Origin of the sequence: Sivoneniella epilithica UHCC 1019 (assembly GCF_040830845.1) — a bacterium.
Lineage (GTDB): Bacteria > Cyanobacteriota > Cyanobacteriia > Leptolyngbyales > Leptolyngbyaceae > ULC077BIN1.
In genome coordinates this window covers 1-57,107 of record NZ_JBFPDP010000023.1, presented here as the reverse complement: position 1 = coordinate 57,107, position 57,107 = coordinate 1, and the positions used below count along the sequence as shown (strand labels likewise).

The following is a 57,107-nucleotide window of genomic DNA, read 5'->3' as shown; positions in this document are numbered from 1 at the left end:
AACATTCCTGAGATTCACCAATTGGGTTTGACCCTCAACAGCGTGGCGAATCACCTGCAAGGCTTGGAAGAACGGCGGCAACAGCTTGTTGGCGATCTGGCACACGAATTGGGCACCCCGCTAACAATCATCCAAGCCTATGTTGAGATGCTTGAGTCCGGTGTTATTCCAATTTCTTCAGACATCTGGAAAGAGTTGCTTGAGGAAACTGCGAGGATGAGTCGGCTACTGGAAGACCTTGTAACCTTGTCCAAGATAGAATCGGGAGGAATGCCTTTGCGATTGCAGGCGGTTTCACCCTACCCGCTGATCAGACGAGTGGTTCGCATCTTTAAGGCAAGAAAGTGGCAGAACAACTGCACCTTAGAGTTAGACTGTCCCGCCGAACTGCCTCAAGTTTTTGCTGACCCCGATCGCTTCAGGCGAATTTTGAATAACTTGATCAGTAACGCTTTGACCTACACACCAGAAGGAACAGTGACTGTTCAGGTACAGGTAATTGACGATGACCTATGGATTGCAGTCAAGGACACAGGAATCGGTATCTCTAAAGCAGATCTTCCTCATGTATTTGAACGATTTTGGCGCTCCAAAGACTCGCGCCATCTTCGTCACGACGGTAGTGGCATTGGGCTTGCGATCACAAAGCGTCTGGTGGAGGTAATGGGAGGCATGATTGAGGTGTCAAGTGAATTAGGCGAGGGCAGTACCTTCCGGTTCTCGTTACCGTTAGCCGGATCAAAGAGCGAACGAGCAAAAGGAGTAGGATAGTAGTCTTAGCAAGGGAGAGCGATCGCTCTCCCCTTGCTGAAACCATTTAATTGAATTACAACTTTATTTTATGACAACCCGTCTTAAGCCCTCAATGCTACTTCTCAAAGGAATTCGGGTACAGCAGGTTGATTACCTCAGGCTGTTCAAGTTCACCGAAGAACTGGGTGAACACTTGCAAATCCTCCTTGACAATGAAAGGCTGATGTCCTGACTTCAGAGGAAGCCATTGAGTTAGAGGCGATTGAAGAACTTGATGACATCTTTAGCTACATCAATGCTGCGATCGCTGCTCAAGCGACTGGTCATTCCTAAAGCTCTCTATGAAACCGTTCGGCAACGCGCCCAATCTTGGTGCGAATATTGCCACTATCCTGAATTGCTGAGTTCTGCGCTTCTTTCCATTGACTACATTCAACTCCAATCCCTCAGTAAATCTTGCCTTGGCTTGTCGTCGCTGCAATGAAAGGTGCTATAACTTCACGCTTGGAATTGACCCGGAAAGCAATTTGGAAGTGCCTCGATTTAATCCACGCCAGCAGAAATGGTCAGATCGTTTTATGTGGTCAGCAGATGGTTTACGAATAATTGGTAAAGCTTCTACAGGAAGGGCAACCTGTAGCCATTTGAACTTGAACGATGAGCGCCGTCAGGACAGTTTTATTCAGAATGCTCGACAACAGTGGATAGTGGACTGCACCCGCCTAATGACGACCCGCACCAGCAGAACTTAGAAGAATTGTGAGTGATTAAGCGGAAAAAACCGAAATATTGCCTGTCCAATGATGTCCTTGCGAGGGAGAAAACCCCATATGTGCGAATCGTAGCTGTGATTGCGGTTATCGCCTAAAACGAAATAGGAGTCTGCTGGAACTTTAACAGGTCCGTAGCTGTAATCGGCGGAATTTTGCACGTATGGCTGAGTGATTTCCTGTCCATTGATGAAACCCGTTCCTCTGCTGATTGCAACGACATCACCGGGAATTCCAATTACTCGTTTGATCATGTCATCATTAAGGTTTCTTGCCTTCAATTCCGGTGGAGCCTTGAACACCACGATGTCTCCCCGTTTCGGTGGATGCAGTCGGTAGATCAGCTTCTCCACGATTAAGCGATCGCCTACCTGCAAAGTCGGAATCATCGACTCAGAGGGAATGTAACGGACTTCAGCAACAAAAGTGTGAACTCCAGCAGCAAGCAACAATCCACAAACAGCAGTTTTGGTCGCTTCCCACCATTCATTACGATTAGAACGACGGTTAATAGGAGCAGGTTGAAGGATAGTCATGGTTGAATGACGAAACGAGTATGGTTTTCTCCCCAAGCGTTTTTGCGTTGGGCTTTGGCTTTGGCTTGCGCTTGTTGTAGCCCTTGGGTAGTTTGTTGAGACAGGTGTGGGAGTTGAGCGGGATCTAGCTTTGCTAGCCCATCCGCCAGTAGAATCTCTTGCAGCAAAGTGCCGTTTGGTAACGCGACGATCGCTGCGATCTCTCCCGGTTTGATCGGCTGAACGTTGAGCAAAAAGACTTGTGCGTTTGATGCTTTCAGCAGCAGTGCGATCGCTCCTGCTGCCTGACTCTGCCATTGCTCATTTGCTACCTGAAGCCCGATCAGACGGACTTTGATGGCAGACTTTTCTGGACTGCGAACTGTAAGCGTGAGAGTGGGCTTGAGGGAGATCGATTCCACTATATAGGTCGAAGGATTCTGGGGTTTGGTGAACACCTGCAATAGTCCCATTTGCTCTCCTTTCATCAGCAAAGCAGGAACTCCCAACTTGATTCCTAACGGCAATAGCAACATGGTTCCAAATAAAACCGCATAGTGTAACTTCATACCCATCGAACCAGTCTGTTGATAAAGTTGAAATCTTTGAGTAACACCGCTTTGATACGCTGACGCAAGGAATGCTGAGTGGGCTGACTTTGCCTGCATCCTTCCAGAATTTGCTGCAAATCTGCAACTCCGATTTCTGCCGCAGTCAGATGTAACTCCACCCGTCGCAGTTCATCTAGCGATTGCCGTGTGCTTGGACGGCTAGACAACACTTCAATCAGGCTATAGGCAGAATCTACATGATCACTGAGAGCTTCAATGAGTGTGGAATCACTCTGCTGGTCAAACAAGTCATCCAAAGTTACATCTGAAGAAAGTATTTTAGGATCAACACCCAACTCACTGAGCATCGCGTCCAGTTGGGCAATAGCATCCTGGTTCGCAGAAGACTCAGAATTACTCGCATCAGTCTGTTGGATCAATTCGTCATTCATCTCGCCAGTTAGGGCTTGCACCATCTCTTTAACCGTCGCTTTATCGTTGTCGCTTAGGTCTTTGCCAAAAACGGTTTCACTCAGCAAGGTGTTGAGTAAGTTATCAATTGGAAGTTGTTGGGTCATAGTGGTAACAAATGCCAATGGTGATTAACAAACTCACCTTATGCAATCAATCTGACTCTCGTATGGCAGCGATCTCACGGTGATCTGACTACCGCTCAAAATCGTGATCTAACCGATTTTTCTCTGGTAGGTCAAACTCTTTTATGCTCTGCTGTTGCAGCAACTCTTCCTGTTTAAGCCGCAACCAAGTTGCCCATTCCTGAAAATGATAAACGTCTGTTGAGGTGATGCTTCCGACATGTTGTGAACCAGTCAACGTCTGCGGTGAATCTCCATTGAAGTGCTGGCGACTGGTAGACGCTAAACGCTCCATGCCTCGCTGCACCCAAAGCGTATCTTCTATTGGGTTGTAGCTAATGCTGTAGTCATCCAAACCGATGATGTAGCTTTGCTGTGCCTGGTCGTACTCGATCGCTTCAAAGTCGTGCCGAAACGCCAAAATGAACTCTGCATTGGAGAGGAGATGGTCTACCAATTGCTTTTGCGTTTCCTGGTCTGCTGCTTCTGAGGAATCAGAAATGGGCGATCGCTTGTCAAGTTTGTCAAGCCACAGATAGACCGATGCCCAAGCATTCAGATCAGCCGTAGTTAGTGCAATCCCGTCCTCACGTTTCAGGTCATAGTCTCCGGTCGCAGCATCTTGGCTGATTAGGTAAACAATGTTGTCTACCTGTACCCGGTAACAATCCTTGGTGCTCTCGACGGCAAGTTTAAAAGTGGCTGCACCTTGACTGGCATACCACTGAAACAGTCGAGCGGTGCTACCAGGAACTTCAACCTCAGAAGCGGCAGGCTGAGGAACTTCCTGAGTATCGAGCCATTGCCCCAATTCGTGAAATTCCTCAAACTGTTGGTCTGTGATCTCCTGGCTACTTTTAGCGAGAAATAATTGCTCATGCCAAGATAGCTGCCAGGAGCCATCCTGATTGACCATCAAAAATTGATCGGATTGTGGGTTGTAAATCAGCGTGTGTTCTTTACCCTGGTAGTACCAGTCATCGCCTAATTGCTCTACCATGCCCCAAGATTGTGCCAGGGCAAAAGTCCGCTCTAAAATCGGGCGAATTTGAGCGGCTCTTTCCCCTTGTTCTTGCAAGTCGGACATTATTTACCTCCTTTCTGTTGCTCAACTGGAAACTGTTGAGGACTGGATACTCTGAACCAAAGCGGCATAATCTGTAAAAGCAGTACCGTGACTCCAACGGTTAGAAAGATTTCCAGTGCCTTAATGCCGAGAGCGTTCCAGTTCCCAATCGTCATCGGCTGCGATTGCACCTGATTCTGTTGTAAAGGTTTCAATCTGTTCTGTTGCATAATTTCCGTGGATGCTTCTATCTCCTGCAACAAGGTCATCAAGTGAACGTCCATCGCTTCCAGTCTTCGGCTCTGGTCTTCTAGTTTCCGCCGTAGCAAAAACATCGCTCTGGGTATCGGTTTGACCCAGCGATTCAATTCCTCGATCTGGGATGCTGTCGCCAAGTTGGGTTGCTCCGATTTCCAGTCCTGCCAGATGTCCTCCAGCGGTTCGGTGCTGGTAGCTGGAGGCAGTTGCTCGGAGTTTATCGCGGAAACGAATAAGGGCGTTGGGGTTGTAGGTTGAGTCGGTGGACTGGCTGGATTGGTTACTGCTGTGGCTGAGGGCTGTTTCAGCAAGGTTGGGGGTTGGTACTTGGCTCTCTCTCGCATTTCTGGAAAGTACATCGTGAACTCCTTTGGTATATTGACGTTGTCCCTGAGTGTTGGAGCAAAGAATTAGGCTGGGGTGATAGTCGATCGCAGCATCGATCTCGGTGATGCTGGCTTGTCCGGGCGGCAGCAGGGCGAGGTGTTCAATCTCCTCTCGTCGGAAGACAGGTTTGAGCATTTGGTCGATCGCGGCTTGTACCGCAGTTTGAGCCATGAGACTCGTTGGTTGGACTGCCTCTCCTGTTTGAATTGGTTGAATCTCTGATCGCAACGCTTCCTGCCGCCATCGTTCTACCAGTACTGACCAGGGAACAGATTGCTTCTCCTGCCTACCCGATGTGAAGGTAATCCAGGCTTTTTTACGGCTACTGGCATTTTCTCCAGCGATCGCCTCAATTTGCTGGGCACGTTTGCTGAACTGACCCATCTGACTGGAAGAAAACCCATCTAACTCCCACAGCCCGTGTCGAGAATGTATTACTTGAATGCCATACCCTAATGCTTGAATCCGGAGCGCCAATTCGTTGCGGTAAATTTTCCCCAACAGCATTTTTGCTCGATAGATTGCCTCGTTATCAAGGCTCTGCCACCTGCCATCAGGTCGTTGCTGGAGGTTGAGGATCAGGTTGTGGGTGTGGAGTTGGGGGTCAAGCGCCCTGCTGCTTTCGTGATGGAACTGAGCGATCGCCAATTGTCCGGTGAGAATTTTCTGTCGCTGCTTGTCTTTGGTTAATCGGGTGAGTGCATAGCGATCCTCCAAAAACGACAGCATCTGTCCCGTTGCCTGTCGATGAGCTTCCTCTAATCGACTATCACCGAAAACCAGAGCTTGAATGCTGATTGATTTAGGCGCACTCGTTGTCAGATCAATTCCAGCCCGTTCTAAAGGAACTTCCTTCCCTTGAGATCGAGCGTTTTGCTGCCAGCCGTGCAGCCGAGATTTATTCAACAGTGGTTCATCCGTTGGAGTACACCCGTGTAGCAAGTGAGCCAAGGCATCGGAAGTCACCTCCCCTTTTATTCCCAATACTTCTGTCAACTTGCCACACCAATTGGAGGCTTGCTGTTGCTCTTTGTCGGTGCGGTTTCCTTCCTGGGTGTAGTAGCGACTCCCATGATTTGGGGTGACATTAACGATTGAGACGACCATCACCTTCCAGATATTGTTTTAGTTGAATATGAATTTCATCCAAAAAGTTTTGCTCCTGCGATCGCCCCTCTTCAAAAGTTACAGCAATAAGCTGGCGCTCATTTAGGAGATGCAAAACCTCCAAAAATGCTTCAACCCGTTGAAAGAGAATGGGAATTTGAGTGCGATCGCTGCCCATTACCTGGCTAATCTCTGCCAATCGTTCTACAACTTGAACGAGTAGCTTGCCCAACTCAGACATCTGTGTTTCTGTTTGCTGGAGTCGAGCATAGAGCGGTTGCAGGGCTGCGCGGAGTTGAGGCTCGATCGTGGGTTGGACGGGAATGCCATCCTCAACCAGTTGACGCACCTCCTGTTTTAGTGCATCCAGTTGGGCTTCCACCTGCGCCATCTGGTTACAAAATTGCTCCATTGTTGGATCAGTCGTTACTTCAGGCATTGTGGGTAGCTTTTGAGAGTTGGCTGGTGGTTGAGTAGATCGGTTAGGGTCACTCTGGTGGGATGGGTGATCTGTCATAGCACTGGACTGCTTCTGGGATTGCACCTGTTGCCGATAGCGATTCCTGACAACATGAGCAACTGGGATTTGTTGTTGCTCTGCTTGCCCCTCCACTTCAGCAACTTCCTCCTTGGAAAGGGTGATGTAATATCTTTTGGAATCTTGGTTGGACATAGGGTTTGAGAACTGAGCATCTAAAAATCGCTGAGAGCATTTGAGGAAAGTAGCTACGGGCATCCATGAGCAACTGAGAGATGCTACGAGTTACTCAGAGATGCAGCACCTGGGAGCATCCGCATCTCAAAATTGAGGGCGTTAGGTGTGAAGGGCAAAGGACGAGCAACTGCATCTAGGTGCAACTGTTATCTTGTAGCCCCACACGATATACACCTGATCTGACTCGCATCTGACGATGATCTGACTGAAGACTCACAATTTGCTCTTGTTGGTAGTCAGGTGAGGGTGCGATCTCAGTCATATCCTGGTCAGATCAACTTTTTAAAGTAGGCAGTGTTGGTTGGGCAAAGGGATATAGATAGGTGTTTTTGGTGTTTCGTTCTCCCGTTGGGTTCTATCCAAGTTCCAATTGAGTTCCACCAATTACCTCTATCTAACCTTTGCCCATAACCGAGTTCTATCCGAGTTCCATTCGGGTTCCATCAATCGCAGGATTCAGCAATGGTCAGCTTTTCAACCGTTTCTTCGGCTTCGTCTCTGGAGCATCGCAAACCAACTCTGTATTTAGCAGGTGACCTTGGCAAGTCTGCCTGCAAGTTCCTGTATTGGTGGCAGGATCGAGAGTTCCAACCGCTTTGGCTCGGCTCTGATGTGGTGGAAGGAGTCAGTGATACGACTTTGCGTAAATTTGATGCGGCAGGCGACCTAGCAGAAGCCGCTTGGCTCAAGGTTGGAGATAGCACTGTGTTGGTGGGCAACTCTGCGATCGGGTATGGCTCCAGCTTTGCAGCGGACAAAGTGCGGATCGCGGCGTATCAAGTTGCGGCGGCTTTAGGTTTGGCAGCAGTTCAAGCGGGAGTCAAGAACTACAATGCAGTCGTCTCCCTGGCATTGCCACTGAACGAATTTCGGTATCGCAACGATGTCGCTGCAAAACTGCAAGAGATTGGTCAAGAATTTATCTTTTGTGGACGGCAGCAGCAGTGTGCGATCGCTCCTTCGTTCTATCCGGAGGGAACGGGACTTTATCTGCTGCATCGGAAGGAAAGGGAAGGGATAACCGCAACTCCCTACACCCGGCGAGTAGTCATCCTGATGATGGGACACCGCAACCTGTCGGTGTTGGTCTACGAAGGAGGTAAGCTCAACGCCAATCTGTCGCAAACCAGCGATACTCTTGGCTTCTGGAATTGCTTTAAGGCAGATGCATCGGCAACGGGGATTCGAGAAACCGATTACAACTCCCTGCTGGCAGCACTGACGACTGATAATGCTCAACAGCTTTCAAAAGTTGAAGGCGGATTGAAGGATTTTGGCATAGCAGTTGCAGCAATCAGGCAGGGCGAGATGAAGCGCCTAGAGGCATTTTGCCGGGATAATCTGATCGATCTGCTGGTTGGCACGAACCAAACCGATATTGTGATCGGAGGGGGTGTCGCTCATGTGCTTCGATCGGAACTGCGCGACTACTTCACCAGTTTGGGACTGGCGGAGAACCTGTACTTTGCGGATGCGAATGGCGGACGATTATTGACGTTAGCGGAAGAAACCCGCAATGCTCACGGCGATCTGGCGCGTCCAATACGGTTTGCTGATGCCTATGGTTTAGCTCAAGCACTTGCAGGTAAAGTGCGTCGTGGTTAAGGAGGAGCAAAAATTATGCCTGCAACAAGCAAAACTGGACGATTACGCTCCAAGTTCATCTGCCAGGTTGAGTCTGGAACGATTCTAGCGACCGTCTTTGCCTACCTGAATGGAAATTTGGCTAAAACTTTCTCACAACGGGAAGGAAAACAACGAGCAACCGACGCACTGCTGGCATTCTGGAAACCCTATGCGTTGAGAGCGCAAAAGGCAGAGTCACAAGTAGTCCAGGAAGCGGCTCGAACATCCATTGGAGCATTGGAGCGTCAGATCCAATTGATTCGTGATGATTTTGGCATTCAGTCCCCTGTTACTCAGCCGGCGATCGATGTGGAAACGTTGATGACTATACTTATCAGTCGAATTCAACAATTCACTGGTCTGGGTCGGATGATTGGAGCCACAGCATCTGCCCCCACTTCTACATCTTCTACGTCATTTGAGTCTGTTCCTTCAGCAGAAGCAAGCGATGAGGTAATTTTTGCAGACGATGAAGATTTGCTCGGCGATTTGGCGTAGAAAACCTTAGTAGCGATCGCTACTCAAAAACTGAGCAATCAGATCCTCTTGATGTTACTTTAGAGCATCTGGGAATAGCAGCATCAGGGGCAGATCGCATGAATCACGATGAACTTTTCAAACAACTTTTATCGACATTTTTCATTGAGTTCTTGGAACTGTTTCTGCCTCAAGTTGCGAATTCAATTGACCGAAATTCCGTGACGTTCTTGCCCCAAGAATATTTTGCTGACTTGACCATTGGCGAAAAGCAGGTGATTGACCTACTGGCAGAAGTGCGGCTGGCAGGCGAAGATGCTGGTTTCTTAATCCATGTGGAAAACCAAGCATCCACCGAAGCTAATTTCACCCGCCGCATCTTTTTCTACTTCGCCCGACTTCACCAGAAATACCTCCAGCGCATCTATCCGATTGTCGTCTTTTCCTTCGATGAACCTTATCGGGAGGAGTCTCATCGCTACACTGTAGGGTTTGATGACTTAAAAGTATTAGAGTTCAACTTCTTCCCCATCCAATTGAATCGGCTCAACTGGCGAGACTATTTGACTCAGCCAAATCCGGTCGCTGCGGCACTCATGGCGAAAATGCGAATTGCTCCAGGAGACCGCCCCAAAGTCAAAGCAGAATGCCTGCGGTTATTAGCAACTTTGCGGCTAGACCCGGCTCGAACTGAATTGATTTCCGGCTTTGTAGACAGTTATCTGAGACTAAATGCTCAAGAAGAGCAGGTATTTCAAGCAGAAATTGGTAGATTAGAAGGACGAGAACAGGAGGTCGTTATGCAGATTGTCACCAGTTGGATGGAGCAGGGCATTGAGCAGGGCATTGAGCAGGGATTGCAGCGCGAAAAATCTCTCATTCTTCGCCAACTCACACGGCGCGTAGGAGAATTGCCCGACGTAGCAAGGTTGCAGATTGACAAGCTATCCATCACCCAACTAGAAGACTTGGGCGAAGCCTTGCTAGATTTTTCAACTTTCGCTGATTTAGAAAGCTGGTTGCAGAATCTTGGTACAGTCCAATAGTCCAATAGTCCAAGAAAGAACAACCCGCTTTCCACCGTCACTCCCCATCCTTCCGATCCTCGATCGCCTCTTGAACCTCCTTCGATACATCCGAGAGAAAGTCATAGCCCGTCAGCTTCTCCAATTCATCCACCGTCGTCAGATGCTCTTTGTAGCTATTGGTTTTAATGCCCAGAGTATTGGGGATATTCACCGCAATCACGCGAGTCTCAGCCGTGACTCCTTTTAGCCTAATACCCGGTTTATCCAAAACCACCACAATCTTCCATACACTCGCAGGCACCGTCACCTGATTCTTACCAATTTGATTCTTCTCGCCCTTCAGTCCCGTTCCACCCACTCCTAACGGACCTGCAATGATGTACAACTCCTTGCCCGACAGCGCTAAATCCTTGGACAGGTTCTCTAACTCCAGCCACGGACCTTCATTGTTTTCCTGGGTCTGCGGCACAATATTAGTCATCAAGAATGTGGCACAGTTATCTGTTGCAGTCACCGTGCGATCGCCCGAACGAGTCATGTGTCCCCGGCTAAACCCACTGCCTGTATAGTCGGTCGGCGTAACCACCTTGAACCCACGGGGCAGTGTTGGATCTGGGCGAAAGCTTTTGCAGCGATCGACCTCTCCAATCCAGGAGGCATTCAGTTGCCAACTGACCCAGTTTGCCGTGCCCTTGCTGCTGTTATAGGACAACGCATACTGGCGTTTGAGCAACAAAAAATCATCGCGGTTTGTTGAAGCAGGCGTACTGCTGGGAGTGCCCATCAACAGGTGAATGCTGCCATAGTTTCGTGCTTGGGTGGTGGCGGCGATCTCAAGCACACATACGCAGGATAGAAAGCTTGCCCATTTCCATCGATTCAGATATTTTGTGGGCTTTGTGGATATGTCTGCGATCGCCATTGTGTCTCCTGCGGCTAATTTGTTGCCACTCGCATTTTATGCGTATCAATGGCAGATAATCAGGTTGTCTACCATACAGCCTGCTTTTGATTGTCTGGTTCACCCAATGCTGATGAATGATAAAACCTCAAACCTGATCGCTGCACTGCAAGCGCTAACCCAGGATTTATTGTGGATGAGCGAAACGGATGCTCCGTTTGAAATTATTCAGTGGCAAAATCAGTCCGTCCAACTCACGAACGAACAGCTTTTGAAGTTGACAGGGCATTCACTTAAAACACCGATTGAAATCTTGGATTTAGATAATTTCTTTTCAGCCGCAACAATAGAACAAGACTGGTTTGGAGATGAGGAAAAGGCAACAGCAAAACGCTACCAAGAACTTGCTTCGGTACTCAAGCAGCACTTAAATCAGTTGAAAGTGTATCGAGTTGGAGCCATCAATATCGACATCTACATTGTGGGAGAAACTGAATCAGGAGAAATCATCGGACTGGCGACGGAAGCAGTGGAGACTTAGAGTTGAACCCATCTAAATATCTCTATATTTCCTTTAGTTGCTGTGTTTCAACAAACATTGCAGAGCGGCATACTGTCCCAGAATGTCTGCCATGATGCCCAAATGCTTATCGTCAAAACCAACTGTGCGGGGATTCGTGGATAGGTCAGTGAGATGTTCGATGATGAACTCCATCAGTAATCGTGCTTCAGGATGGAGACCTGTTGTAGAAAAGGTATGATCTCCCAACGTTAGTTTATTCATTGCCATGACGCTAAAAAAATCTTTTAAGGTCTAGAGATTAGAGTCTTTCATCGACCCTACTGTGATTGAAACTCAAGTCATAGCCAGCATATTGCTGGTTTTGGAAGGTCACGATAATCCAGGTGGCAGGGTCCCACTCACAGGGATAAGCTGCCTTTGTCAAGGTGGTGTCGTTGAAAAGAAAGCAGTAGGGTATGTTCAAGCGTTTCATAACGGCTTGCCCATCAGAGCCGATTGGAACATCAATTAACCATGTCAAGGTTGAGCGCGAAATCTTGGCGGTAGAGTTCTCAACTTGAACGCAGGGGGTTGACTTCCTGGAAACAGAAGTAGGAGCAGGCACAAAGTCACCGCGCCAAGAACGCCAGCCTGCAAATCCAATCGTGCCTAGAAGGAGGGCTGACAACATTAAAACTGACAGCCGATCAAGGATTTCAACCATAAGGGTTCGACTCTAAAAATTGCACTGTTTCAAAGCCAGCAATGCTTCAAAACAGCGCTGGGTAAGGATGAGAAATTTAAACTGTTGTGCCTTGTAGAGCTTTATAGAGTTCCAACCGTTGCAACCATCTGGCTTCATCTGCGGCTAGTTGCTCAGGTGTCAATTCAAAGATTTGAGCCGGACGATCTGGCAGAATCACTGGAATCACGGCTTTAGAAATGGGGAGGTCAAACATGGCAGTGAACGCCAATCGGTAAGCCGCAATCTGCAATCGTGCCCGACTCATCCACTGCAAACGTTTTGGTCGATTACTGGTCTTGAAATCTGCCAACCACCAATCCCCAACTTCCCATTCCCCCACCCAATCGAGCGTTCCCCCATAACCGAGTTGGGGATGGTAAATCGGTAACTCGATCGCCTTTCTTGCATTTCCATAAACTTCATGACTGACGATCGCGCTTTCACCCACATTCCTCAGCCAACAACGAATCGACTTCCAGTAGGGCAGTAGCTCTAGTGGTAATTCATCCGGCTCAGTCCCATTCGTCAGAAAGTCAGCAATGAAGGCGTGAATCGCTGTTCCTCGTTCTCGGCTAGCGATCGCGCTTTGTTCCGCCTCAATTTCACCCAGTTGCTTCACTTGGCGCTGGTGCCACTGCCTGAGCTTTTCTCGGTCTGTTTCTGATTCAGTCGCATCCAAAATTGTGTTGACTCCTGGCAAGTTGCCAATGGGAGTTTCGTAAATTCTGCCGTTATCCGTATCGAGCGCACGGATAGCAGATAGTAAAGATAAAGTCATGAATTAATCCTTTAGTTCAATCAATTCCCAATCCCGACACTCATTGATTCCGCCTACCTTTTGGGCAGCAAGGTCGGGATGTAGGGCACAGGGTAAGTAGTCGTTGTCGTCGAAAAAGGTACAGTTCTTACAGGCGTGTTTCGTGCGTTCCCGGCGTATCCAAACCTCCAGTCGCAACTCCTGGTCAACCCGTTGCAACACCTGATAGGTGTGAGCAACGCGACTGCACACCTGGGTCAAATTGGTTTTTAACATGGCGATCGCTCCAGGTAGGAAATAGGAAAGGGGTGATAAAGGCGACCCTCACCCCCGCTTTCAAGGTCAAACTCAGCGTCTCCGGCTTCTGGCGAGTGTTTTCGGCTGCGGGTCTTCTGCTTCCAACTCCTCCGCCTTCACCGTCCGCATTAGCAGTTCAATTTCCTCCGTACTCATGCCATCAATGCAGAGTAAGCCAGTCGTCATGTCCACCAAAGGTGGATGATTCGCCATGAACTCGACAATCTGGGCAAGCTGCCCTAATTCTTCCGGTGTTTCTCGCTTCCGCCAATCCCACTTGAGCGAGTAGTACACGCCCATATCGCCGGAATGCTTTTCAAACGTGCCGACAAAGATCCCTTCAGCCGGTTCACCATGCGCCATCAACTCCGTTACCTTGCTGCTGAACTGGCTAATGGAACGAGTTTTGATGTGAGTGCAGCAGACCGTATTGGCTGGAAGAATATCGGCACTGGCAGGCGCGGGGACAAACCAGAGTTGCATCCACAGAGCATTTTTGGTCTTGCCAAGAGTGCCGAACAGTTGGGAGACTTTGATGATGGACAGTTCGAGACTGTTGCCCCGGTAATCGTCGTCGCCAATTTTCCATTCGCCTTTTTGACAGTCGTTGCGAATCGCGTAGGGAATTTGCGGCAGAAAAATGCCTTCTTTGGGACGAGTGCCAAATACTTGCAGTGCCATATCTGTTGTGTCCTTTTTAAGTTTTTAAGTTTGTGGTGTGAGAAAGCAGGGCGATTTGGACGGGCGACCGCCCTTGTAAATGAGAGTGATGCCGTTTAGGGACTTGCTCAAGTCACGTTAGAACTTGTAGGCAGCATCCCAGTAAGCGCAGTGGTAGTAGTCTCTTCGGGCTTCTGCTTCTTTTGACCGCTCCTCTAGCCAATGGGAGCAACTGGTTAAGTCAAGTGTCGTTGCGGTGGCTGTATCAACAGTCAGCAGTCAAGTCTTTTGAAGTTATTGATGTCGGCACCACCTTTGGCTGTAGTGCTAACTAGGAGCTTTTATGTGACTCCATTTCCTACCACTCTTCTATAATATACGGGGTGTATTAGAAATGCAACCCTATCTAGGAAGTCTTAGAAAATTTAATCAGTAAAAATCCTAGAGGATTGAATCACCTGGGGTTAGAGCGCAATGAAGAGATTATGTCTCTTCAGTTGATATTTCGATGCTCAAATCTTTGCTAACTGCCAATCGCCTTCTACCGATTTGCTCCACTAGTTCAGAAGCAGATAAGCCCAACTCGCGGGCAATTTGCTTGAACCCTTCCCAGCCAGTCTCGGTTGCCAACACTTCCCGGCGTTTTTTATTTTCCTCATACAAACTAGGTCTACCCTCGTGGATCAGATTCTCCTGAGAACGGGGATGTTCACCTGGTTTGTAAGAGCTTTTCTTTGGCACGTTGGTTAGCAACATATCTTTGTTCCTTATCACTTTAATCTCGAAGCTTGAAAAGATTTTTCATTTCTAGGCGAAAGTTCAAAATTGCCATATGGATTCTCGTAAATAACCGGGATGTTATTGACTATCAAATATATACGGGATATTATAGAGAAGAGGGTGAAGGAGAGAAGCAACACATCACTACAAAGTGTGTGATCTCCCCAAGCACACCCTCTGAATTTTGACCCACCAAAAACTTAAAAGGATTTCCCATGACTCAGCCAACCATGCTGCAAACTTCGATCACGCCCGACGATATGGAGATGTTTCTCGATGACATTGAAACGATGAACGAAAAGCTAGAGAGGCTTTACAAGGCACGACATAAACAGGAACCCGCAGAAGAACAAGCCGCGATCGCTGACTTGCTCAAAACCTGGAACTGCCTCAAAGGGTTGTACTAGCCGTTGAAGACTTCGCTCAAAAAGTAAATGGGACTGAGTACCACCTCAGCCCCATGCCAAAAACTTAAAAAGGACACTTTCATGATGACACTCACACAAGATTCTGAGTATTCCCTGGAACAGGGTATTTACATTGATGGTGAGATGGATGGCTATGACGGAGTGAAGCCCAAGCACCTTTACACCACCTATCTGCAAGCTTACATTGCTGGTTGCCGTCGCAAGCTTGAGGAGCTACAGCGACAATTGGCAGAGTTCCAACAAGAAACGGCTTGGCTTGACGAGTTCTAACTTTTTCTAACTGGGCAGTCCTGTAATTGATTGCCCGGTTCTTCCCTTCTTTTTCCAAACAGTTTTGTCATCTGCAACCCACAGCTTTTCACCGCATTGCTGCTGGGTTCGCTTCGCAATGGAATGAAAACGATGCCGACGATATTGAAGGAATACAAGCTCAACTATTTTGATGCCCTTGAGAATTCAAATAAGGTATGGATGGGACGCGCATTTGATGATGGCACCTATCAAGCTCAGTATGGACGGGTGCGAGAGGGCACGAAACTTGCTCAATCCAATAAGCAGTTCAAATCGATCTCTGCTGCTCTGAGCGAGTTGGAAAAGAAACGGGTTGAAAAACTCCGCAAAGGTTACCGGGACACTGCCACGGTGGATGCTGGTGCAGTAGTGACGGCTGCTCCTGTAAATTTGAAGGAGGTTGCCACGGCTCAAATTGGGGGAAGTGAAGATCCCACGACTCGCGCTTTGATTGAGTATTTGGCGCAGGTGAATATTCACAATATCTGTAGTGCAACCAGCATTACCTACAGCGCCAGCAATGGAACGTTTCGCACTCCGCTGGGTGTGCTGACTCCAACTGCGATCGCAGAGGCACGATCATTGCTGACGGCGATCGCGGCTCAAGGGGGCGATCACGGTAGTTTGGTAGGAGCTTATTTTCAATTAGTTCCCCATGACTTTGGTATGAAGATTCCACCAGTACATACCCTGCTAGCAACAGGTCGAGATATGGGGCAGGAGTGGGCTATCTTAGATGCGCTGGAAGCGGTTCTTCAGTCCAGTTCAGTAGAAGTGGGCAAGGTGTTTGAATGCCAGTTAACCAAAGTTCCAGCCAATACGGAAGCAGGTCGATCAACATTCCGTCGTATCAAGCAACTATACGAGTCTACGTTGAATGCCCACCACAGTACGGCAGGATTAAAGCCGAAATGGGTGTATGAGGTTGAGATTCCCTCCATGCGCTCGGCGTTTGAAAGGACTTCGGCTCAAATGCAAAATGTCAGAACTGACCTGTGGCATGGCACTCGTGCTAGTAATCTTCTGAGCATTCTCAAGTCTGGGTTGATGATTCCTAAATCTTCTGCACCGCAGGTGACAGGACGCATGTTTGGAGATGGGCTATATTTCTCGCTTCAGTCCACGAAATCACTCAACTATGCGACGAACTTTTGGAATGGGAGTGGTGCATCCGGTCAGCGCACGTTTATGTTTCTATGCGAGGTGGCGTTGGGCAAGATCTTCAAGCCAATGACGAACAGCCAAACTTTTCCAAAAGTAGGGCACGACTCAACTTGGGTAGATGCTGGAACTTGCAGGGTACTCAATCATGAGTGTGTGGTTTACCAAACGTCCCAGGTCAACCTGAAATACCTGGTTGAGTTTGAATAAAGGATTCCATTTTTTCACTTACTCCACGTTGAGCTTGAATTTTGGAGAAAAGTTGAGTCTATAAACAACAAAATTTTGGGGATTGAAACCATGTCTATGCAGTGGACTACTAGTTTTTCAGAACAGGAACTTGATGAGATGGCTAGTGACTTAGAGAGCCTTCAAAGTTACCTCACCGAATTTTTCTCTGCCAAAGCACGAGGAGAGGTGCCTCCTCGAACCATTAATGCCATTCTCCAATTAGCTAATCGTCTGGTCGATCTGTATGATGACTAAATACCAGCGGTAAATTCTAAGGCTAGGCTACTGGTTCAGTTTTTGATGCGCTCTTCCACTATTGCTTGGGAACAATAGTTTGGATTCAACCCTGAACTTTCATAGAATTCAACGTAATAAGTTGATAAGAACAATCAGACTCGTAAATGTAAAGGGCTGATAAGGGTTGGGTTGCATATTAGAAGCGGGAAGAACTGAATAAGGAGATCGCGTAGCCGTGTTATCGTCAATTTTCAACACCTGTATCCCCAGAGACGAGATTTTAGCGGGTGAGCTTTCTCTCGACTTGTTTGCTGCCAAACTGCGATTGGTCGTTGAGGGAACGGCTCCCCAGGTTTATCAAGACCCGTGCATCTTCTTTGCTAACACCTTTCCAACGGATGGCTTGAGAACTTTAATCTCAGAAGTCTTTGGGCGTTTGGTCGGAGCAACGACGGGTTCTCCAATCGTGCGGCTGGAAACGAGCTTTGGCGGCGGTAAAACTCATGATGAAATTGCGCTTTGGCACATTGCTAAAAATGGACGACAGATTGAAGGACTAGAGCGATTTGCTGACCTGAACCTAATTCCCGATCGCCCAATTCAGATTGCGGCGATCGCCTGCCAGGATCTCGACCCAGAAAATGGGGTCTACCATCCAGAAACCGGAATTACAACTTACACGCTGTGGGGTGAAATTGCGTACCAAATTGGTGGGGTCGAGGGATATAGCCTGCTGCGGGGATCAGATGAGAAGCGAGTCAGCCCCGGCACGGTTGTACTGGAGCGATTAACCAAAGGACAACCAACGCTAATTGTGCTAGATGAAATTGCACGACATTTAAGAGCTGCAAAAGCAACGACCGTGGGCAACAGTGACTTGGCAGAGCAGGTTGTTGCCTTTCTGTTCTCGCTCATGGATTTAGCTGCCTCCTGCAACAATCTGGTGTTTGTCTACACCCTGGCATCATCCTCAGATACTTTTGGTGAGGAGACAACCGACATTCGAGAAGCGATTCAAGCCTCGGCGCGGCAGGAGCGGGTGTTGAGTCCCAGTACCGACGTTGAGATTTACAACATTGTCAAACAGCGACTGTTTAGCAGTGTAGATGAACGGGCAGCAGAAACAGCGGCAAAGGAATACCTGAATGCCTACAAAGCCAGTCGCACGACCTTACCCGATGGCTGCAAAGATGCTCGGTATGCTCAAACGCTGCAATCGAGCTACCCATTTCACCCAGAACTATTTACTCTCCTGACGAAGAAGATTGCCTCGATTCCCAATTTTCAACGCACACGCGGGGCGCTGCGCCTGTTTGCTAGAGTCATCCGCCAGCTTTGGAAGGAGCCGAGCGCCTGGATACCGATGATTCATCCGCATCACTTACCGATTGGCATTGATGCAGAAGTGACCAGTGACCTGACCTCGCGCTTAGAGCGTCCCTTGATGCGACTGCCCATCCAGGCAGATATATATAACCCGGATGGCAGAGAGGCTCATGCTCAATTGCAGGATCAAGAGTGGACGGCAGCGGGTAAACCTCCGTTCTCAACCTGGGTGGGGCGCACGATCTTTTTGCACTCAATCAATCAAGGGATTACGGCAGGTATTCGGCGGGCTGAGTTGAATCTATCACTTTTAACACCTGGATTGGAGACGGGTTTTGTCGATACTGCCCTTGAACGATTAAGCAGCGTGGCATGGTATCTGGACAATGACCCTGTAACCTCGATCGCCCGGTTTAAGGAAGAACCTTCGATCAACAAAATCATCGCCGAAGAAAAGGAACAGGTGGGACGCGGTGAGGCAAAGGATGACCTGCGATCGCGCCGTGACACGATTTTTGCCGACAAGTTCTTCAAGCTGATTCCTGCTCCAGAAAGTCCGGGTGATGTGGATGACGTGGCAGACTCGGTTGCCCTGTGCCTGATTGACTTTGATGAGGACACAGTGAAATCGCCCACTGATCCACCGCCAGCGGTTGTGGAGCGGATCTTCAACAATACGGGTGAGTCTGGCAAATTTCGCACGTTTCGTAATCGACTGCTGTTTTTGGTGGCGAACAAGCATGAGTTAGAACGAGCGATCGGTAACGCTAGAGAATTCAGAGCCATTAAGAATATTCTCAACTCTCTCAATCGGTTAGAAGACCTGTCAGAAAGCCAGCAGAAGCAACTGAAGCAGAAAGAAGGTGAGATGGATCTGGCGGTGCGGGTATCGCTGACCAATGCCTACCGTCATTTGTTCTACCCCTCTAACGATTCGGTGAAAGCTCCAAAAGGGTTGATGCACTATCCGCTTCCCGCTCAGGATTCGGGGGATGTAAAAGGCAAGAATAATCAGCAGGATGTGATCCTCAAAGCATTGAAGGACTGCCAGAAGATTCGCTCAGAAGATGCGTTGCCCTATGCCCCTGCCTATGTGCTGCAAAAGGTGTGGGCTTCCGGGTTAGACCACTGGACAACTAAGGCACTGCGGGAGGCGTTTGCTAAAGACTTAGGGTTAAATATTCTGCTGGATGCGGAAGTCTCGAAGTTGCGGGACACGATTCGTCAGGGTTTGCAGGTGGGACAGTGGGACTTGAAGGTGGGCGATCGCGTCTTTATCAAAACCAGCGATACCCTGCCTGCACTTCCCGACACGATCGAGTTTTCTGATCGCATGGTACTGTATCGGCGTGGCATCTTGGAACTGCCTAAGCCACGAGAGATCGAACTGAGTGCTCAGGTGATGCCAAGTACAGAATCCACCAAACCCATTCGAGTTCGGTGGCGGGCACAGGGGGCACTCACTGTTAGTTTGTATCAAGATGGCGAACTTCTGGAGCAAGCATATCGCCCCTCAGATGAGTATGAAGGCACGATCGCCCAAACGACTGTTTTCCGAATTGTGGCAGATTATGGCAATGGTGAAACTGCCCAGAAAGAAACTCAAGCTATCATTTACAGCGGCAGTCAGCCTGCAATGCCCAACGGACATGACCAGCCAGGTATCTTTACGGTTAGACCAGGGCAGTTTGACCTAGTAGGTAGCCCCAATAGCGTGTTTAGTGGGTTGAGCGATCGCGTCCTCGATCACAAGGTCAAGGGCATTTCTGCCTTAGAGTTTTCGGTTGATCAGGTGATGGATTACCGCAGGCTGACAACGGCATTGCCCTTACTGGCAAAGTTCTCGATTGGGATTGACCAGACAGTGACAATTGACATCGAAGATCAGTTTGTCCGGCTGGAGTACATCGGCGCAGTGCGGGGATTTCAGAGCTTTCTCACGCCGACTAATGCCCTTTTGGGCAACTCTGACGTTCGAGCAATTGTGTCTTTGAAACTGGCGATTGAGTTTGCGGCTCCGGTGGCACCAGAGGGAGTGGAAGTGACCGCGATCGCCCAAGCACTGGGTCGTAATCCGGTTGATCGCCTAAATTTGACAGCGCGAGTAACATATTAGGTCTGTAGGGCTGCTACCCTATGGATTGTTCGTTGTTTTACTCTACCGTCCTATGCAGGAATTTCAGCTTCGCGTCGTTCCTACCGACAATAACAACTTCGCCCTGGAGTTGTACCAGTGCGCCTACAAGAAAGCAGGCGAAAAGAAGCGATCGGCGGCGAAGCGAATTGGGCGGCTGAAGGGGCAAGCGTTAGTGCAGGCACGGCAGGCGGTTTACGATTGCCTGAAAACGAACGGGTATGATCCCAAAACCTTGAGCCAGTCTCGGCAGACTGCTTATGTGTTAGATGAAGAGTCAGGAGTGAATTTGGCGCTACTGTTTCAGACGTTGCAGCCATTGTCGAAGCCTGATCGCATCGCCAATATTGCGGCGGGGGTGCGATCGATGAGCAATGAGGAGTCGCACTATTGGTTTGCCAAGGTGTCGAACGGGAAGCGCAGTCAGGCACTGAGAGCAATTCGGGTGTTACTAGGAGATTGAATTTTGACTAAGACAACTAAACCATATTTGTTTTGAAGAGGATGTATGCCTAAGATTGATGTCAAAGGAGCAGTCGAAGCAGCTAATAGTTACCTTCAAGATTTCAAAGACTTAATGAAAATTCAGCTTGAGAGCTTGAGACTAGAGGAAGTTGAATTATCTGAAGATCAACATGAATGGTTGATCACGCTAGGTTTTGATGTACCTATGAAAACGAGTTCTCTGGCTAATTTAATGGCAGGAGCAAATTCGCTATATCAGAGGGAGTACAAACTTTTCAAAGTTGATTCTGAGACGGGTGAAGTCAAATCAATGAAGATTCGATCACTGAAATGAATGACATTGAATCTCTTTTTTCACAGTATCAACAGAAAGGGGTTTTAGTTGACACTAATATTTTGCTGCTCTATTTCGTCGGAATGACTAACCGTGAACGAATAGCTAGATTCAATCGTACACAGAATTTCTTACCAGATGATTACGATACTTTAGTCAGAATTCTGAGCTACTTCAGCAAAATTATCACAACTCCAAACATTCTCACTGAGGTAAACAGTCTTGCAAACCAATTAGGTGAACCTGAGCGAACTCAATGTTTCACGATTTTTGCTCAAGGTATTTCGATTTTTAAAGAGTGTTATCTCGAAAGTAAAGCAGTTGCGTCGGATCAAAATTTTCCAAGGTTTGGGTTAACAGATTGTAGTATCTTGAGCTTCGCAAGAAATCAATACCTTGTTTTAACAGATGATCTGAAACTGGCTAACCATCTTCAAGAACAGGGAATTGATACAGTAAATTTCAATAATATTCGTATCTATGGCTGGAAGTAGGTAATTCTGATTCCTATGACCTTTGACAAAATCTAGGCAATTCGTGATCGCCCCAGAAACTTTACTGCCGTATCCTAGCCTGCTGGTTTAATTGATTTGCTTGTTTTAACGCAACGTTGAGGCGGTTGTATAGCTTTACTTCTGGATCGGAGTGGCTAATTGCAACGACCAAAGCGTACCGCTGGCTTGGAATTTCCTCAACTTTGACCCATTTTCGATTACAACTGACCACCAGGTACAAAGGACTTTTATCATAGTTTGTTGCTTGGGATGAAATTTCTACAACTCCTCGTTGAAGAGCGCTTTTTTTGCGAAGATTAGCGCCGGGTAATAAATCATCAACCATACAACCGGAGCCAAACTGTTTTTTGAGATCCTCGATCGAAAGCTCAGAGTAGCTTCCCTCTTTCCCAGCTTTTTTGGCTTTTTCAACGTCTACACGAGCGTTGATCACATTTTCACGATCGACTCCCTTGAATAAATTGAACTCCATTGTAATTCCCAGGTAGGAATCACCACGAGTGTGGCGTGTGGGTGGATCAAATGCTAAGGCAATAGAGAGATGACGCTTACCTTTTTTCTGCAAAAACTCGGGTGGTAAAGCAGGAATCTCAAACAAGTCAAAATCACCAACTGCAATTTCAAGATGATCTTCCCACATCACTACATAGTTCTCAGTGGAATACATCGCTCTTTCAAGATCCGCCTGTCCGTAACCATAAATTGCCCACTGTTTCTCCCTCTGCTCGGTCTTCTGTTTTTGAGTTAGCCCTGAGCCGATTTGAAATAGGCTTGGAATTTCGTCAGGCAGTTTAGCTGATGTTGTAATTAGGGCACGAATCATGTTTGAGGATGCCTCTGGATATTTGTTAAATAGCTGAGCGGCAAGGTGGGCGGCACGAGGAGCCGCAAAACTTGTGCCACTAGCGACTTTAAACAGGGACGAATTATAGTTTTGAGAGAAAGTGACGACTGAAACGGCTGCATCATTGTCTTGTGCGATGCGATCACCATCCAAAACAAAATCCCCACCAAAATCAACTAAATCCGGCTTGATCATCCCATCTACACCAAAGCCAGTCCTTGTAAACGGTGAGGGATATCCAGGGACTTTGGCGATCGCGTTACGTTGAGCGTCAGATGGGTAAGTCATGCTGCCGCGCCCTAATGATAAGGAACCAACTGTTAGCGCGATCGCAGAAGTGGCAGGATCAATAATTCGTGCCTCTGGTTCAAGTAAATAGTTGGGGTAATCGGTACGCAGTAATTCTCTATCATCCCGTTGACTATAAACATATGAATTGCCTGCGGCGACGATAAAGACAAGATTTTTATGCTGGTATCGATAGGCTAGTTCATCAAGTTTGGCAGCAAGTCGAAGTTGTTTCTTGCCATCCTGATAAATTTGCTCAGCATTACCCAGTGAAAGGTTAATGACTTTGCAGTTGGGGTGTTGATTGACAAAGTATGAGATCGCTTCCTCTAGCTGATTTTCTAGCAGTAACTCCTCATCAAATTCATTGTTTTCATTAATGATGCGGGCAGAGAAAATCCAAACGGTTGGATCAAACGTTTTTTTGCGAATGCAATCCTCGATATTTCCATAGGCTGCAATTCCAGCTACACCCGTACCGTGATCTGCTTCATCATCAGGTCCACTCTTAAGAAACTCTCGTTTAGCATCGGGGAACACCTCTGCGTCACCGATCACGGGAGCTAGGAGGGAGTGTCCCCGCTGAACTCCAGAATCAATGATTAGAATGCCGCAGCAGTTTGTAGATGGGGAAATGATGTCTGGCAGATCTGAGAGCGAAAGGTTGTACTCTATTCTTTTCTCAAATGCGGCTTTAGGACGACGATCGACCTCTTTAACAATAAATTCATTCAGCAGTTCATCTAGAAGTTGCTGATTGATCTTGATTCGAGCAATGCAAAGATAGTCGCCGATATGGTGATCCGTTAAGGCAAATGTGGCTGTGCTAGTTGACCGCTCTTGTAGATCTTGGCGAATTTGGTTGATGTATTTTCGCATTTCGTCTCGATCGCCCGTATGCCAAAGCTCTAAATCAAGTGCAGCGATTTCTCCTGGTTGCAGTGGTTCTAATTCCAACAACCGACCGAGACGGTCTTGAGGCTCCAACGGAGTTAACGCCTCAACCGCATCCAGGTAATCGTATTTATGATCAGTTTTAATGCCGCTATAGTTTTCCATCCGGTTGTGAAATTCCTTCAGTTCCGCATCGGAGGAGAAGACAACGATCGCTTTGTTCGCAGCAGGTTCTCGCGCCAACATGGTTAAACCTGATTTCGCCAAATCATCGTCGCTGAGGTTTGATTCTTTAACTAGTTTGATCTTGAAGATTAGTTTGGGGTCAAGCCGGAAGGAACTTTTGCGTTCTTTAGCTGATTTCGTCACAGCAGCTATTTGAGAGAGCAGGTTCTGCCCGTGAGTACTGCGATCGTCCCGTTTGTATCCACCAAAACCACCCCCAGATTTTCGGGGTAGTTGCACATAAACTCTTGGCAGTTTCAGATGATCAAACTGATTCGTCATTGCTGCTACTTGTTAAGAAGTTTGTTGAGTTGCATATTACACGTTCTCTTGCCAAATAGCGTTTGACAGCGGTCGCCAAGTCATATTCTGTAAGTTCTCGATCGCCCCGCAAGATTGCAGCTTTCATGGCATCGGCACAAATTCGTTCAATGTCTGCACCTGTAGCGCCTTCAGTCATACCAACGAATTCGGTTAAGTCAACCTTTGGATAACGAACGGCAGCAAGATAACGGGTGAACAGTGCCAAGCGTAACTCAACAGTGGGTCTGTCAAAAAAGATAACTTCATCAAACCTGCGCCAAACTGCTGGATCGAGCAATTTCTCGTGGTTCGTTGCGGCAACAAACAAACTGCTAGTTTCAGTATTATCAATCAGTTGCAGGAGACTATTAACTAGCCGTTTAACTTCGCCATGCTCATTGGGTGTGTCGCGATCTCGGGCAATCGCATCAAATTCATCAAATAAAACAACCCACTCGTCCTGCTCGATATAGGTGAAGATTTTTTGCAGATTGGTGGCGGTTTCACCCAAATAGGACGAAAAGACAGCAGCGAGGTTAATGTAGACGAGAGGCAACCCCAACACGCTTGAAAGCACTTTCGCCGTTTGGGTTTTGCCGCATCCGGGCGGTCCACAGAGGAGGAGTTTATTTTTGGGGCGCAATCCATGAGCGGCAAGCACATCCTGCTTGCGGTTTTCCAGGACGACTTCATTCAGGGTGTCAAAAATGGTTTCGCTGAGAATGACGTGATTCCAGGTCAGATCGAACTGCTTTACTTCTAGCAACGGCAGACCGGTCTCTTTATCTTTCGGCGGTTCCGGGAATTGATGCCAGGGAGCAACGTTGGAGGCTAGGGTTTTGCCATTACCATTGCCATTGTGGAGAATCTTTTCGAGGTCTTTTGCAAGGAGATGATGACTTTTGCTTTTTTCTTCTTCAATTATTTCTTGAGCGGCAGCATAAAATGCCTCCCTCTCATTGCGAGAGAAGCTCTGAAAGAGTTTCTTTAAGATCTCCCCTCTTGCCATTGGCTGAAGCTGTTGCTTACTCCTTCATTTTAGTACAAACGCTCTGACTGCTGGAATTGTTAGGTACAAACCTTTTAGGGTAACACTAAAGTAACATTGACCTTTCGCGCTGCTCTTTAAGTTACATGACCGACCCCAACTCAAAACGCAAGTCCGTCTTTATCGAGAAAATTATGCCTGTGACGTTGCTTAACGAGCAGGTGTATTACGAGCATGGCGGCAATCCGTTTAAGGGCTTGCATCGGTGGTATTCGCGGAAGCCGCTGTCGTTTAGTCGGGCGAGTGTGTTGGGATCGCTGCTGCCTGCGGATGTGACGATGGAGGAGTTTGAGTGGCTGCTGGGGCTGAATCGGCGGGTGGCAGGGATGCAGGACAAGACGACGAAGCTGTATAAAACGCCGCCTTCGCCCGATCGCATCAAGCGGGTGCAGGAACTTTGTGAGCAGATGTGGGGCACGAAAACGCCGACAGTGCTGGATGCGTTTGCGGGTGGGGGTAGCATTCCGTTTGAGGCGGCACGGTATGGGTTAAATGTGCTTGCCTCTGATCTGAACCCGGTGGCGGTGGTGACGATGAAGGCGGCGATCGAATACCCGCTCAAGTTTGGGGCGGATCTTCAGGTGGAGATCGACAAATGGGTGAAGTGGGTGGGCGATGAGGCAGAAAAACGCCTTGCCCCATTTTTTCCATCATTGCCGGGGGAGCAAGTTGAGTATTATTTCTGGGCACATACGGTAACTTGTCCCAATTGCCAATCAGTTATTCCTTTAAGCCCTGGTTGGTGGCTTAGTTGTGTGAGCTATTACGCAGGGAAAAATCAGCCAAGAAAAGTTGGTGCAGATTGGTATGGAGTAAAGCCTATTCCTAATCTGAAAAGTAAAAATGTCTCTTTTCAGCTTGTTCAAGGCAAAGGTGGTAAAGGTAAGGGTAAAACAATTCAAACAGAAAATGAGGAATATGATCCAACTGCTTTACCTACAATCAGCAATGGGGTTGGGCGATGCTTGAATTGTGGCTCTATTCTTGAAAATGACTATATATATGGGCAGGCAAGATCAGGATTAGTGAGCTATGAGTTATACGCTGTCGCGTATAGAAAAAATGAAGGCAGCTTAGAATTTAGGCTTCCAACCAATGTAGATTTTAATGCGATTGAGAAAGCAAAAGATTATCTAGAGAATAATTTAGTACACTATCAGACGCTTGGAATCCTGCCAGATGTCGAAATACCATACGGGCATCAATTTGCTGAGAGAAGCTCTTTATTACAGCAAGGTATAGATAGATGGGACAAAGCTTTCCATCCAAGGCAGCTTCTTACTCTCGTTACTTATGTAGATGTAATTAATAAAGCAAAGTCTATCATTCAGTGTGAATATGAGCCTAAATCCTGTGAGGCAATATCAGCTTATCTAGCTCTTATTTTTGATAGATGTGTAGATAAGAATAGTCGATTATCACATTGGCATTCAGGTTCGATTAAAGTTGAAAATGCAAGCGCTCAACACTCTCTCAACTTATTCTGGAGCTATCCAGAAACAAGCATTTATAGATTATGGAGTTCGTGTGCCGATCTTGTAGCTGATTACGCTAAGCTATGCAGCTTAATTCATACTAATCCTCTCTCTAAATTGCTAGTCCAAATAGAAGCCCCTTTGCTGCAATCTATTCAAATCAATACAGCGTCAGCAGATTCCCTATTTCATATTCCTAACCAATCAGTTGATATCGTTGTCACTGATCCACCCTATTACGCAACTATTCAATACGCTGAACTCTCCGACTTCTTCTACGTTTGGCAAAAACGCATACTGGGCGATATCTTTCCCGATCTCTTCTGGTCAGAACTTACTGACAAAGACCGAGAAGCGGTTGCCAATCCAGCAAGATTTAGAGGTATGGGCACACCTGCTACCTTTACTACCGAGGCAATTACTCCTGAAAAACTTGCCAATCAAGACTACGAAGCAAAAATGGCAATGGCATTTGCCGAATACCATCGAGTCCTCCGCGACGATGGCGTGATGACCGTCCAGTTCAACCACAAAGACTCTGGGGCATGGGATGTTCTCGCCAAATCCCTGATTGATGCCGGGTTTGAAATCACTGCATCCTGGGCAGTCAGCACCGAAAACCCTCAAAACCTGCACCAGGCACAGAAAAACTCCGTTTCCAGCACCGTCCTCCTCGTCTGCCGCAAACGCGACCCCAACGCCGGACAAGCCTGGTGGGATGACCTCCGCCCCGATGTCGCCAACTTGGTCGAACAACGCGCCCCCGAATTTGAAGCCAACGACATCACAGGTATTGACCTCTACCTGAGTGCCTTCGGTCCCGCCCTCAACGTCTTCTCCCGCAACTACCCCATCCTCGACTCCTCCGGCAACGAAGTCCGCCCCGAAGAGGCATTTGCCGAAGCTAGACGGGCGATCGCCAACTACCGCTTTTACAAACTCGCCCAAACCGATACCCAGGGCTTCGACCCCCTCACCACCTGGTATATGCTCGCCTGGGATGCCTTCCGCGCCCGTGAATTCCCCTTTGACGATGCCCGTCAACTCGCTCTTGCCCTGGGAGGCTTCAACGTCTCCGACCTGGCAAAAACCTACAAACTGATCGATTCCACCAGCGGCACATGCAAATTCCTCACCCCCCAGCAGCGCCACAAAAAACGCGCCTTCTCCCTGGTTGAAGACGAGTTCTCACCCCGTTATTTAGTCGATGCCCTCCACGCCATCATCACCATTTACCTCGAAGAACAGGCGATCGCACCCGTCCGCCGCTTCCTCAAATCAACCGGGCTACTGGGCAACGACTTGTTTATGCGATCGTGGGAAGTTGCCCTCAAAGTCATCCCCCGCATCGGCGACGAACGCAAACGCATCCCCGAAGAAAAAGCCCTGGCGGATCTGTGGCTGTCAATGGACGAAATCAAAGCCAAAGTCGTCTATATTCAACCCGAACTAGAGTTAGAGCATGGACAGCAAACCTTAGATTTTGAAGCGGTGACAGACGATGAGTAAGACACAACCTAAAATTCCCAAATCAAAAAAGAAAAACTTTTCTAGCTTTAGCTATGCCGAAGCGTTTAAGCAACTCAGTCTCAAAGATCTGGTTCATTGGGAGATTGAAGCAAAGCCTGTAGAGCCTTCAGCCTTCTTTCAGGAACGGATGCAACGTTTAGAAGAATTATTCAATCTAGAAGGATATGAAGAATCTAAAAAACTATTAATTGATGCTATCTGTGAAGAAGCGATATCAGTCACAAAGCATCTCAAAATTTGGAAAGGTGCTCAACTTGAAAGCGATGTTGCAGCAGGGTATGTCGATTACTTAATTGCTGAGCGCAAACGCTATCTAGATCTTCCCTTGTTGTGCATCATCGAAGCAAAAAGAGATGATTTTGAAAAAGGACTGGCTCAGTGTTTAGTTGAAATGCAAGCCTGTCAATGGCAAAACCGCCAAGCACAGCGTCACGTTGATGTTTTAGGCATAACAACAAACGGAACATCCTGGCAATTCTACAAGCTTGTAGTGACTGGAGAAGTTTATGAATCTTCAGTTTTCTCAGTTGGAGATATGAATTTACTACTGGGACGGCTCCGCTACATTTTTGAACTTTGTGAGCAAAACTTGCAGCAGCAACAGGAGGCTTCATGAGAGCCAAAGGCATCAAACGCGGACAGACAATCGAACTGGTTGAGACACTTGATATTCCCGATGGCACAGAAGTCATGGTTGAGATCATCGCAATTAATTCTGTTCCAGTCTCAGACCCCCTAACCAGCTTTATTGGAGCAGCCAAAGGCAGTTTTGCAACTCCTGAAGAAGTTGACCAGTTTATTCGGCAAGAGAGAGATGCTTGGGAAGTCTAATCAAATTTCAAAAAATTCAAATTACTTGAAGGCTATCTTATGAAAGTGAAAGGAATAAAACGTGGACAAACGATCGAACTGATTGAGGCAATTGATGTGCCCGATGGAGAGCAAGTCATGGTTGAAGTTTCTAGAGTTCATCCATTAAGCCAACTCACGCCCGAAGAAAGGCAGATGCGAATTGATGCAGCATTAGGCGGATGGAAAAATGATCCTAATCTCGACAAAATCTTTGCTGAAATCGATCGAGAACGTCATGCAAACCGAGGAAGACAGATCGATTCGTTTGACGACTAAAATCTAATGATGTATCTACTAGACACCAATATTTGCATCGCCTTAATTAAAGAGAATCCGATACCAAAACGAGTTTTCGATGCCAAAGCGATCGACTGCTACATTTCAGCGATTGTTTTGGCTGAACTCTACAAGGGAGTTTACTGCTCAGAGCAGTTTGAGAAGAACGCAACTGGTCTACGAAATTTTCTTACTTTAGTAGGTGTAGTTGACTTTGATCGAGCAGCAGCATTGGAGTTTGGCAGAATTCAAGATGAATTGAGGCAGATCGGCAAACCAACAGGTGAACAAGATGCACTGATTGCTGCTGTTGCGCGATCGCGTCAATCTATTCTCGTCACAAATAACATCCGCCATTTTGAAAATATTTCTGACTTGCAACTTGAGGACTGGTTAAACCCATAAACTTATGACGCGCTCCCTCCGCAAACACCCCTGGAAAATCAGCTACTCCAGCGACGAAAATAACCCCGTCGCTGATTTCTATATTCCGGCGTTGGAATGTGCAGTTCAGTACGATCGCAAATCTGGTTTCTTCAACAGCAGCATTCTCAGCAAAGTCGCGCGCGGACTGGGGGCAATGTTGCACAATCAGGGACAAATGCGGCTTGTGATGGGTTGTCAGTTTAGTCCTCAAGATTTGCAGGCAATCAAGCAAGGCTATGAACTGCGAGAAGCTGTCACCCAACGTCTAGATAGCGATCTTCAACCGCCCAAAAACTTCGCTCAACTCAAACATTTCGAGATCCTCAGTTGGCTGATCCAAAACCAGTACCTCGACATTCGCATCGCCATTCCCCTCAAATCAGACGGCACACCGGAAGAAAGCGATAGACAACTTGACCCCAACCGCATCTTTCATGAAAAGGTGGGAATTATTACCGATGCCAACGGCGATCGACTTGCCTTCAGTGGCTCCAATAACGAGTCGATGGGAGGCTGGGAAGCAAACATTGAGTCTTTTCACGTCTTTCGCTCTTGGGAAATTGGCACTGATCCAGAGCGGGTACAGCTTGAAATTTCCCGATTCGATAAACTCTGGAACAACGAATTGCCCAATGTGCGCGTGTTTGAAGTTCCAGAAGCCGTCCAGAAGAAGTTGCTGCGCTATGCTCCAACTACAAAGCCTATCTGGAATCAGCAGGCAGAGTTTGATACTCGCTTGCTAAAAAGCGCGGAGCCACAGGAAGAGGCAGACGCGGAGCATGAACCTGAGCAAATTCCTACAGCTTCTCCAGGTTTCGCATCCACTGAAGCTTGGGAGCAAGAACGCCAAGCCTTTACCCAACTTGCCAATCTGCATCAAGATCCTGGTTGCCTGGATTTTGCAATTAAGTCTATTCTCATTCAGCCCTGGGCGCACCAACTCAAAATTCTCCGTCGCGTCGCCCAAGAATTTCCTTGCAGCTACCTGATTGCCGATGAAGTAGGTCTAGGAAAGACGATCGAAACAGGCTTAATCCTGCGCTACTTGATTCTGTCTCAAAAGGTGAAGCGGGTTTTAGTATTAGCTCCCGCCAGCGTTCAACCTCAATGGCAGGAAGAACTGCGCGAGAAATTCAATCTCCACTTCTGGAGCTACCTTCAAGGTGAACTCCACGATCCCTACAAACAAACTACACCGCTTACACCCAATCCCTGGAATAGCCAAAACCTGATCCTGGCATCAAGTCATTTAGTTCGCCGTCAAGAGCGAATGCAAGAACTGCTAGAGGCTGAACCGTGGGATCTGGTGATCCTAGATGAAGCTCACCATGCCCGTCGCAAAAGCCCGCAAGACCGCAAGGATACGCCCAACCGCCTACTACAGCTAATGCGACAACTGCGCGATCGCACAAAGGCGCTGATTCTCCTGTCTGCCACCCCGATGCAAATCGACCCGATCGAAGTTTTTGATCTTCTAAGTCTGTTGGGGCTAGAAGGGCACTGGCAATACGGCGATAACTTCTGCAACTACTTTGCGTCTCTAACTGACTCACCCGATCGCCACATCCTCGACTTTTGGCAACAAATGTCCACCGACTACTTCAAGCAGGGTGGTCAGTCGTGCCCTCGCCTACAACAGCACTTGGAGAAAAAAGACCGTCTTCTCACTTATCGCCTCCAAGATACTTGGCAGAAAGGACAAAAGATCGTCAACAGCAAGCAGCTTTTAGAGGATGAAGCATTTATCGCGGCAACGCGGCAATACCTGACGACCCACACCCCGCTTAAAGACCGAATGTTTCGCCACACTCGCGACACATTGCGACAGTATTACCATCGTGGCATCTTGAAGCAGGATGTTCCCTTGCGTGAGGTGTGGGATAACGCGATCGTGCTCGAACCGAACCGGGAAGTCCAACTCTACCGGGCTGTCAGTGAGTATGTGCGTCACTTTTACCGATTGGCACAGAAGGAGAATCGCAAAGCTTTAGGTTTCTTGATGACGCTCTACCGCAAACGCCTGACCAGTTCATTTTACGCCGTTCAACAATCCCTGCAACGTCGCTTAGACTCACTGCTGACTCAACACGGCAACGGTCTAACCTTCGATGATTTGGCAGAACTGGACGATGCCGATGATGCAGTGATCGAAGGGCTAGAATCCTACCTGGAGCCGATCGATCCAAAGGAGATTCAGTACCTCGAAGACTTGCTGCGGCAATTCGACAACACTGGCGAAGACAGCAAGTGCGCCCAGTTCATCACAACCTTGCGGCAAGAACTAAATGAACGAGAAAGCGTGATCGTCTTCACTCAATACACCGACACGATGGACTATTTGCGAAACTTCCTCAGTTCCAGCTTTGGCAATCAGGTTGCCTGCTACTCTGGTCGCGGAGGCGAACTGTACCGCGATGGTGAGTGGTGGCTTGTACGGAAAGAGGAAATCAAACGCCGCTTCCGGGAAGGAGAGGTGAAGATATTGCTTTGCACCGAGTCCGCCAGTGAGGGCTTAAACCTGCAAACCTGCGGTGTATTGTTCAACTACGACATGCCCTGGAACCCAATGCGGGTGGAGCAACGGATTGGACGAATTGACCGGATTGGACAGAAGTACTCGACTGTCAGAATCCACAACTTCTACTACGACGGCACGGTTGAAGCGAAGGTTTACAAGAAGTTGCGCGATCGCATCAACGCCTTTGCAAGTGTTGTTGGCAACCTGCAACCGATTCTGGCAAAAGTGCCCACTTTCCTAGAACGAGCGGTGATGAGTGCCGACCCGGAAGAGGAAGATGTTTTGCTTTCCGAATTTGACCATGATTTAGACATGCCACCGTTGCGCCCTGCCTTGGATGAAATGGTAGCAATGGATGTGGCAGCGGATTTAGTTGAGATTCAAAAACCATTGCCAAAAGCGCCTATGACTTCGGAGGCGATCGAGCAATTGTTCACTACCTCTATAATTCTCAAAGCTCAAGGTGTTGCATTTGAGCGAATAAACCAGAATCATCCCAACTCACCTAGTGCCCAAACTTGGCTACTGAGCTTGAATGGTAAGTCTTACCCGATCACATTCTACCCCTTAACGTTTGATGAGAACCCCACGCTCCAGTTCCTCACATTCGGCGACCCTTTATTTACTCAACTACTCGACTTCACTCAAGGAGCTAAAGAAGTAGGCTTGCCATTGTTATGATAATTTCTCACCAATCGCTTTCAGTCCTTCTTTTCAGGCTGTAAAAAATGTCTTAGCCATCCTGTTAGGTTGTTTCAAAGGTTTTATCCATCTTGGTGTCGGAAGGTTCAGCAGAATTATGAGAAAAGTCACTGGTGTATTCGCTACCATCACGATAGTAAATCTTCTTGTGCCTGCGATCTCGCTAGCTCAAGCTATCCCCAAAACTCTCAAATCAGGAATGCCTTACGCCCAAGCTCGAACGATTCTGATCAACGCCGGATGGCGGGCTGTAACGCTCTCTCCTAACCGCGATCGTTTCGGTGGGATGGATCACATCATCAATAAGCTTGGCTACAACGAAGTCGAAACCTGCTCTGGCACAGGCATAGGCTTCTGTCGCTTCACCTTTGCCAACGCCAATGGTCAAAAGCTAGCGGTCGTCACCATCAATAATCAACCAGGGCAACAACCCAAACTTCAACGATGGTGGATCAACACTGAGAACCGTTAAACCTGAATGGATTCCTCTTGCAATGCCACTCCAGCAACATTTTATCAGCGGTATATGGCATGAGTGAGCTGGCTGACATGGCAATCGATACGCTCAAATGTTGCTCTTAATTAGGAGTTTAGTTTTACATCCCAGATGTTATTAACATTTGTGTGTAAGAAAGGGTCTTGAGACTTTGATTTTGAAATACTAAAGTCTGATTTTTCGTTTGTGCGCGATTGCCCTTTTAAGTGTGTCTTTTGAAGCTGTTTGATTAACAATCACTTGTAATTAATCCTAGTTTTGAAATGCCTTTGATTGCAGGTTTAAAGTTAATTGCAGATTTTTACATTTAATAACTTTGGTTAGACTTCACTTCCAATGCGCTGTCAGCAATTTCAGTGACCTCTTTTGCCGCTTTTGCGTTCACTGTAGCGATCGGTCAAGTAGCCAACCTTATCCTGCAACAGCAGCGTGAACTTGTAAAGTTCTTCGATCACGTCCACCACCCATCGCGGTAAGGTGAATCTTTCATCGTACCGTCCTCGTTAAATTCCTGGTATGCCTTAGCAATAGAATGGTTGGGAATCGTGAACATCCGCATCCTAGCCTTGTTTGTAGCAGGATTGCTCGTTGGGTTGTGGCAGCGGCGGTAATCTGGGAAAGGATTTCAAGTTTCATCTTCTTGAAGTCTGGGCAAAAACTTTCACCTTACTTTCATTCTCCCCTGCCAAACTAAGTGCTGAGTGTAGTTTTCATGAGCCTCTAAAGCGCAGCCATTTAAAACCCTATGCGACAATCCCCAACCACTGCCAAAGTAGCCCGACGAACGACCGGAACCCTGTTAACTTTAATGCTTTTGACCGTGCCATTCAGAGCCTTTGCAGGTGCAGGGCATGATCATGGCAGTAGCCAGTTTCAGCAATCAGGGGCTAGTAGCGTTCAAAATATTGAAGTTGATGCAGCGACTGCCAAGCGATTGGGACTCAAAATTGAGCTAGCAACCCGGCAACGGTTGCCTTTTGGCATCAAGACCAGTGGGCAAATTGAGATCCTGCCCAACAAGCAAGTGGACATCACCACTCCAGTTGGTGGAACGATCGCAAGGTTGCTGGTGAATCCGGGTGATGCTGTCGTAGCAGGGCAAGCCGTTGCAGTGATGTCTAGCCCAGAATTGGCAACATTGCGAACTGAAGCATTTGATCGACGGGCAGATGCGATCTCCGCCGTGGAACTGGCGGAAGCAGACCTCAAACTGGCTCAACAAAATTTAGACCAACAGCGCAAAATTGTCACGGCTAATATCCGGCAAGCCAAGACAGAGATGAGTTTTGCCCAAGAGCGTTACAGCAAAGACCAAGCCCTTTTAGAACGAGGAGCCATTCCCCGCAGAACGATGCTGGAGTCGGAAACCAAGCTGCAAGAAGCAAGGACAGCATTGGCAAAAGCGGAAAGTGCTCTGGAAATTTCTGAAGCCCAAGCCCAATTGCAACGGGCGCAATCTGCCTTTAGGGTGGCGCAGAAACGCATGAACCTGAGTGGTGAAACCTACCAGACTCGACTGCAACAATTGGGAGCCGATGCTAACCCAGATGGCACAATTACCATCAAAGCGCCGATTTCAGGCACCGTCGCTAACCGCGAAACCACAGCGGGTGAGTCTGGACAGGATGCCGGTAAGCGGATTATGACGATCGTCAATGGGAATGATGTTCAGGTATCTGCCAATATCTTTGAGAAGGACATTGAGCGGGTGCAGAGCGGTCAACGGGTGCGCGTCAGAGCTAATGGGTTGCCTGACCGAACTTTTGAAGGACGGGTGAATGTGATTGGTGCTGTGGTCAGCGGTGATACTCGTGTTGTCCCGGTTAAAGCCACTCTCGAAAATGCGAATGGCTTGCTAAAGCCAGGGATGTTTGCCGAGCTAGAGGTCTTAACGGATCGGACTCCAACGGCGGTACTGGCAATTCCGAAGTCAGCCCTGGTCGAAACGAACGATCGCCAGCAGGTGGTATTTGTTCAAAATGGCAATGCCTTCCAGCTCACCGAAGTGGAACTTGGGCGCGAATCTGGGGAGTTTGTGGAAGTCAAAAAAGGGCTTTTTGATGGGGATCTCATCGTGACCCAGCGGGCAAATCAACTGTATGCCCAATCCCTGCGGGGTGGTAATGCAGCCGCTGATGATCATAGTGAAGGTGAAACCGCAGCATCTGGAGCCTCGCTACCCTGGTGGTTAATGATTCCAGTGGGTGGAATTGTGGTAGGTGGAGCATTTTGGGCAGGTTCGTTGTGGTCGAACCGGCGCAGTCGGTTAGCACTCGCCAATGGTTCGTTGTATCCCCAGGCAGGCTATGAAACCGAAATCTATTTAGATCATGCCAAGCGTCCGGTTGAGCCGCAGCCAGAAGAATCCCTCAGAAATCCTCGCCAGCCTGACTAGGAGCCGTTTAAACCATGTTGAATACCATCGTTAAATGGTCGATCGCCCAGCGGTGGTTGGTCGTGATTGCTTGTATTGTTATTTCTTTGTGGGGCATTCGAGTGGTGACTCAAATGCCGCTGGATGTGTTTCCCAGCTTTGCCCCCCCGCAAGTTGATATTCAAACGGAGGCACCGGGTTTAGCACCGGAAGAGGTGGAATCGTTGGTGACTCGCCCGATTGAAAGTGCAGTCAACGGTCTCCCCAATCTGGAAACCGTGCGATCGTCGTCGGCGTTAGGGCTTTCAGTCGTCAAAATTGTGTTTAAGCAAAACACGGAAATTTATCGTGCCCGTCAATTGGTTGCAGAGCGGTTGCAAGAAGTGGGCAATCAAATGCCTCAAGGCGTACATCCACCCCAAATTTCGCCCATTACTGCGCCGCTTGGCACCATTTTGCATTATGCCTTTACCGCCGACACTACTTCATTAATGGACGTGCGTCGAATTGCGGATTGGCAGGTGAAAAATCGACTGTTAGCCGTGCCCGGAGTCAGCCAAATTTTGATTTATGGTGGCGATGTACGCCAGTATCAAGTTTTAGCAGACTCCAACAAGCTCAAAGCCTTTAATGTTTCGCTGCAAGAGGTGGCAGAAGCAACGGCAAAAGCCAATGTGAATGCACCGGGTGGTTTACTGATTACCCCCGATCAACAAACACTTGTTCGAGGGATTGGGCGGATTGAGTCGTTAGAGCAGCTTCAGCAATCGGTGGTCACGGCACGGAATGGGACTCCAATTTTGCTGACTCAGGTTGCCGACGTGAAGATTGGCGCAGAATTGAAGCAGGGAGACGGGAGCTTGGATGGTAAGCCCGCCTTGATTGTCGTGATCAATAAGCAACCGGCGGCAGATACCCCCACGGTAACGCGGGAAGTTGAAGCGGCAATGGAGGAATTGAAAGCCAGTTTGCCAGCAGATGTCAAAGTCACTCGAACCTTTTCTCAGGAGGAGTTTATCGAAGCGGCGGTCAAAAACGTTGAGGAATCCCTGAGAGATGGGTTCATCATTGTGTCGGTGGTGCTGATTCTGTTTCTGATGAATTGGCGCACCGCTGTGATCACACTCAGCGCCATGCCCCTCTCACTGTTGATGGGCATGATTGTGCTGTCTTGGACGGGGCAAGGGATTAATACCATGACCCTGGGCGGTTTGGTCGTGGCGATCGGGTCTGTGGTGGATGATGCGATCGTCGATATGGAAAATGTCTACCGTCGCTTGCGAGAAAACCAGGTCGCCGAGAACCCCAAAAATCCGTTACAGGTTGTGTTTGATGGGTCTGTCGAAGTGCGAGTCAGTGTCCTGTTTTCCACAGTGATCATCGTCGTGGTGTTTGCGCCCATCTTTGCCCTCTCCGGCATTGAAGGACGGATTTTCACGCCGATGGGACTCGCCTATTTGCTTTCGATCGTGGCTTCTACCGTGGTGGCATTGACTCTCACCCCCGCTCTGTGTGCGCTCTTGCTCACCCATGGTCGGCTACCCTCCGATGAAACCTGGGTTTCCCACAAATCCCAGCAGCTTTACCGCCCTGCGCTGCAATTTGCGATTGGGCGACCGAAGGTTGTAATCCTGGTAGCAGTCGCCAGTTTCATTGCTTCGATGCTGATTCTGTCCTCCTTTGGGCGCGTGTTTTTACCAGAGTTCCAGGAACGATCGCTGATTAACTCCATGCTGCTCTACCCTGGCGTATCCTTGGAATCCACGAATAGCAATGGATTTGCGATGCAGGATGCGCTCAAGGATGACAAGCGCTTTGATCATGTGCAGATGCGCTCTGGACGGGCACCGGGAGATCCGGATGCAGCGGGGGTAAACTTGGCGCATTTGGATGTGACGTTGAGTGAGGAGGGATTGAAAAATCGAGAAGGCAGCCTGGATAAACTGCGAGCAGAGTTCAATAAACTGCCTGGTGTCGCTCCCAATGTGGGCGGGTTTATTTCCCACCAGATTGATGAAGTGCTATCGGGTGTGCGAAGCGCGATCGCGATCAAAGTGTTTGGACCAGAACTGCCAGAACTGAGGACACTGGCTCAACAGGTGGAAGCGGCGATTCAAGCTGTGCCTGGTATTGCCGATTTGCAAGTTGAACCCCAGGTTCCTGTCCGCCAACTTCAGATCCAATTCGACCGAACCGCAGCGGCTCGCTATGGGTTGCGCGTTGGAGACTTAGCCGAAACCATTGAAACAGCGCTCAATGGGCGGGTAGTTTCCCAAGTCTTGGAACAACAACAGGTCTTTGATCTGGTGGTTTGGCTCACCCCCAACGATCGCCGCAACCTGGAAACGATTCGGAATTTGCTGGTTGATACCCCCGATGGCAAAAAGATTCCCTTGGCACAGGTTGCCCAAATTAACTACGGCACCGGTCCAAATACCATTAATCGGGAAAATGTCTCACGGCTAATTGTGGTCTCTGCCAACGCCAAGGGACGAGATTTAGGCTCTGTGATTGCCGATATTCGTGCCCGAATTAAGCAGCAAGTGCAGCCGCCTCAAGGGTACTATATTCAATTTGGTGGGCAGTTTGAGGCAGAAGAGCAAGCTAGTCAAACCTTGCTGATTGCAGGCGCGATCGCCCTTCTAGTCATCACTATTCTCATGTATTTCGCGGTGAAATCCATCCCCTCCACGCTGATGATTCTGATTAATTTGCCGCTTGCCTTGGTGGGTGGGATTATTTCAGTCGCCTTGACCGGAGGCATTCTTTCGGTTGCATCCCTGGTTGGATTTATTACCCTGTTTGGCGTGGCAACCCGCAATGGATTGCTGCTCGTTGAGAACTACAACATTCGTCTGGCGGAAGGGCAATCCCTCAAGCAAGCACTGACTGAAGGTTCCACAGAACGACTGGCAGCAATTTTGATGACCGCGTTTACCTCAGCCTTGGGTATGTTGCCCCTGGCAATTGGGAGTGGAGCCGGAAAGGAGATTTTGCAGCCCTTAGCCGTGGTTGTGTTGGGTGGACTGTTGACCTCTACCGGATTGACCTTGTTGGTGCTACCCGCCTTATACTCCCAGTTTGGGCGATTCATGGTTCCCAAATCAGCGATTTCCAATACTCAAACTGATTTAGTGACTTCACACAGTATTCCTGAGTTCTAAATACAACGATTTTGTTCATGCAAATAAGGAGTGAAACTGATGCAATCAATTAAATTTTTAGGCGTGGCGATCGCAAGTCTAGGATTACTATTCTTAGGCGCTTGCGGCGGCAGCAACTCCGCGACACCTTCAGCCAATACTACCGATAAACCAACCGAGTCTGCCGCAAATAGTACCTCCGCAGCACCCACTACAGAAACGCATAAAGAAGGCGATGGACATGACCATAAGGACGGGGATGGGCACGACCACAAAGAGGGCGGCGGGAATCCTCATACAGCGGGCGGACAAGTGATTGAAACGGGCGACTATCACATGGAATTTGCAGGTCACAAAGCGGGTAGCGGTGTAGATCTAGATTTCCTACTGCAAAAAGGTGACTCCCATGAAACCATTCCCTCTGCAAAAGTCACTGCCCAAGTGCAACTTCCCAATGGTTCTGAACAGTCTTTAGCCATGAAATTCAATAAGGCTGAAGGAGTCTACACTGCAACCATCCCCAATCCGGTTCCGGGTGAATACAGGGTGGCAATCCTATCAGACATTGACGGGAAGAAGGTTAATGGTCGGTTTAGCTTCAAGCAATAACTCTATTTCGCTGAATTCATCTGGTGTAACTTTCGTCCCTTGCAAGCCCAAAATTTCACGTTGTTTTCATTCCACTCCCCTAGAGTAAAGGTTGATGCCTGTGTGTTTTCAGAACGATCCTGAAACACTTTGAGTGAAAAACTACAGGTTTTGTGAGGAGAGCAAGGATTCATGATGCAACGTGTTCGCTGTTTAATGGTGTTTAGTCTTAGTGCCACAATCAATCTCAGTGCAACTCAAGTTTTGGTTGCTCAAGAAATCTCAAAAGGTGCTCAGTTTTCTACAAAATCAACTTCCAATCAAACGACTCAGGAAACAGCCCAAACCTCAGAATCGTCGCTCAACCCTGATCCCAATCCGCTACAACTACCAACTAAACCGGATGAGATCAGGCTTCAAGCGACTCAAGCCATCACATTGCAGGAAGCGATCGCCTTGGCAGAACGGAATAATCGTGATCTCCAAGTGGCAGCACTCACTCTGAAGCGCAGTCAGGCTGCATTACGACAGTCACAGGCATCCCTTTATCCCACTCTCGCAGGCGACACCGAACTTGGTTACGAACGCAATTCCAGGGATCGATTAGATGACCTTAAATATCTAGCCGAGGATGCCTCTCCAACAGGAACTTTGAGCGGCAGAGTGGAAATCAGCTACGACCTATTCACCTTTGGTCGCCGACCTGCCCGCATTCAAGCCGCACAAGCACAGGTGCGGTTGGATCAATTCGAGGTTGACCGGGTACAAAGACAAATTCGGCAGGATGTTACTAATGTTTATTACGACTTGCAGCAAGCGGATGAACAGGCACGGATTGCTCAGTCGTCAGTCACTAACATTCAGAGAATTTTAAGTGATGCTCAAGCCCTAGAGCAAGGAGGGCTGGGAACGAAGCTTGATATCTCCAGAGCACAGGTTCAGCTTGGCAATGCCGAGCAGGAGTTGATTGAAGCTCAAACTCAGCAGGAAGTTACCCGTCGTCAGTTGGTGCAACTGCTAAGTTTGTCGGAAACCGCTGACGTGAGCGCTGCCGATCCGGTTCAGGTCGCAGGGGATTGGGCGCTCTCACTGGAAGAAAGCATTGTGCTGGCGTACAGAAACCGGGTAGAGCTACAACAGCAGTTGGCGCAGCGAACGATCGCCCAGCAAAATCGTAGAGCCGCACTCGCAGATCGGCTACCCGAAATCAGCCTGTTTGGCAATTACCAGTTTCTCAATGAATTTAACGAACCATTTGGAACATTGGGCGGATATGCGACCGGAGCCAGACTTCGTTGGAATTTCTTTGATGGCGGTGCTGCCAGAGCTGCCGCTGATCAGCAGAGCGCTAATCAGGCGATCGCCGAAACTCGCTTCGCTCAAACTCGGAATCAGGTTCGGTTTCAAGTTGAGCAGGGATTCAAAAGTCTTCGAGCAAATGCACGCAGTATCCAAACTGCTACAGCCGCCTTAACGCAAGCACGGGAAAGCCTAGACACGGTTCGCTTTCAGTTTCAACAAGGAGTTGGAACTCAACTAGATGTAATTACAGCCCAAAGTGATTTGGTTCGAGCGGAGGTGAATCGACTCCGGGCAATTTTGAATTACAACCGTGCTTTGGCATCGTTACAACGAGCAGTAAGTAATTCACCTGCAAATCCTATTTCCCAACCCTCTTACCCTTAAATTCCAAAAGCATTGCAATGTCTCACCGAAATCATCCAACTCAAAGCCGTTTGCATTATTTTATTCGAGTCCAACTCCTGTATCAAAGTATTTTTTGGCTCAGTGGTTTGATTCTCCTGAATGAAGGCAGCGCGATCGCTCAATCGACGACTGATGAAGTCAGTGTTCCAGTGACTTCTACCCCTCAGCCCACCGTAGAATCAACCCCTATCACTCCTTCAGCTTCGGTTGAAGCCCCACTGCCATCATCTGAATCAATTCAGCCAACCAATCCATCGGCTGATAATTCGATTCAAGTCAATAGCACAAGCAAGGCTAGCGATCCTTATATTGACTCAACGCCTTACAACATCGGCGCAACAAATCGTTTTGACCCATCTGCCCCGACTGTGAAACGCGATCGCGGATTAAGTGTTGCATCTCCTGCTCAACTCTCACAACGAGCGCTTAACGCTCCCACTACTTCCTATCCTGCTGTTGTCTATTCCGGTGGAACTACAGCATCTGGGCAACGCTACCTTCGTAGTTTCCGGTTACCAATTAACCGCAACATTGGTAATATTCGATTGGTTTTTCCACTCTCACTTCCGGCACCTATTACATCGCTGTTTGGTTGGCGAGTTCATCCCATCAGCGGTGTTTTGCGGTTTCATTCTGGCACTGACATTGGCGCACCCTTGGGGACTCCCATTTTAGCTGCCTATGCCGGAAGAGTTGCGATCGCCGATTTTCTCGGTGGATATGGGTTATCTGTTGCGTTGCAGCATCAGAAAAATACGCAAGAAACCCTCTATGCCCACCTGTCAGAGGTTTTCGTTAAATCGGGTCAGTGGGTGAAGCAGGGAGATGTGATTGGTCGAGTTGGGAGTACAGGCACGGCAACTGGACCGAATCTCCACTTTGAACTGCGACAATTGACGGCTGAGGGTTGGGTCGCAACGGATGCCAATGCAGCGCTGGAATACGCTTTAGTTGAATTTACTAAAGCATTGCAGTCTGCCCCAGTTGCAAATAAAACCATTTCCACCCAATCTAAATCTCGTTCCGATCAACAACCCACCTCTGTAGACTGGTCGGCGATGGATGCTGGAACTCGACTGGAATATCTTCTGTCTCAACTGATGAATACCTTACAGGTGGATCAACCTGTGCCTCCAGCGCAGAGCTAATTTTATACTTTCGCCTCTCCAGATCGAAGGAGCCAGCAATGTCGTTATTTTTCCTGATTCCAATGAGTTTCAGTCTTGTGATCGCCGTCATTTCTCAACAGGTAAGTGATGATTTAGCAGAAATTACAGGGCTGGCTGCGATCATCACCTTGATTCTGAGTTTAGTCCTAGCACCCTGGCAACTTCAACTGTTCATCTTGCTGTTCATGAGTACAAGGGCGTTCTCCAGTACCTGATTGTTCTTTGCTAACAAATCAGAATCACAACTCTTCCAAGCATTTCGACTCATCTATTCACTGAATAAAACTCAAAATATATTTCGTTACTTTGCTATCCAAAACTTTCACTGTACTTTCATTCTGCCCTGCCAAACTAGAGATAGACCTATCCCCACAGGGGGGATTTTTTAGTTTAGGAGAGTTAGATGAAATACCTCGCTTTTGCCAGTTCTGCTTTAGTGCTTATTGCTTCAGTCTCTCCAGTCACTGCGGCGGAGACAAAATGCAAAGGCGATGCATTACGCGAGAAACCTCCAGTTCCCAACTATCCCCATCACATTCGTAATGTCGTCTGGCGCAATACACGGGCAATGTGTCTTGAGGAACTTTCGCGGATGACAACATCCACAACAACGAGTGATGCACCCTCTATCCAGTCACCTTCATCAAAATAAACACAGCTAGCTAACGAGTCGTTCACTCAATCAAATCCGTAAACCTCGCCAATGAGCGAACTCAATCACTTGTTGCTCCCGGTACTCCTTTTTGGAATCGGGATTTTTTTTTGCGAAAATTTTCATCCTACTTTCATCGCAGACTGCAATTCTATTGACATATACTTTCAATAAGAGAGGGGAATTTTTCAATATCCAGGCGATCGCTTAGGGCGAATTGCTGCCGCCAGTTTCTTGCACACTACAACTACGATTACGCCGCATTGGGCTAATGGCATTCCTCAAAAGTCTAATGTGGCTCTTCAAATCAACAACTTAACGGGTTTCGAGATAGCAACATGAGAAATTACTCTGCTTCAACGATTCGTGATTGGTCAGATGTACTGTCAGATTTTTTATCTGATATTGTGTTTGATGCAACTTTAAGTACCAATGATACAAATCCATCATTCACTGATATTGTGAATGCCGTGTCTGAGACCTTTCCCAGCAGACTGGTAGAAGCCCTTTCCCATGCCGAATCAAAGGGGCTGATAGATGGCTTGCCGGGAAATATCGACACCACGGCATTAACGGGTAATGCCTATACCCAAACCAATTTAGTCGCAAACAAAGCGGAATATGCACCGCTCATCCTGGACGAGACTTTTGTCAACGCCTGGGGAATTGCAATTCGACCGGCTGGTTTTGGTGGTCATTTTTGGATCACGGGCAATGGTTCTGGCATCTCCTACGAATATGTTGGCGATGTGAATGGCATTCCGCTCTATCAAGATGATTTAGCGATCGTGACAGTACCAGGACCCAACGGCGAACAGGGCACACCCACAGGTGTTGTTTTCAACGCATCAAGCAATTTTGTGATTACGCAAGACAACCCGAATGGAGCCATTATCAATGCCAGCAAATTTCTATTTGCCACGGATAATGGGGTAATTTCTGCCTGGACTGAGCGTAAAAATGCTGATGGCTCGTTCGATCGACCTGGTGAAGCCCTCGCCGTCATAGATCGCTCTGCCACAGGAAGTCAATACTTTGGTTTGGGAGTTGATTATGCAGGTGAACACCTGTATGCTGCCGATTTTGGCACCAGTCCTAAAATTCAGGTGTTTGACGGTAGTTTCAACGATGTCACTGATGCTCACGGGTTTGCCAATCCCTTTGCGAGTGCCTGTGAAGTTCAACCGGGCGACTATGTGCCATTCAACGTTCAGGTTTTGGGCAATCCTGGATCTGAAAGTGTATTTGTCACCTATGCTAAGAGCCAGGAAGATCCCAACGCTCCGGGTCAATTCTTTGCAGGTGAAGAGGAGGCAGGATCTGGTCTCGGACGCTTGGCAGAGTTCGATTTAGAGGGCAGCTTGATCCGAGTTTGGGATGATGAAGGACTGCTGAATGCGCCGTGGGGTGTAGTCTACACGCCAGCAGATTTTGGTGCCTTCTCTAATACGCTATTAGTGTCTAACTTTGGGGATGGCACCATTACAGCCTTTGACAAAACCACCTATCACGCGATCGACTATTTGCGTGATGCTTCAGGGTCCGCGATCGAAATTCCAGGCATCTGGGGGTTACTCTTTGGGAACGGTGCCAGTCTGGGTGACTCAAACTCGCTCTACTTTGCAGCAGGACCAGAAGATGAAGCAGATGGAGTATTCGGACGCTTGAATGTTGCTCCTACAAACACCACTCCTAACTCTAGTGGTTTGTTTCGATCGCAATTCGATCAAGAACTCATGGCAACAGGACTGGAGAGACTCATAGGCTTTTCTGCTGGCAACAGTTTGGTCGGTTCTACCTTTGGAGGCAATGAACTGAGATAACCCACCTCCGCATTTCTAGTCTCAAATTTTCACCTTGTTTTCATCGCAGCCTGTCAAACTAATAATAGGAGTTCTCCAATCCTGGGTAGGGGGATAGTGTATAGGCTGCGATGAAAGTTTTGTTGGTTGAAGATGAAATTGATTTGGGAACAGCACTCCAGCGCACGTTGCAGCAGGAGAAATACATTGTGGACTGGGTGCAAGATGGAGCAGATGCTTGGAATTATCTAGACAATCGGCAAGCTCAATATACGTTGGCGATCTTTGACTGGATGCTGCCCGGTTTAACGGGTCCAGAACTCTGCAAACGCTTACGAGATCGGCAAAATGCCCTACCTGTATTGATGTTAACTGCACGCGATCGCTGGGAGGATAAGGTGATGGGGTTGGATGCCGGAGCCGATGATTATCTGATCAAGCCGTTTCGGATGGAAGAGTTGCTGGCACGGTTGCGGGCACTCTGGCGGCGATCGCCTCAGTTCCAACCCACCCAAATTCAGGTGGGCAGCCTCACTCTCGATTGCCACAACCGCACCATCCGCTGGCAATCTCCTCAACACGATCATCAAACCGTTCGCCTCAGCAAGAAAGAATTCCAACTGATGGAATACTTCATGAAACATCCCCGCCACGCTGCCACTCGTGACCAGATCCTGAGCTACCTTTATGAGGTAGACACCGAGCGAATCAGCAATGTGGTGGCAGCACAGGTACGGTTGTTAAGACGCAGACTCGCAGAGCTAGGCTGTGAAGATGCAATTCAAACAGTTCCAGGGGGAGGATACAGGCTCAATCCCGCCTATGCAGACGCAGTTGTTTAGACGCACTCGCTTGCAACTGGCGGGCTGGTATGCAGTTGTCATGGGGCTAATTCTAGGTCTGGGTGGTTTGACGATTTACCAGGTCATTATTCGGGCTTATTCAGATTCGATCACTCGCGAGTTAGAAGCCGTGACTGAAACGTTGCATAACGGAATCGAATTGAATTTAAAGCAGCCTGGTCAGTTAGAACCCATTATTCAGAAGTTGGTTCCTGATGTTTGCCTGGTTGGGAAACCTTGTCTCAAGACAACGCCTTCGCCTCATAGACACAACTTATCTAAGGAACATCACCCCCTAAATACAACTCGCCAAAGCGATTACTATGTTCAGTTTCTGGAGAGTTCAGGCATTCTCATTGCTACGGCTGGGCTGCGTCCAGATGTGCCCTTAACGAACGGTTCCGAAACCCAGCAAACCGTGATGGATTCTGAGGGAAATCGTTTCTATCAGATGTCGTTGCCATTGCACACTCTAGATAACCAGTTGTGGGGCTATCTTCAGGTTGGGCGATCGCTAAAAGATTTAGATAGTCGCCTCGCATCCCTGAAGTTAGCCTTCCTGATTGGACTACCCGTGATCACAGCATTGGTTGCTGTTTCCAGTTGGTTTTTGGCAGGAATTGCCATGCGCCCGATCTACCGCTCTTATCAACAAATGCAACGGTTCACTACCGATGCCGCCCATGAATTACGCACTCCATTAGCCGCAATTTTGGCAACCGTTGATTCTGTGTCCAGGCTACCCAGCTTCACTGAGGTAGAAGCACGAGACACGTTGAAAACGATCGAACGCCAACTTAACCGTTTTTTTGAACTCGTCAAAGATTTGTTTTTATTAGCCCGATTGGAGCAACACACATTGGCAACTCAGAGACAATCTGTTTGCTTGAATGATTTAATTCATGATTTGGTGGAAGAGTTTTCAGCCCTTGCTAACGCAAATGGACTTACTCTCACGGCAGAGATTCAAGTTTCTAAGGAATTACAGATTCTGGCAGATGAGGATCAAGTTTACCGCTTAATTTCCAACTTGGTTGTGAATTCAATTCAATATACCCCTACAAATGGCAGTGTCACGCTGATTCTTAACCGTGACGACAATTATGCAATCATTCAAGTTCGAGATACTGGCATGGGCATTGCGCCTGAAGAGCAGGCACATATTTTCGATCGCTTCTATCGAGTCAACAGCGATCGCTCTCGTCAAACAGGCGGTTCGGGCTTGGGATTGGCGATTGCCAAGGCGATTGCCGAAGCGCATGGGGGAAATTTACAGGTTCAAAGTGAGGTAAGCCGAGGTAGTACGTTTACAGTTCGCTTACCCCTAAAAACACGCCCAACCAACAATCAAGCAACAGTCATTCAAATCTGATTTGGTTCGATTCAACCATTCATTAAATTAGCATTCAATCATGACATTTATTTATCGAGTTAGCACTCCACTTAAACTTGCTTTAGCTCTAAGTGGAATAGTATTTATTACTTTATCAAACCCATCGTTCGCTCTTGCGATTCAACCCGAAGCAATTGACCTTGCGAAACAAGCTTTGGAAAAGTATAAACGAGGAGATTTGCAAGGTGCGATCGCAGACTACACGCAAGCGATACAAGTTAGTCCTGATTTCGCTAACGCCTATATCGAACGAGGAATTGCTTACCATGATGCCAGAGCTTTGCATCGTGCCATTACAGACCTTGACCGAGCCATTCAGATTGATCCCAACAATGCATTAGCCCTCTACAATCGGGGTGAAATTTACTCTGACTTAAACAAACTACCTCAAGCACTCGTGGACTTGAATCAAGCTCTGGAGTTAAAACCGGGCTATGCAGAAGCTTACAACAATCGAGGTGTAGTGTATGCCAAACTGGGCAAATTTGAAACTGCATTGAAAGATATCGGACGTGCCATCGCCCTCAAGCCAAATTATGTTTTTGCTTACAATAATCGGGCGTTAGTGCGAACCGAGTTAAAAGATATTGCAGGCGCGATCGCCGATTACACAGAAGCGATTCGCCTAGCTCCAACATTGGCAGAAGCTTACTTGAATCGAGGACGGTTACACCTAGAAACTAGAAATCGACAGGCAGCCATAACCAATTGGCAACAGGCAGCAAAATTATTTCAAGAACGGGGCGATCGCGATCGTTATCAACAAGTACAAAATGCACTGAAGCAACTGCAATAACCTGCCGAATAACACATGAGGTTGGGCGATCAAACGTTGCGATCGCCCAATCATTTTATAGGGAACCTATCAACACCTCGCCGACACTAGCTGTTAGTAGTAGCAACAGAATCTAGAGTCCGTACTTGCAGTTATACAACTCTTCCCGGTATTCAAAGCTACCCTCAATTACATTAGGGGGCAAGGCACAATAAGCTGGAACCTCAGTATTCTCCCTGCGCTCAGAAGTTGGCTTATCTTGCGCTTTTGGAGTAGAAGTATTTCGGGGCTGTTGGGCTGCTTCAGGTTCTGAAGTGGGTTGAGTTTGTTTCTCAGATGTCTGGCTTAAGGGCGAACGCAAAGTCTGTGGATGCCCTCTCGATATCAACGAGTTAGCAACAGGTTTAGCAGAGACTTGAGGCACAAAAATACCAGAAACGAGAACAAAAGAAAATGCTGTTGCAGAAAGTAGACGTTGCATCATTTTAACCTCTTCTGAAGAATCAAATCTGATTGAAACAATCAGTTCGCTATTACTAATCTCTCAAATACAAATGAAACTAAAGTGAAAAATGGAATAAATCGAAAAAATAAATTATTAACAAACGCAAATGATAGCAACTGTATTCTATTGAGAAATTGATTTAGTAGAAATAGAACTAACCTGTAGATTCAGAATTCTCAATGGAATAGTTTACACAAACTGGATTCAATCGATAATTTCCACCTTGAACAGTTTGAATCATATCTTCACAGCCTAATTCAGCCAGTTTGCATCGCAGTCGCCGGATCTGGGCTGCTACAACATTGCTAACTCGTTCAGACTCCATCTCATACAAATAATTTAGAAGTTGCTCTTGGCTAGCTTCCTGCTTGGGCTGTCGCATCAAATATTCCAACACCTGAAACTCTTTCTTACTCAGGCGAACTTGCTCATACTCGATCGGGCTAGAGTACCAGTAAGCAATTCGATTATTGCAATCTAAGGACAAACGACCCAATTGAAGTTGTAGGGGTTGATATTGGGGTGATCGCCGTCGTAATGCACGTAATCGTGCCAGCAATTCCTGCATCCGAAATGGCTTCATCAAGTAGTCATCGGCTCCGGCATCTAGCGCCAAAACGCCATCCTGCCAGCGTCGCTCTGGAGTTAACACCAACACGGGTAAAGGATGCTGTGTTCTCAAGCGTTGACAAAGTTCTATCACTGGCAATCCTGGCATCATCCAATCAAAAATCGCCACCGTATACTGAATGGGTTGAAGTTCCAAGTAGTCCCAGGTCACAAGACCATCCTGAAACCAATCCACAATATAGTGTTCTTGACTCAGGCTTTGTTGAATTTGTTCACCTAATTCTAGATCGGGTTCAACTAATAAAATTTTCATCACAAAAGCTTTCCCTAAAAAGTTTTTGACCTTTATAGGTTCCTGCAATTCTAAATAGATTGCTTCTGTTAATAGCTTTGCAGATTAGGATGAAAACGAAGTGAAATATTGAGTCATCCAAAATCTTATTTAAGTGATCATGCGATGAAAATTTTTCAACTTCTCATGTCGAGAAAAGTCAACAGACCCTTTCAGCGGATGTGAGTGAGACAATGGTATGTCCAAAAATCCATTGTTCTCTTGAGTTTACTGAAAGAAGTCTGTTGAATACATATTGGTAATCATAAAACTCGCTAATGAAATTACAATGACGGTTTAAGATCATCAACGCTAAAAAATAAAAGGAGATGAATCTTCTCGACTCATCTCCATTCCAGTATTTACTGGTGTAAGGAAACCTAATGTTGACTAACTGCTAAGCAGAAACCTGCTCAATTAAAAGTTAAGATAATCCTTCTCAAGCAGCAAAGCTAGAAACTAAATGTCGTCCGAATTACACCCACTAACTGAGTATCATTCCGTCTATTGCCTTCAGGGTTAAACAACACAAAGACCCCTGGTGTGATGGCAATGTTGTCATTGATTCGATAACGGTAGAACGCTTCTAAATGATAGGGCGGTGAACCATCCAAACGACGACGGGTATTCGCGTTGGCACGGAAGTCGTTGTCTGTGACGCGGGGTTGCATCCCAAACACCAAACCACCCAAGTTGCCTTTACGCCCCAAGTCGGGAAAGCCCAGGAAAGCAGCCCAATTCTGAATTTGCGCTTCCTGGTTGTTGCGTTTGTTGTAAGCCCACGTGTAGCCGTACCAACCACCCACAGTCAGTTTAGGCGCTACCCGCCACTGCACTTGCACTGACCCGGTGTCAGTAGATGTGGCTGCACCTGCAAACGGGTTCGCGGCATATCCGGTTCCAGTACTGCCAAAGAGGTTTGGCGCACCCTGATTGAACACAGTGGAGGTGCCGGGGAAATAGGAACGAACGTAGGTAAGACCAATATCAAAGTTGCGAGAAGGACGAAGTACTAGTTGTCCAGCAGCAGCATAGTTCCCATCAAACAAACCATTCTTTGATCCAGGATCGTTGGCATTTCTATCAGAGAAATAGCCTCCCTGTAGGCTCAATCTGGGACCGAATTTGTAGTCAAAAGAAACTCCTGGAGAACTGGTAAACGTTTGATCGTTGGAGCGATAGATCGGGTTAAACCGTCCAAACCGGGAGATCGCACCACCACCACTACTTTCAAATGGGCTGAGCGTTTCAAACAGTGAACTGTACATTCGGCTCTGAACCGCGTCAACTTGAATGCGGAGGTTTTGCCCCACGGGAAACCGATAGAAGAGGTGGTCAATGTTGACTGCATTGGATTCGTTGCCGTCAAAGCCTAACCGAGTTCCGTTCGTTCCTGTGAAAGCGCCGCTGAAGGGAGTAATGTTACGCCCTTGCAATCGAACTAGCAAACGGTCTTTACCTGTAAAGCTAGATTCGAGCGCAATCCGCGCCCGATTACCAAAAATGGTTTCAGTTTGATCGTCTCGGAAGGAGTTTTCATTGGCAGCATTCACGCCAGAGAGAAAGGTGTTGTTACCTGTGCGCGTAGCACGATCGCCAAAGGTATCGGCGATCGCAAAGATAACCTCACCCCTTAACCTGGTAGTTGTGGAAAATTGTTGCTTCTCCAGTGTGGCAGTCCGAACCTCCAGAGATTCAACTCGTCCCCGTAGGGCACCAAGTTCTGCTGCAAACTCTTCCTGCAATCGCTTAACAACTTCTAAATCTTCTTTTCGCACGAAGTCAGCCGTTGCTGCTGCAATAAGTTCTTGAATTTTGTCTAAGCAAGCGTTCAAGCCAGCGGCAAACTCGAAGCGAGAGGTGGCACGATTTCCTAGAAAGGTTTTGTCGGGATAGCCCACGATACAGCCATACCGCTCTACCAACGATTGCAATGCCTGAAATGCCCAATCAGTCGGTTTCACATCCGAAAACTGGGAAACGGAAGTGACTTGATCCAGTTGAGAGCTTTTGCCTTCAGCACTATAGCTATTGACCTGCTGTAGAGTCACGCTGTTATCTAACTGGCTAGCTCTCGTTGAAGTAGCACTATTCGCTAGCTGGTTTAACTTTTCATTCGTTGGTATTTCATTTGCCAGCGCATCACCTGGCATCATCAGCGACGCGACAAGAAGCGTCGGGACGCTCCATACAATCTCTCTCAGTGTTAAACGCATTTTTCATCCTCACACTACTCTTTCTAGGAAATCAAAAGAATTGATTTCCATAATGGAGAACCCCTATACAGCGGCTCCAAGCATAGAATGCCAGGACAGGATGAAAATCTAATGACGGTTTTAGCGGATGCACAAAAAAACAGGGTTAAGCTCTTATTAAGGGAATCGCTTTAGAACTATTAGCTTTGGCACCATTTTTATCAAACTATTTAAGCAACCCCATTTTGCCCATGTCTACGCCTTGAACTATCTACTTTGGCTTCTAACTAAAATGCGATCGCTCCTTTTCTTTGGTATAGCGGCGTTAGGTGAGATTTCTGGCTGTTATGCCTTCTGGGCATGGCTCCGACTCGGAAAAAGTATGCTCTGGGTGCTTCCAGGATTAATTGCTCTAGCCATCTTTGCGATCGCCCTCACCCAAATTGAAACCTCCAACGCCGGGAGAGCCTTTGCTGCCTATGGCGGAATTTATATTCTTTCGGCAATTATTTGGTTGTGGACTGTGGAAGGAGTCAAACCTGATCGCTGGGATTTATTGGGTGTAGCAGTTTGCCTCATCGGTACAGTGATTATTATGCTGGCTCCTCACAGAATCTAAATGTGCAGCGATGTCTTGATATAAGTTCATCACATGAGCATCCGCAAGGCTGTAATATACGTTGCGCCCCTCTTTGCGATAATTGACCAACCGCATCGATTTCAAAATGCGGAGATGGTGCGACACGGCTGATTCACCGATTTTTAAGCTTGCTGCCAAGTCACACACGCACAATTCCTGATGCGTCAGTGCCGAGAGCACCCGCAGTCGATTTGGGTCTGCCAAGACAGCAAAGAATTCTGCCATCCGTTGGGCTTCTGGCATCGGTAGGATCTCTGGCTGCACCTGCCGTACCGCTTCCAGGTGAACGAGATGAGCTTCACATTCCGGTGCATCCGACTCTTGAAGCAGTGGGACTAGATTTTTGCGGCTAGGCATAGGACAAATTAGGGTGACGACTGTGAACAAGATAATTTTGCTCAATTCCAGTATAAAGCTAAGAATAGTTATCATTCTATATATGAATATACTTTCAGATGTCAAGAGTTTTGGTCTACAATTATCAAAATAATCTTCAATCTGATTTGGCAACCTGCTATGACTCAAACTCCAGCGCTAAAGACTCAGCAGATGCAAGTGGGCGGTATGGACTGCTCCAGTTGCGCGATGAAGATTGAAGGCAGCGTCGAGAAATTGCCGGGGATTGCTGAGGTATCGGTCAACGTGGCAATAGGGCGAATGGTTGTGTCCTACGATCCGCAGGAAGTCAGTGAGGCGGAAATTCAAAAGCAAGTGACGAGATTGGGTTACACCGTTGCGATCGAGCAGTCCCGCACGCTTACTTCATCTCATGCTTCCACAAATGGTCATGTTGACGACGATCACGATCAGGACGACGGACACGATCACGGGCACAGTCATGGCTCTGGCGAATTTAACTTAAAAAAAGAACTCCCTCCCGTGTTACTCGCGATCTCATTATTTGCGATCGGCATCATTTTTGAGGAACCCTTACACAACACGCCCTACAATATCGGCGAACTTGCCGTGTTTATCCCTGCCTACCTGCTTAGCGGTTGGTCGGTGTTGAAGACGGCTGGACGCAATATTCTGAGAGGGCAGATTTTTGATGAAAACTTTCTGATGACGATCGCAACACTGGGAGCCTTTGCGATTCATCAGTTTCCAGAAGCGGTTGCTGTGATGTTGTTTTTCAAAGTGGGTGAGTTGTTTCAGGAGTATTCCGTTGGGCGATCGCGGCGATCGATTAAAGCGTTATTGGAGGTTCGCCCCGATAGTGCCAATTTGAAAGTAAATGGCACTATCAAACAGGTGGCTCCTGAAACGATCAATGTGGGCGATCAAATTTTGGTGAAGCCAGGTGAGAAAGTGCCGTTGGATGGCGAAATTCTAGAGGGCAACTCTCAAGTGGATACCTCTGCATTGACGGGTGAGTCAGTTCCCCGCATTGTCAACATTGGAGATCCGATTCTGGCAGGCATGATTAACAAGTCGGGCGCTCTTACCATTCGAGTCACAAAACTGTTTGGCGAATCGTCGATCGCTAAAATTCTTGACCTGGTTGAAAATGCCACCAGCAAGAAGGCAGACACCGAAAAATTTATCACTAAGTTTGCCCGCTATTACACGCCAGTAGTGGTATTTCTGTCACTGGCAGTTGCCATATTGCCACCGCTCTTGATTCCAGGCGCAAATCGCTCCGATTGGATTTACCGTGCCTTAATTTTGCTCGTCATTTCTTGCCCCTGCGGATTGGTGATCAGCATTCCTCTCGGCTATTTTGGTGGCATTGGGGGAGCCGCCAAGCGCGGGATTTTAGTCAAAGGCTCCACTTTCCTAGATGCACTCACAGCCGTCAAAACAGTTGTATTCGACAAGACTGGAACTTTGACGAAAGGAACGTTTAAAGTCACGCAAATTGTCACGAGAAATGGGTTTTCGGAAGCAGAACTGTTGGCGTTAGCGGCGAACGCTGAAGCGAACTCTAACCATCCAGTGGCTCAATCGATTCGAGAGGCTTACGGGCAACCGATTAACGAGTCCGACATCAAGGATTACGAAGAAATTGCAGGTCATGGCATCCGGGCGAAAGTTCAGAACAAGGTAGTTTTGGCAGGCAACGATCGCTTGTTGCATCGAGAGAACATCGACCACGATATCTGTGATGTAGCTGGAACGGTGGTTCATCTAGCAGTGGATGGACGCTATGCCGGATACATTCTAATTGCCGACGAAATTAAAGAAGATGCGGCTGAAGCAATCCGTGACTTGAAAAAAGCTGGAGTAGAGCGAACCGTGATGCTGACGGGTGACAATGAGGTCGTCGCCAAACGTGTCGCTGGTCAATTGGGCTTAGATGCTTACTTTGCAGGTTTGTTACCTGAAGACAAAGTGGGAGCGATCGAGAAACTACTGGATCGCTCTGGCAAGAAGAAGGTTGTTTTCGTCGGCGATGGCATTAATGATGCTCCCGTGATTGCGAGAGCTGATATTGGCATGGCAATGGGCGCATTGGGGTCTGATGCCGCGATCGAAACGGCGGACGTGGTGTTAATGACGGATGCTCCGTCCAAAGTGGCAGAAGCCATTCAGGTTGCCAGAAAAACTCGCAGAATTGTGGTGCAAAACATCGTGATGGCAATGACAATTAAGGGAATTTTCATCGTGTTGGGAACATTCGGATTGGCAACATTATGGGAAGCTGTATTTGCTGATGTTGGTGTGGCGCTGTTAGCCATCTTTAATGCCAGTCGAGTCCTAAAATAAACAGGATGAGATTTTTTGACCAGGTGAACCATCCCGACTTGCTGCACTCTCAACGAATGTCTCAGCGGCTCTGGCTCGTTCTAGGGCTGCGGTTTGTGTTGTTTCTAGCCGAGTTGGGGGTTGGCTTATGGAGTCGAAGTCTGGCATTGTTGGCAGGTTCAGGACACCTGCTTTCAGACTTGCTGACTTTGGGATTAACTTTGCTCGCCGCCTATGTTGCCAAAAGCCAAGCAAGAACAGGCAAAGCTGTAAAAGAGAATCGACTGGAAGGTTGGGTGGCGTTGGTGAATGGAGTCAGTCTGGTAGTGATCGCCCTGCTGCTGATCTACGAAACGATTGAGCATTTGCACCATCACCCATCAGAATTGAGTCTAGGATTACCCGTTCTCCTTGTTGCAGTCCTGGGTGTCGTGATTAATGGCATCACCACTTACCTGCTCCATCGGGATCAACATCACAGTTTGAATGTGCGTGGCATTTTTCTGCATCAAGTTGCCGATGTCGCAGGAGCCGTCAGCATTTTACTTTCAGCCTTGGTGATCTATCTGTTTCACTGGACTTGGGCAGATGCGGCGACAAGTTTGTTTGTTGCCTTTCTGATTATGGTGAATGCGCTACCGCTCTGCCGAGATAGCCTTCGAGTGCTAGCTGGACGACCCCCAAAAGTTCTCAGATGAAGAATCTACTTCTCAAGTTGTAGTTGTTGGATGAATGCTACAGTCTGCTGGTAACTATCGCGATCGCCCTGCTGCTGAAACAACTCGGCAGATTTTCGCAAGTCAGTTAGCGCTGCTGACTTGTCCTTGAGTTGTGAGTAGAGAATACCGCGATTTCCATAGGCTTCAGCAAGAGTGGGATTCAGCTTGATGGCTTGAGTAAAGTCTGAGATCGCGCCCTTCGCGTCTTGCAAAGCAGTTCGAGCTTTCCCCCGGTTGTAGTAAGCATCCGCATAGTCAGGCTTTGTTTTGATTGCCTGATCCAGATCCTCCATAGCAGCTTGTAAATTGCCCATTCCGGCATACACCACACCTCGATTGTTATAAGCCGCTGCATAATCGGGTTTAAGCCGAATTGCTTCAGTCAGGTCAGCCAGTGCATTGGGGAAATCGCCAATGTCCGATCGCGCTTCGCCTCGGTTGTAAATCGCTTTGGCGTTCTTGGGATCAAGTCGTGCCGCTTGGTCAAAATCGGCAATTGCCCGTTTATAATCCCCTAAATCGTGATGAGCCAGACCTCGGCTGATGTATGCATTCGTCAGCTTGGGGTTTGCTTGCAGGGCAAGAGTATAATCTGCGATCGCGTCTTTGAGTTTTCCCTGTTTGGCTTTCTCAATGCCTCGATTCAGCAACTCGACAGAACTCACCTGAACAACTGGAGCCTGCTTAGACTGGGCGTGTAAAGTCGGAGGCAGGGCAACCGTCAGCCCTAGTATGCCAAGCATTACAGTAATCTTAGAAACAGGATTCATAGAAAAAACTCCTTACCACAGCTTTATCCTAACGAAAGCGCCTGTATTTGGACTTGATATCCCTCTATGACTGAAGCAAAGGTACGACAACAATACGACCAGATGGCAGCAACCTATGACTGGCGGTGGAGCCGCTATGTCTCTAATACGCTATCGTTCCTCAAAAACTGGGCACAAATTCCATCAACTGCACGAGTGCTGGACATTGCCTGTGGAACTGGGGAATTTGAACACATGCTGGTCACTGATAATCCTGATCAGGCAATGGTTGGGGTGGATATTTCCGAAAAGATGCTGGCGATCGCTCAGCAGAAATGTCATGCTACTTGACAGCGATGTGAAGTCAGAAAATCCATTTCTATACTCGCTGAATGACTGGGCAAATAGTTGATTCAGAATACTCAGGGATAACTTCCCAACCTGAAAGCAATCCCTCCAACTCTAGCTTAAGAATCTGTAGCTGCTGGATTTGCCGATCAATGTCAGCAACTTTATCCTGCAATTTCACCCGGACGTGATCACACGGTAAATCGCCCTGGTCATGCACCTCCAAAAACTCTTTAATTTCTGCCAGACTCAATCCAAGACTTTGGGCACGTTTGATGAAGCTGAGGCGGGTAAAAATATCCACGTCAAATAGTCGGTATCCTCCTTCTGTTCTACCCGTAGCCTTGAGCAAACCTAGTAGTCTGTCAAGAAAGAATTGATGGATAGAGACGCTTGAGTTTGATGCGGGCATCTTGAGTCGTAAATTGCC

58 protein-coding genes (1 of these 58 running past the window's edge) are annotated in these 57,107 nt (G+C 47.8%); 37 read left to right on the top strand and 21 right to left on the bottom strand.

The window, feature by feature from the left end; translation table 11 throughout:
- From AB3R30_RS15150 to AB3R30_RS15140, 3 genes are all read left to right on the top strand, one after another.
- A protein-coding gene (locus AB3R30_RS15150; RefSeq protein WP_458650041.1) for a sensor histidine kinase crosses the window boundary here: on the top strand, positions 1–771 show its 3' portion. Its footprint begins 381 nt before the window's first position; the window shows 771 of its 1,152 coding nt (coding positions 382–1,152); its start codon lies off the left edge, out of view; the stop codon is at positions 769–771.
- 256 nt (positions 772–1,027) lie between these two features.
- Positions 1,028–1,237 (top strand): hypothetical protein, encoded by a 210-nt coding sequence (locus AB3R30_RS15145; protein WP_458650040.1) that lies wholly within the window; start codon positions 1,028–1,030, stop codon positions 1,235–1,237.
- A 49-nt stretch (positions 1,238–1,286) separates the two neighbouring features.
- Positions 1,287–1,505 carry a hypothetical protein gene (locus AB3R30_RS15140; RefSeq protein ID WP_458650039.1) on the top strand — a complete coding sequence of 73 codons (219 nt, stop codon included), beginning with the start codon at positions 1,287–1,289 and terminating at the stop codon, positions 1,503–1,505.
- On the opposite strand, the gene lepB is transcribed toward AB3R30_RS15140, so the two are convergent.
- The 6 genes from lepB to AB3R30_RS15110 all read right to left on the bottom strand — a co-directional run bounded on the left by lepB (position 1,502) and on the right by AB3R30_RS15110 (position 6,676).
- Positions 1,502–2,059 (bottom strand): signal peptidase I, encoded by a 558-nt coding sequence (lepB, locus tag AB3R30_RS15135; protein WP_458650038.1) that lies wholly within the window; start codon positions 2,057–2,059, stop codon positions 1,502–1,504. The genes AB3R30_RS15140 and lepB overlap by 4 nt on opposite strands.
- Positions 2,056–2,613, bottom strand: a complete 558-nt coding sequence (locus AB3R30_RS15130) for a thermonuclease family protein (protein WP_458650037.1) — start codon at positions 2,611–2,613, stop codon at positions 2,056–2,058. Before AB3R30_RS15130 ends, lepB begins: the two co-directional genes overlap by 4 nt.
- Positions 2,604–3,167: a hypothetical protein gene (locus AB3R30_RS15125; protein WP_458650036.1), complete on the bottom strand. Its 564-nt coding sequence runs from the start codon at positions 3,165–3,167 to the stop codon at positions 2,604–2,606. The genes AB3R30_RS15130 and AB3R30_RS15125 overlap by 10 nt, the downstream gene beginning before the upstream one ends.
- 88 nt (positions 3,168–3,255) lie before the next feature.
- Positions 3,256–4,272: a hypothetical protein gene (locus tag AB3R30_RS15120; RefSeq protein ID WP_458650035.1), complete on the bottom strand. Its 1,017-nt coding sequence runs from the start codon at positions 4,270–4,272 to the stop codon at positions 3,256–3,258.
- Positions 4,273–4,392: 120 nt separating this feature from the next.
- Positions 4,393–6,003 (bottom strand): MobF family relaxase, encoded by a 1,611-nt coding sequence (gene mobF / locus AB3R30_RS15115; RefSeq protein ID WP_458650034.1) that lies wholly within the window; start codon positions 6,001–6,003, stop codon positions 4,393–4,395.
- The gene (locus AB3R30_RS15110) at positions 5,984–6,676 is read right to left on the bottom strand and encodes a hypothetical protein (RefSeq protein WP_458650033.1); all 693 of its coding nucleotides are present in this window, start codon (positions 6,674–6,676) and stop codon (positions 5,984–5,986) included. Before AB3R30_RS15110 ends, mobF begins: the two co-directional genes overlap by 20 nt.
- Positions 6,677–7,180: 504 nt before the next feature.
- Between AB3R30_RS15110 and AB3R30_RS15105 the strand changes: the two genes are divergently transcribed.
- The 3 genes from AB3R30_RS15105 to AB3R30_RS15095 all read left to right on the top strand — a co-directional run bounded on the left by AB3R30_RS15105 (position 7,181) and on the right by AB3R30_RS15095 (position 9,867).
- On the top strand, positions 7,181–8,323 hold the full coding sequence (locus AB3R30_RS15105; RefSeq protein ID WP_458650032.1) for a hypothetical protein: 1,143 nt from the start codon (positions 7,181–7,183) through the stop codon (positions 8,321–8,323).
- A 15-nt stretch (positions 8,324–8,338) separates the two neighbouring features.
- On the top strand, positions 8,339–8,842 hold the full coding sequence (locus tag AB3R30_RS15100) for a hypothetical protein (protein WP_458650031.1): 504 nt from the start codon (positions 8,339–8,341) through the stop codon (positions 8,840–8,842).
- 98 nt (positions 8,843–8,940) lie between these two features.
- Complete coding sequence (locus tag AB3R30_RS15095; protein WP_458650030.1) at positions 8,941–9,867, top strand: Rpn family recombination-promoting nuclease/putative transposase; 927 nt, start codon at positions 8,941–8,943, stop codon at positions 9,865–9,867.
- A gap of 37 nt (positions 9,868–9,904) precedes the next feature.
- Here the strand turns inward: AB3R30_RS15095 and AB3R30_RS15090 are convergent, their stop codons facing one another.
- Complete coding sequence (locus tag AB3R30_RS15090) at positions 9,905–10,771, bottom strand: DNA/RNA non-specific endonuclease (RefSeq protein WP_458650029.1); 867 nt, start codon at positions 10,769–10,771, stop codon at positions 9,905–9,907.
- On the opposite strand from AB3R30_RS15090, the gene AB3R30_RS15085 reads away from it, so the two are divergent.
- Complete coding sequence (locus AB3R30_RS15085) at positions 10,740–11,291, top strand: nuclease A inhibitor family protein (protein ID WP_458650028.1); 552 nt, start codon at positions 10,740–10,742, stop codon at positions 11,289–11,291. The genes AB3R30_RS15090 and AB3R30_RS15085 overlap by 32 nt on opposite strands.
- Positions 11,292–11,324: 33 nt before the next feature.
- On the opposite strand, the gene AB3R30_RS15080 is transcribed toward AB3R30_RS15085, so the two are convergent.
- From AB3R30_RS15080 to AB3R30_RS15055, 6 genes are all read right to left on the bottom strand, one after another.
- Positions 11,325–11,540: a hypothetical protein gene (locus tag AB3R30_RS15080; protein ID WP_458650027.1), complete on the bottom strand. Its 216-nt coding sequence runs from the start codon at positions 11,538–11,540 to the stop codon at positions 11,325–11,327.
- Positions 11,541–11,571: 31 nt separating this feature from the next.
- A complete protein-coding gene (locus tag AB3R30_RS15075) occupies positions 11,572–11,976 on the bottom strand; it encodes a hypothetical protein (RefSeq protein WP_458650026.1) in 405 nt (134 codons plus the stop codon).
- A 76-nt stretch (positions 11,977–12,052) separates the two neighbouring features.
- Complete coding sequence (locus tag AB3R30_RS15070; protein WP_458650025.1) at positions 12,053–12,775, bottom strand: PD-(D/E)XK nuclease family protein; 723 nt, start codon at positions 12,773–12,775, stop codon at positions 12,053–12,055.
- Positions 12,776–12,778: 3 nt separating this feature from the next.
- Positions 12,779–13,030, bottom strand: a complete 252-nt coding sequence (locus AB3R30_RS15065) for a hypothetical protein (protein ID WP_458650024.1) — start codon at positions 13,028–13,030, stop codon at positions 12,779–12,781.
- A gap of 72 nt (positions 13,031–13,102) precedes the next feature.
- Positions 13,103–13,732: a hypothetical protein gene (locus tag AB3R30_RS15060; protein WP_458650023.1), complete on the bottom strand. Its 630-nt coding sequence runs from the start codon at positions 13,730–13,732 to the stop codon at positions 13,103–13,105.
- Positions 13,733–14,194: 462 nt separating this feature from the next.
- The gene (locus AB3R30_RS15055; RefSeq protein ID WP_458650022.1) at positions 14,195–14,467 is read right to left on the bottom strand and encodes a hypothetical protein; all 273 of its coding nucleotides are present in this window, start codon (positions 14,465–14,467) and stop codon (positions 14,195–14,197) included.
- A gap of 239 nt (positions 14,468–14,706) precedes the next feature.
- On the opposite strand from AB3R30_RS15055, the gene AB3R30_RS15050 reads away from it, so the two are divergent.
- The 8 genes from AB3R30_RS15050 (at position 14,707) to AB3R30_RS15015 (ending at position 21,592) form a co-directional block, all read left to right on the top strand.
- Positions 14,707–14,898, top strand: coding sequence for a hypothetical protein (locus AB3R30_RS15050; protein ID WP_458650021.1), 192 nt, complete (start codon positions 14,707–14,709; stop codon positions 14,896–14,898).
- An 81-nt stretch (positions 14,899–14,979) separates the two neighbouring features.
- A complete protein-coding gene (locus AB3R30_RS15045) occupies positions 14,980–15,189 on the top strand; it encodes a hypothetical protein (protein ID WP_458650020.1) in 210 nt (69 codons plus the stop codon).
- Positions 15,190–15,321: 132 nt separating this feature from the next.
- On the top strand, positions 15,322–16,581 hold the full coding sequence (locus AB3R30_RS15040) for a hypothetical protein (RefSeq protein ID WP_458650019.1): 1,260 nt from the start codon (positions 15,322–15,324) through the stop codon (positions 16,579–16,581).
- Between the two features lie 90 nt (positions 16,582–16,671).
- The gene (locus AB3R30_RS15035; RefSeq protein WP_458650018.1) at positions 16,672–16,857 is read left to right on the top strand and encodes a hypothetical protein; all 186 of its coding nucleotides are present in this window, start codon (positions 16,672–16,674) and stop codon (positions 16,855–16,857) included.
- Positions 16,858–17,074: 217 nt separating this feature from the next.
- Positions 17,075–20,281: an ATP-binding protein gene (locus tag AB3R30_RS15030; RefSeq protein ID WP_458650017.1), complete on the top strand. Its 3,207-nt coding sequence runs from the start codon at positions 17,075–17,077 to the stop codon at positions 20,279–20,281.
- A 52-nt stretch (positions 20,282–20,333) separates the two neighbouring features.
- Positions 20,334–20,762: a DUF7680 family protein gene (locus tag AB3R30_RS15025; protein WP_458650016.1), complete on the top strand. Its 429-nt coding sequence runs from the start codon at positions 20,334–20,336 to the stop codon at positions 20,760–20,762.
- Positions 20,763–20,807: 45 nt separating this feature from the next.
- A complete protein-coding gene (locus AB3R30_RS15020; RefSeq protein WP_458650015.1) occupies positions 20,808–21,098 on the top strand; it encodes a hypothetical protein in 291 nt (96 codons plus the stop codon).
- Positions 21,095–21,592, top strand: a complete 498-nt coding sequence (locus AB3R30_RS15015) for a PIN domain-containing protein (RefSeq protein WP_458650014.1) — start codon at positions 21,095–21,097, stop codon at positions 21,590–21,592. The genes AB3R30_RS15020 and AB3R30_RS15015 overlap by 4 nt, the downstream gene beginning before the upstream one ends.
- Positions 21,593–21,653: 61 nt before the next feature.
- Here AB3R30_RS15015 and AB3R30_RS15010 read toward each other — a convergent pair whose 3' ends face one another.
- Positions 21,654–24,146, bottom strand: coding sequence for a S8 family peptidase (locus tag AB3R30_RS15010; RefSeq protein WP_458650013.1), 2,493 nt, complete (start codon positions 24,144–24,146; stop codon positions 21,654–21,656).
- The gene (locus AB3R30_RS15005) at positions 24,130–25,176 is read right to left on the bottom strand and encodes an AAA family ATPase (protein ID WP_458650012.1); all 1,047 of its coding nucleotides are present in this window, start codon (positions 25,174–25,176) and stop codon (positions 24,130–24,132) included. Before AB3R30_RS15005 ends, AB3R30_RS15010 begins: the two co-directional genes overlap by 17 nt.
- A gap of 125 nt (positions 25,177–25,301) precedes the next feature.
- Here AB3R30_RS15005 and AB3R30_RS15000 point away from each other — a divergent pair, with 125 nt between their 5' ends.
- From AB3R30_RS15000 to AB3R30_RS14915, 18 genes are all read left to right on the top strand, one after another.
- The gene (locus tag AB3R30_RS15000) at positions 25,302–28,199 is read left to right on the top strand and encodes a DUF1156 domain-containing protein (RefSeq protein WP_458650011.1); all 2,898 of its coding nucleotides are present in this window, start codon (positions 25,302–25,304) and stop codon (positions 28,197–28,199) included.
- 148 nt (positions 28,200–28,347) lie between these two features.
- Positions 28,348–28,836 carry a hypothetical protein gene (locus tag AB3R30_RS14995; RefSeq protein WP_458650010.1) on the top strand — a complete coding sequence of 163 codons (489 nt, stop codon included), beginning with the start codon at positions 28,348–28,350 and terminating at the stop codon, positions 28,834–28,836.
- Complete coding sequence (locus AB3R30_RS14990; protein WP_458650009.1) at positions 28,833–29,051, top strand: hypothetical protein; 219 nt, start codon at positions 28,833–28,835, stop codon at positions 29,049–29,051. The genes AB3R30_RS14995 and AB3R30_RS14990 overlap by 4 nt, the downstream gene beginning before the upstream one ends.
- A gap of 39 nt (positions 29,052–29,090) precedes the next feature.
- Complete coding sequence (locus AB3R30_RS14985; RefSeq protein WP_458650008.1) at positions 29,091–29,348, top strand: hypothetical protein; 258 nt, start codon at positions 29,091–29,093, stop codon at positions 29,346–29,348.
- A 6-nt stretch (positions 29,349–29,354) separates the two neighbouring features.
- Positions 29,355–29,753, top strand: coding sequence for a type II toxin-antitoxin system VapC family toxin (locus AB3R30_RS14980; protein WP_458650007.1), 399 nt, complete (start codon positions 29,355–29,357; stop codon positions 29,751–29,753).
- A 4-nt stretch (positions 29,754–29,757) separates the two neighbouring features.
- Positions 29,758–32,973 (top strand): DEAD/DEAH box helicase, encoded by a 3,216-nt coding sequence (locus tag AB3R30_RS14975; RefSeq protein ID WP_458650006.1) that lies wholly within the window; start codon positions 29,758–29,760, stop codon positions 32,971–32,973.
- Between the two features lie 118 nt (positions 32,974–33,091).
- Positions 33,092–33,466 (top strand): hypothetical protein, encoded by a 375-nt coding sequence (locus AB3R30_RS14970; RefSeq protein WP_458650005.1) that lies wholly within the window; start codon positions 33,092–33,094, stop codon positions 33,464–33,466.
- A 769-nt stretch (positions 33,467–34,235) separates the two neighbouring features.
- Positions 34,236–35,885 (top strand): efflux RND transporter periplasmic adaptor subunit, encoded by a 1,650-nt coding sequence (locus AB3R30_RS14965; protein WP_458650004.1) that lies wholly within the window; start codon positions 34,236–34,238, stop codon positions 35,883–35,885.
- A 14-nt stretch (positions 35,886–35,899) separates the two neighbouring features.
- On the top strand, positions 35,900–39,028 hold the full coding sequence (locus tag AB3R30_RS14960; RefSeq protein ID WP_458650003.1) for an efflux RND transporter permease subunit: 3,129 nt from the start codon (positions 35,900–35,902) through the stop codon (positions 39,026–39,028).
- A 39-nt stretch (positions 39,029–39,067) separates the two neighbouring features.
- Positions 39,068–39,616, top strand: coding sequence for a hypothetical protein (locus AB3R30_RS14955; protein WP_458650002.1), 549 nt, complete (start codon positions 39,068–39,070; stop codon positions 39,614–39,616).
- 171 nt (positions 39,617–39,787) lie between these two features.
- Positions 39,788–41,281: a TolC family protein gene (locus AB3R30_RS14950; RefSeq protein ID WP_458650001.1), complete on the top strand. Its 1,494-nt coding sequence runs from the start codon at positions 39,788–39,790 to the stop codon at positions 41,279–41,281.
- Between the two features lie 17 nt (positions 41,282–41,298).
- On the top strand, positions 41,299–42,450 hold the full coding sequence (locus tag AB3R30_RS14945) for a M23 family metallopeptidase (RefSeq protein WP_458650000.1): 1,152 nt from the start codon (positions 41,299–41,301) through the stop codon (positions 42,448–42,450).
- 62 nt (positions 42,451–42,512) lie between these two features.
- A complete protein-coding gene (locus AB3R30_RS14940) occupies positions 42,513–42,686 on the top strand; it encodes a hypothetical protein (RefSeq protein WP_458649999.1) in 174 nt (57 codons plus the stop codon).
- Between the two features lie 188 nt (positions 42,687–42,874).
- Complete coding sequence (locus AB3R30_RS14935) at positions 42,875–43,123, top strand: hypothetical protein (protein WP_458649998.1); 249 nt, start codon at positions 42,875–42,877, stop codon at positions 43,121–43,123.
- A 338-nt stretch (positions 43,124–43,461) separates the two neighbouring features.
- Entirely contained in the window at positions 43,462–44,946 is a 1,485-nt protein-coding gene (locus tag AB3R30_RS14930) for a TIGR03118 family protein (RefSeq protein WP_458649997.1), read from the top strand.
- Between the two features lie 110 nt (positions 44,947–45,056).
- Complete coding sequence (gene rppA / locus AB3R30_RS14925) at positions 45,057–45,767, top strand: two-component system response regulator RppA (protein WP_458649996.1); 711 nt, start codon at positions 45,057–45,059, stop codon at positions 45,765–45,767.
- Positions 45,748–47,139 carry a two-component system sensor histidine kinase RppB gene (gene rppB / locus AB3R30_RS14920; RefSeq protein WP_458649995.1) on the top strand — a complete coding sequence of 464 codons (1,392 nt, stop codon included), beginning with the start codon at positions 45,748–45,750 and terminating at the stop codon, positions 47,137–47,139. Before rppA (AB3R30_RS14925) ends, rppB begins: the two co-directional genes overlap by 20 nt.
- A gap of 40 nt (positions 47,140–47,179) precedes the next feature.
- Positions 47,180–47,956, top strand: a complete 777-nt coding sequence (locus tag AB3R30_RS14915) for a tetratricopeptide repeat protein (protein ID WP_458649994.1) — start codon at positions 47,180–47,182, stop codon at positions 47,954–47,956.
- A 112-nt stretch (positions 47,957–48,068) separates the two neighbouring features.
- On the opposite strand, the gene AB3R30_RS14910 is transcribed toward AB3R30_RS14915, so the two are convergent.
- The 3 genes from AB3R30_RS14910 to AB3R30_RS14900 all read right to left on the bottom strand — a co-directional run bounded on the left by AB3R30_RS14910 (position 48,069) and on the right by AB3R30_RS14900 (position 51,557).
- Positions 48,069–48,419 carry a hypothetical protein gene (locus AB3R30_RS14910; RefSeq protein WP_458649993.1) on the bottom strand — a complete coding sequence of 117 codons (351 nt, stop codon included), beginning with the start codon at positions 48,417–48,419 and terminating at the stop codon, positions 48,069–48,071.
- Positions 48,420–48,594: 175 nt separating this feature from the next.
- Positions 48,595–49,323, bottom strand: a complete 729-nt coding sequence (rppA, locus tag AB3R30_RS14905; protein WP_458649992.1) for a two-component system response regulator RppA — start codon at positions 49,321–49,323, stop codon at positions 48,595–48,597.
- A 470-nt stretch (positions 49,324–49,793) separates the two neighbouring features.
- A complete protein-coding gene (locus AB3R30_RS14900) occupies positions 49,794–51,557 on the bottom strand; it encodes an iron uptake porin (protein WP_458649991.1) in 1,764 nt (587 codons plus the stop codon).
- A gap of 271 nt (positions 51,558–51,828) precedes the next feature.
- Here AB3R30_RS14900 and AB3R30_RS14895 point away from each other — a divergent pair, with 271 nt between their 5' ends.
- Complete coding sequence (locus AB3R30_RS14895) at positions 51,829–52,155, top strand: YnfA family protein (RefSeq protein WP_458649990.1); 327 nt, start codon at positions 51,829–51,831, stop codon at positions 52,153–52,155.
- Here AB3R30_RS14895 and AB3R30_RS14890 read toward each other — a convergent pair.
- The gene (locus AB3R30_RS14890; protein WP_458649989.1) at positions 52,090–52,533 is read right to left on the bottom strand and encodes an ArsR/SmtB family transcription factor; all 444 of its coding nucleotides are present in this window, start codon (positions 52,531–52,533) and stop codon (positions 52,090–52,092) included. The genes AB3R30_RS14895 and AB3R30_RS14890 overlap by 66 nt on opposite strands.
- Positions 52,534–52,692: 159 nt before the next feature.
- Between AB3R30_RS14890 and AB3R30_RS14885 the strand changes: the two genes are divergently transcribed.
- Positions 52,693–54,882, top strand: a complete 2,190-nt coding sequence (locus AB3R30_RS14885; RefSeq protein ID WP_458649988.1) for a heavy metal translocating P-type ATPase — start codon at positions 52,693–52,695, stop codon at positions 54,880–54,882.
- Between the two features lie 5 nt (positions 54,883–54,887).
- Positions 54,888–55,559 carry a cation diffusion facilitator family transporter gene (locus AB3R30_RS14880; RefSeq protein ID WP_458649987.1) on the top strand — a complete coding sequence of 224 codons (672 nt, stop codon included), beginning with the start codon at positions 54,888–54,890 and terminating at the stop codon, positions 55,557–55,559.
- A gap of 5 nt (positions 55,560–55,564) precedes the next feature.
- On the opposite strand, the gene AB3R30_RS14875 is transcribed toward AB3R30_RS14880, so the two are convergent.
- Entirely contained in the window at positions 55,565–56,350 is a 786-nt protein-coding gene (locus tag AB3R30_RS14875; RefSeq protein WP_458649986.1) for a tetratricopeptide repeat protein, read from the bottom strand.
- Between the two features lie 66 nt (positions 56,351–56,416).
- Here AB3R30_RS14875 and AB3R30_RS14870 point away from each other — a divergent pair, with 66 nt between their 5' ends.
- Positions 56,417–56,680, top strand: a complete 264-nt coding sequence (locus tag AB3R30_RS14870) for a methyltransferase domain-containing protein (RefSeq protein WP_458649985.1) — start codon at positions 56,417–56,419, stop codon at positions 56,678–56,680.
- Between the two features lie 28 nt (positions 56,681–56,708).
- Here AB3R30_RS14870 and AB3R30_RS14865 read toward each other — a convergent pair.
- A partial coding sequence (locus AB3R30_RS14865) for a MerR family DNA-binding protein (protein ID WP_458649984.1) occupies positions 56,709–57,107 on the bottom strand: 399 nt, incomplete at its 5' end.

Coding starts and splice junctions, on each gene's coding strand:
- AB3R30_RS15145 (WP_458650040.1), top strand. CDS start 1,028: ATGACATCTTTAGCTACATCAATGCTGCGATCGCTGCTCAAGCGACTG.
- lepB (WP_458650038.1), bottom strand. CDS start 2,059: ATGACTATCCTTCAACCTGCTCCTATTAACCGTCGTTCTAATCGTAAT.
- AB3R30_RS15130 (WP_458650037.1), bottom strand. CDS start 2,613: ATGGGTATGAAGTTACACTATGCGGTTTTATTTGGAACCATGTTGCTA.
- AB3R30_RS15125 (WP_458650036.1), bottom strand. CDS start 3,167: ATGACCCAACAACTTCCAATTGATAACTTACTCAACACCTTGCTGAGT.
- AB3R30_RS15120 (WP_458650035.1), bottom strand. CDS start 4,272: ATGTCCGACTTGCAAGAACAAGGGGAAAGAGCCGCTCAAATTCGCCCG.
- mobF (WP_458650034.1), bottom strand. CDS start 6,003: ATGGTCGTCTCAATCGTTAATGTCACCCCAAATCATGGGAGTCGCTAC.
- AB3R30_RS15110 (WP_458650033.1), bottom strand. CDS start 6,676: ATGTCCAACCAAGATTCCAAAAGATATTACATCACCCTTTCCAAGGAG.
- AB3R30_RS15105 (WP_458650032.1), top strand. CDS start 7,181: ATGGTCAGCTTTTCAACCGTTTCTTCGGCTTCGTCTCTGGAGCATCGC.
- AB3R30_RS15100 (WP_458650031.1), top strand. CDS start 8,339: ATGCCTGCAACAAGCAAAACTGGACGATTACGCTCCAAGTTCATCTGC.
- AB3R30_RS15095 (WP_458650030.1), top strand. CDS start 8,941: ATGAATCACGATGAACTTTTCAAACAACTTTTATCGACATTTTTCATT.
- AB3R30_RS15090 (WP_458650029.1), bottom strand. CDS start 10,771: ATGGCGATCGCAGACATATCCACAAAGCCCACAAAATATCTGAATCGA.
- AB3R30_RS15080 (WP_458650027.1), bottom strand. CDS start 11,540: ATGGCAATGAATAAACTAACGTTGGGAGATCATACCTTTTCTACAACA.
- AB3R30_RS15075 (WP_458650026.1), bottom strand. CDS start 11,976: ATGGTTGAAATCCTTGATCGGCTGTCAGTTTTAATGTTGTCAGCCCTC.
- AB3R30_RS15070 (WP_458650025.1), bottom strand. CDS start 12,775: ATGACTTTATCTTTACTATCTGCTATCCGTGCGCTCGATACGGATAAC.
- AB3R30_RS15065 (WP_458650024.1), bottom strand. CDS start 13,030: ATGTTAAAAACCAATTTGACCCAGGTGTGCAGTCGCGTTGCTCACACC.
- AB3R30_RS15060 (WP_458650023.1), bottom strand. CDS start 13,732: ATGGCACTGCAAGTATTTGGCACTCGTCCCAAAGAAGGCATTTTTCTG.
- AB3R30_RS15055 (WP_458650022.1), bottom strand. CDS start 14,467: ATGTTGCTAACCAACGTGCCAAAGAAAAGCTCTTACAAACCAGGTGAA.
- AB3R30_RS15050 (WP_458650021.1), top strand. CDS start 14,707: ATGACTCAGCCAACCATGCTGCAAACTTCGATCACGCCCGACGATATG.
- AB3R30_RS15045 (WP_458650020.1), top strand. CDS start 14,980: ATGATGACACTCACACAAGATTCTGAGTATTCCCTGGAACAGGGTATT.
- AB3R30_RS15040 (WP_458650019.1), top strand. CDS start 15,322: ATGCCGACGATATTGAAGGAATACAAGCTCAACTATTTTGATGCCCTT.
- AB3R30_RS15035 (WP_458650018.1), top strand. CDS start 16,672: ATGTCTATGCAGTGGACTACTAGTTTTTCAGAACAGGAACTTGATGAG.
- AB3R30_RS15025 (WP_458650016.1), top strand. CDS start 20,334: ATGCAGGAATTTCAGCTTCGCGTCGTTCCTACCGACAATAACAACTTC.
- AB3R30_RS15020 (WP_458650015.1), top strand. CDS start 20,808: ATGCCTAAGATTGATGTCAAAGGAGCAGTCGAAGCAGCTAATAGTTAC.
- AB3R30_RS15015 (WP_458650014.1), top strand. CDS start 21,095: ATGAATGACATTGAATCTCTTTTTTCACAGTATCAACAGAAAGGGGTT.
- AB3R30_RS15010 (WP_458650013.1), bottom strand. CDS start 24,146: ATGACGAATCAGTTTGATCATCTGAAACTGCCAAGAGTTTATGTGCAA.
- AB3R30_RS15005 (WP_458650012.1), bottom strand. CDS start 25,176: ATGGCAAGAGGGGAGATCTTAAAGAAACTCTTTCAGAGCTTCTCTCGC.
- AB3R30_RS15000 (WP_458650011.1), top strand. CDS start 25,302: ATGACCGACCCCAACTCAAAACGCAAGTCCGTCTTTATCGAGAAAATT.
- AB3R30_RS14995 (WP_458650010.1), top strand. CDS start 28,348: ATGCAACGTTTAGAAGAATTATTCAATCTAGAAGGATATGAAGAATCT.
- AB3R30_RS14990 (WP_458650009.1), top strand. CDS start 28,833: ATGAGAGCCAAAGGCATCAAACGCGGACAGACAATCGAACTGGTTGAG.
- AB3R30_RS14985 (WP_458650008.1), top strand. CDS start 29,091: ATGAAAGTGAAAGGAATAAAACGTGGACAAACGATCGAACTGATTGAG.
- AB3R30_RS14980 (WP_458650007.1), top strand. CDS start 29,355: ATGATGTATCTACTAGACACCAATATTTGCATCGCCTTAATTAAAGAG.
- AB3R30_RS14975 (WP_458650006.1), top strand. CDS start 29,758: ATGACGCGCTCCCTCCGCAAACACCCCTGGAAAATCAGCTACTCCAGC.
- AB3R30_RS14970 (WP_458650005.1), top strand. CDS start 33,092: ATGAGAAAAGTCACTGGTGTATTCGCTACCATCACGATAGTAAATCTT.
- AB3R30_RS14965 (WP_458650004.1), top strand. CDS start 34,236: ATGCGACAATCCCCAACCACTGCCAAAGTAGCCCGACGAACGACCGGA.
- AB3R30_RS14960 (WP_458650003.1), top strand. CDS start 35,900: ATGTTGAATACCATCGTTAAATGGTCGATCGCCCAGCGGTGGTTGGTC.
- AB3R30_RS14955 (WP_458650002.1), top strand. CDS start 39,068: ATGCAATCAATTAAATTTTTAGGCGTGGCGATCGCAAGTCTAGGATTA.
- AB3R30_RS14950 (WP_458650001.1), top strand. CDS start 39,788: ATGATGCAACGTGTTCGCTGTTTAATGGTGTTTAGTCTTAGTGCCACA.
- AB3R30_RS14945 (WP_458650000.1), top strand. CDS start 41,299: ATGTCTCACCGAAATCATCCAACTCAAAGCCGTTTGCATTATTTTATT.
- AB3R30_RS14940 (WP_458649999.1), top strand. CDS start 42,513: ATGAGTTTCAGTCTTGTGATCGCCGTCATTTCTCAACAGGTAAGTGAT.
- AB3R30_RS14935 (WP_458649998.1), top strand. CDS start 42,875: ATGAAATACCTCGCTTTTGCCAGTTCTGCTTTAGTGCTTATTGCTTCA.
- AB3R30_RS14930 (WP_458649997.1), top strand. CDS start 43,462: ATGAGAAATTACTCTGCTTCAACGATTCGTGATTGGTCAGATGTACTG.
- rppA (WP_458649996.1), top strand. CDS start 45,057: ATGAAAGTTTTGTTGGTTGAAGATGAAATTGATTTGGGAACAGCACTC.
- rppB (WP_458649995.1), top strand. CDS start 45,748: ATGCAGACGCAGTTGTTTAGACGCACTCGCTTGCAACTGGCGGGCTGG.
- AB3R30_RS14915 (WP_458649994.1), top strand. CDS start 47,180: ATGACATTTATTTATCGAGTTAGCACTCCACTTAAACTTGCTTTAGCT.
- AB3R30_RS14910 (WP_458649993.1), bottom strand. CDS start 48,419: ATGATGCAACGTCTACTTTCTGCAACAGCATTTTCTTTTGTTCTCGTT.
- rppA (WP_458649992.1), bottom strand. CDS start 49,323: ATGAAAATTTTATTAGTTGAACCCGATCTAGAATTAGGTGAACAAATT.
- AB3R30_RS14900 (WP_458649991.1), bottom strand. CDS start 51,557: ATGCGTTTAACACTGAGAGAGATTGTATGGAGCGTCCCGACGCTTCTT.
- AB3R30_RS14895 (WP_458649990.1), top strand. CDS start 51,829: ATGCGATCGCTCCTTTTCTTTGGTATAGCGGCGTTAGGTGAGATTTCT.
- AB3R30_RS14890 (WP_458649989.1), bottom strand. CDS start 52,533: ATGCCTAGCCGCAAAAATCTAGTCCCACTGCTTCAAGAGTCGGATGCA.
- AB3R30_RS14885 (WP_458649988.1), top strand. CDS start 52,693: ATGACTCAAACTCCAGCGCTAAAGACTCAGCAGATGCAAGTGGGCGGT.
- AB3R30_RS14880 (WP_458649987.1), top strand. CDS start 54,888: ATGAGATTTTTTGACCAGGTGAACCATCCCGACTTGCTGCACTCTCAA.
- AB3R30_RS14875 (WP_458649986.1), bottom strand. CDS start 56,350: ATGAATCCTGTTTCTAAGATTACTGTAATGCTTGGCATACTAGGGCTG.
- AB3R30_RS14870 (WP_458649985.1), top strand. CDS start 56,417: ATGACTGAAGCAAAGGTACGACAACAATACGACCAGATGGCAGCAACC.